Source organism: Nonlabens xylanidelens (assembly GCF_002934445.1).
In the GTDB taxonomy this organism is placed as follows: Bacteria; Bacteroidota; Bacteroidia; order Flavobacteriales; family Flavobacteriaceae; genus Nonlabens; species Nonlabens xylanidelens.
In genome coordinates this window covers 346028-403698 of record NZ_PTJE01000001.1, presented here as the reverse complement: position 1 = coordinate 403698, position 57671 = coordinate 346028, and the positions used below count along the sequence as shown (strand labels likewise).

At 35.7% G+C, this 57671-nt stretch carries 52 protein-coding genes, 3 tRNA genes and 1 pseudogene (2 of these 56 running past the window's edge); 34 read left to right on the top strand and 22 right to left on the bottom strand.

Annotation, left to right across the window (positions count from 1 at the left end; translation table 11 throughout):
* On the top strand, positions 1–660 hold the 3' portion of the coding sequence (gene dinB, locus LY01_RS01815; RefSeq protein ID WP_104514096.1) for a DNA polymerase IV. It extends 444 nt beyond the left edge of the window; 660 of the gene's 1104 nt are visible here — the last part of the coding sequence; the start codon falls outside the window, past its left edge; its stop codon occupies positions 658–660.
* A 56-nt stretch (positions 661–716) separates the two neighbouring features.
* Positions 717–1220, top strand: a complete 504-nt coding sequence (locus LY01_RS01810) for a PAS domain-containing protein (RefSeq protein ID WP_104514095.1) — start codon at positions 717–719, stop codon at positions 1218–1220.
* A gap of 63 nt (positions 1221–1283) precedes the next feature.
* On the opposite strand, the gene pyk is transcribed toward LY01_RS01810, so the two are convergent.
* From pyk to LY01_RS01785, 5 genes are all read right to left on the bottom strand, one after another.
* Positions 1284–2714: a pyruvate kinase gene (pyk, locus tag LY01_RS01805; protein ID WP_104514094.1), complete on the bottom strand. Its 1431-nt coding sequence runs from the start codon at positions 2712–2714 to the stop codon at positions 1284–1286.
* Positions 2714–3202, bottom strand: a complete 489-nt coding sequence (locus LY01_RS01800; protein WP_104514093.1) for an IPExxxVDY family protein — start codon at positions 3200–3202, stop codon at positions 2714–2716. Before LY01_RS01800 ends, pyk begins: the two co-directional genes overlap by 1 nt.
* A 183-nt stretch (positions 3203–3385) precedes the next feature.
* Positions 3386–4120, bottom strand: a complete 735-nt coding sequence (gene rnc, locus LY01_RS01795) for a ribonuclease III (protein ID WP_104514092.1) — start codon at positions 4118–4120, stop codon at positions 3386–3388.
* Positions 4121–4138: 18 nt separating this feature from the next.
* Positions 4139–5386 (bottom strand): beta-ketoacyl-ACP synthase II, encoded by a 1248-nt coding sequence (gene fabF / locus LY01_RS01790; RefSeq protein ID WP_104514091.1) that lies wholly within the window; start codon positions 5384–5386, stop codon positions 4139–4141.
* Positions 5387–5396: 10 nt separating this feature from the next.
* The gene (locus LY01_RS01785; protein ID WP_015361896.1) at positions 5397–5633 is read right to left on the bottom strand and encodes an acyl carrier protein; all 237 of its coding nucleotides are present in this window, start codon (positions 5631–5633) and stop codon (positions 5397–5399) included.
* A gap of 154 nt (positions 5634–5787) precedes the next feature.
* On the opposite strand from LY01_RS01785, the gene purN reads away from it, so the two are divergent.
* On the top strand, positions 5788–6351 hold the full coding sequence (gene purN, locus LY01_RS01780) for a phosphoribosylglycinamide formyltransferase (protein WP_104514090.1): 564 nt from the start codon (positions 5788–5790) through the stop codon (positions 6349–6351).
* Positions 6351–6818 carry a ribonuclease HI gene (gene rnhA / locus LY01_RS01775; RefSeq protein ID WP_104514089.1) on the top strand — a complete coding sequence of 156 codons (468 nt, stop codon included), beginning with the start codon at positions 6351–6353 and terminating at the stop codon, positions 6816–6818. The genes purN and rnhA overlap by 1 nt, the downstream gene beginning before the upstream one ends.
* A gap of 3 nt (positions 6819–6821) precedes the next feature.
* On the opposite strand, the gene LY01_RS01770 is transcribed toward rnhA, so the two are convergent.
* Entirely contained in the window at positions 6822–7448 is a 627-nt protein-coding gene (locus LY01_RS01770) for a hypothetical protein (protein ID WP_104514088.1), read from the bottom strand.
* 135 nt (positions 7449–7583) lie between these two features.
* Positions 7584–7796: pseudogene (locus tag LY01_RS01765) on the bottom strand (IS1595 family transposase); the annotation flags it as partial.
* A gap of 288 nt (positions 7797–8084) precedes the next feature.
* On the opposite strand from LY01_RS01765, the gene LY01_RS01760 reads away from it, so the two are divergent.
* The 5 genes from LY01_RS01760 (at position 8085) to murI (ending at position 12077) form a co-directional block, all read left to right on the top strand.
* Positions 8085–8615 carry a hypothetical protein gene (locus tag LY01_RS01760; protein WP_104514087.1) on the top strand — a complete coding sequence of 177 codons (531 nt, stop codon included), beginning with the start codon at positions 8085–8087 and terminating at the stop codon, positions 8613–8615.
* Between the two features lie 127 nt (positions 8616–8742).
* A complete protein-coding gene (locus tag LY01_RS01755) occupies positions 8743–8973 on the top strand; it encodes a FeoA family protein (protein ID WP_104514086.1) in 231 nt (76 codons plus the stop codon).
* Positions 8966–11086: a ferrous iron transport protein B gene (gene feoB / locus LY01_RS01750; protein WP_104514085.1), complete on the top strand. Its 2121-nt coding sequence runs from the start codon at positions 8966–8968 to the stop codon at positions 11084–11086. The genes LY01_RS01755 and feoB overlap by 8 nt, the downstream gene beginning before the upstream one ends.
* Positions 11086–11217: a FeoB-associated Cys-rich membrane protein gene (locus tag LY01_RS01745; protein WP_104514084.1), complete on the top strand. Its 132-nt coding sequence runs from the start codon at positions 11086–11088 to the stop codon at positions 11215–11217. Before feoB ends, LY01_RS01745 begins: the two co-directional genes overlap by 1 nt.
* Positions 11218–11291: 74 nt before the next feature.
* On the top strand, positions 11292–12077 hold the full coding sequence (gene murI, locus LY01_RS01740) for a glutamate racemase (protein WP_104514083.1): 786 nt from the start codon (positions 11292–11294) through the stop codon (positions 12075–12077).
* On the opposite strand, the gene LY01_RS01735 is transcribed toward murI, so the two are convergent.
* The 3 genes from LY01_RS01735 to LY01_RS01725 are packed head-to-tail and all read right to left on the bottom strand — an operon-like array spanning position 12074 to position 15563.
* Positions 12074–12808 carry a LytR/AlgR family response regulator transcription factor gene (locus LY01_RS01735; protein WP_104514711.1) on the bottom strand — a complete coding sequence of 245 codons (735 nt, stop codon included), beginning with the start codon at positions 12806–12808 and terminating at the stop codon, positions 12074–12076. The two genes, murI and LY01_RS01735, sit on opposite strands and share 4 nt — an antisense overlap.
* 10 nt (positions 12809–12818) lie before the next feature.
* Positions 12819–13250 carry a hypothetical protein gene (locus LY01_RS01730; RefSeq protein ID WP_104514082.1) on the bottom strand — a complete coding sequence of 144 codons (432 nt, stop codon included), beginning with the start codon at positions 13248–13250 and terminating at the stop codon, positions 12819–12821.
* Positions 13251–13271: 21 nt separating this feature from the next.
* Positions 13272–15563, bottom strand: coding sequence for a histidine kinase (locus LY01_RS01725; RefSeq protein WP_170063780.1), 2292 nt, complete (start codon positions 15561–15563; stop codon positions 13272–13274).
* Positions 15564–15814: 251 nt separating this feature from the next.
* Here LY01_RS01725 and LY01_RS01720 point away from each other — a divergent pair, with 251 nt between their 5' ends.
* The 6 genes from LY01_RS01720 to LY01_RS01695 all read left to right on the top strand — a co-directional run bounded on the left by LY01_RS01720 (position 15815) and on the right by LY01_RS01695 (position 21752).
* Complete coding sequence (locus tag LY01_RS01720; protein ID WP_104514080.1) at positions 15815–16846, top strand: hypothetical protein; 1032 nt, start codon at positions 15815–15817, stop codon at positions 16844–16846.
* 119 nt (positions 16847–16965) lie between these two features.
* Entirely contained in the window at positions 16966–19584 is a 2619-nt protein-coding gene (gene mutS / locus LY01_RS01715; protein WP_104514079.1) for a DNA mismatch repair protein MutS, read from the top strand.
* 81 nt (positions 19585–19665) lie between these two features.
* Positions 19666–19737 (top strand) — tRNA-Gly (locus LY01_RS01710).
* Positions 19738–19793: 56 nt separating this feature from the next.
* A tRNA-Leu gene (locus LY01_RS01705) sits at positions 19794–19879 on the top strand.
* 395 nt (positions 19880–20274) lie between these two features.
* Positions 20275–20730 (top strand): hypothetical protein, encoded by a 456-nt coding sequence (locus LY01_RS01700; RefSeq protein ID WP_104514078.1) that lies wholly within the window; start codon positions 20275–20277, stop codon positions 20728–20730.
* A gap of 188 nt (positions 20731–20918) precedes the next feature.
* Entirely contained in the window at positions 20919–21752 is an 834-nt protein-coding gene (locus LY01_RS01695) for a universal stress protein (protein ID WP_104514077.1), read from the top strand.
* A gap of 38 nt (positions 21753–21790) precedes the next feature.
* On the opposite strand, the gene LY01_RS01690 is transcribed toward LY01_RS01695, so the two are convergent.
* On the bottom strand, positions 21791–22492 hold the full coding sequence (locus tag LY01_RS01690; RefSeq protein ID WP_104514076.1) for a Crp/Fnr family transcriptional regulator: 702 nt from the start codon (positions 22490–22492) through the stop codon (positions 21791–21793).
* A 165-nt stretch (positions 22493–22657) separates the two neighbouring features.
* Between LY01_RS01690 and LY01_RS01685 the strand changes: the two genes are divergently transcribed.
* The 12 genes from LY01_RS01685 (at position 22658) to LY01_RS15070 (ending at position 32253) form a co-directional block, all read left to right on the top strand.
* The gene (locus LY01_RS01685) at positions 22658–25060 is read left to right on the top strand and encodes a heavy metal translocating P-type ATPase (RefSeq protein WP_104514075.1); all 2403 of its coding nucleotides are present in this window, start codon (positions 22658–22660) and stop codon (positions 25058–25060) included.
* A gap of 1 nt (position 25061) precedes the next feature.
* Positions 25062–25301, top strand: coding sequence for a hypothetical protein (locus LY01_RS01680; RefSeq protein ID WP_104514074.1), 240 nt, complete (start codon positions 25062–25064; stop codon positions 25299–25301).
* A gap of 89 nt (positions 25302–25390) precedes the next feature.
* Positions 25391–25600 (top strand): cbb3-type cytochrome oxidase assembly protein CcoS, encoded by a 210-nt coding sequence (gene ccoS / locus LY01_RS01675; RefSeq protein WP_104514073.1) that lies wholly within the window; start codon positions 25391–25393, stop codon positions 25598–25600.
* Between the two features lie 2 nt (positions 25601–25602).
* Positions 25603–27804, top strand: coding sequence for a cytochrome-c oxidase, cbb3-type subunit I (gene ccoN, locus LY01_RS01670; protein ID WP_104514072.1), 2202 nt, complete (start codon positions 25603–25605; stop codon positions 27802–27804).
* Positions 27805–27807: 3 nt separating this feature from the next.
* Complete coding sequence (locus LY01_RS01665) at positions 27808–28002, top strand: CcoQ/FixQ family Cbb3-type cytochrome c oxidase assembly chaperone (RefSeq protein WP_104514071.1); 195 nt, start codon at positions 27808–27810, stop codon at positions 28000–28002.
* Positions 28002–28955, top strand: coding sequence for a cbb3-type cytochrome c oxidase N-terminal domain-containing protein (locus LY01_RS01660; protein WP_104514070.1), 954 nt, complete (start codon positions 28002–28004; stop codon positions 28953–28955). The genes LY01_RS01665 and LY01_RS01660 overlap by 1 nt, the downstream gene beginning before the upstream one ends.
* A 10-nt stretch (positions 28956–28965) precedes the next feature.
* The gene (locus LY01_RS01655) at positions 28966–29289 is read left to right on the top strand and encodes a cupin domain-containing protein (RefSeq protein ID WP_104514069.1); all 324 of its coding nucleotides are present in this window, start codon (positions 28966–28968) and stop codon (positions 29287–29289) included.
* Between the two features lie 16 nt (positions 29290–29305).
* On the top strand, positions 29306–30727 hold the full coding sequence (gene ccoG / locus LY01_RS01650; RefSeq protein WP_104514068.1) for a cytochrome c oxidase accessory protein CcoG: 1422 nt from the start codon (positions 29306–29308) through the stop codon (positions 30725–30727).
* Between the two features lie 35 nt (positions 30728–30762).
* Positions 30763–30903 (top strand): hypothetical protein, encoded by a 141-nt coding sequence (locus LY01_RS15075; RefSeq protein WP_170034474.1) that lies wholly within the window; start codon positions 30763–30765, stop codon positions 30901–30903.
* Positions 30904–30935: 32 nt separating this feature from the next.
* On the top strand, positions 30936–31382 hold the full coding sequence (locus LY01_RS01645; RefSeq protein WP_104514067.1) for a FixH family protein: 447 nt from the start codon (positions 30936–30938) through the stop codon (positions 31380–31382).
* Positions 31383–31384: 2 nt separating this feature from the next.
* A complete protein-coding gene (locus LY01_RS01640; protein WP_104514066.1) occupies positions 31385–32092 on the top strand; it encodes a sulfite exporter TauE/SafE family protein in 708 nt (235 codons plus the stop codon).
* A 17-nt stretch (positions 32093–32109) separates the two neighbouring features.
* Positions 32110–32253, top strand: a complete 144-nt coding sequence (locus tag LY01_RS15070) for a hypothetical protein (protein WP_170034472.1) — start codon at positions 32110–32112, stop codon at positions 32251–32253.
* An 82-nt stretch (positions 32254–32335) separates the two neighbouring features.
* On the opposite strand, the gene hemN is transcribed toward LY01_RS15070, so the two are convergent.
* From hemN to LY01_RS01595, 9 genes are all read right to left on the bottom strand, one after another.
* Positions 32336–33697, bottom strand: coding sequence for an oxygen-independent coproporphyrinogen III oxidase (gene hemN / locus LY01_RS01635; protein ID WP_104514065.1), 1362 nt, complete (start codon positions 33695–33697; stop codon positions 32336–32338).
* Between the two features lie 91 nt (positions 33698–33788).
* Positions 33789–35486: an ABC transporter ATP-binding protein gene (locus LY01_RS01630; RefSeq protein WP_104514064.1), complete on the bottom strand. Its 1698-nt coding sequence runs from the start codon at positions 35484–35486 to the stop codon at positions 33789–33791.
* Positions 35464–36174: a 3'-5' exonuclease gene (locus LY01_RS01625; RefSeq protein WP_104514063.1), complete on the bottom strand. Its 711-nt coding sequence runs from the start codon at positions 36172–36174 to the stop codon at positions 35464–35466. The genes LY01_RS01630 and LY01_RS01625 overlap by 23 nt, the downstream gene beginning before the upstream one ends.
* Before the next feature lie 3 nt (positions 36175–36177).
* The gene (locus tag LY01_RS01620) at positions 36178–38523 is read right to left on the bottom strand and encodes a transglycosylase domain-containing protein (protein WP_104514062.1); all 2346 of its coding nucleotides are present in this window, start codon (positions 38521–38523) and stop codon (positions 36178–36180) included.
* Positions 38510–39004, bottom strand: coding sequence for a gliding motility lipoprotein GldH (locus LY01_RS01615; RefSeq protein WP_104514061.1), 495 nt, complete (start codon positions 39002–39004; stop codon positions 38510–38512). Before LY01_RS01615 ends, LY01_RS01620 begins: the two co-directional genes overlap by 14 nt.
* The gene (locus LY01_RS01610) at positions 39004–40443 is read right to left on the bottom strand and encodes a PSP1 domain-containing protein (protein WP_104514060.1); all 1440 of its coding nucleotides are present in this window, start codon (positions 40441–40443) and stop codon (positions 39004–39006) included. The genes LY01_RS01615 and LY01_RS01610 overlap by 1 nt, the downstream gene beginning before the upstream one ends.
* Positions 40444–40636: 193 nt before the next feature.
* Positions 40637–40710, bottom strand: a tRNA-Asn gene (locus LY01_RS01605).
* Between the two features lie 108 nt (positions 40711–40818).
* Positions 40819–42159, bottom strand: coding sequence for an RIP metalloprotease RseP (gene rseP, locus LY01_RS01600; protein WP_104514710.1), 1341 nt, complete (start codon positions 42157–42159; stop codon positions 40819–40821).
* A 102-nt stretch (positions 42160–42261) separates the two neighbouring features.
* A complete protein-coding gene (locus LY01_RS01595; RefSeq protein ID WP_104514059.1) occupies positions 42262–44208 on the bottom strand; it encodes a M1 family aminopeptidase in 1947 nt (648 codons plus the stop codon).
* A gap of 84 nt (positions 44209–44292) precedes the next feature.
* Here LY01_RS01595 and LY01_RS01590 point away from each other — a divergent pair, with 84 nt between their 5' ends.
* Positions 44293–44976, top strand: coding sequence for an SCO family protein (locus LY01_RS01590; protein WP_104514058.1), 684 nt, complete (start codon positions 44293–44295; stop codon positions 44974–44976).
* Between the two features lie 109 nt (positions 44977–45085).
* Positions 45086–46018, top strand: a complete 933-nt coding sequence (locus tag LY01_RS01585; RefSeq protein ID WP_104514057.1) for a DUF3078 domain-containing protein — start codon at positions 45086–45088, stop codon at positions 46016–46018.
* Positions 46019–46096: 78 nt separating this feature from the next.
* Here LY01_RS01585 and LY01_RS01580 read toward each other — a convergent pair whose 3' ends face one another.
* A complete protein-coding gene (locus tag LY01_RS01580; RefSeq protein WP_104514056.1) occupies positions 46097–48508 on the bottom strand; it encodes an outer membrane beta-barrel family protein in 2412 nt (803 codons plus the stop codon).
* A 91-nt stretch (positions 48509–48599) separates the two neighbouring features.
* On the opposite strand from LY01_RS01580, the gene lepA reads away from it, so the two are divergent.
* The gene (gene lepA / locus LY01_RS01575) at positions 48600–50399 is read left to right on the top strand and encodes a translation elongation factor 4 (RefSeq protein ID WP_104514055.1); all 1800 of its coding nucleotides are present in this window, start codon (positions 48600–48602) and stop codon (positions 50397–50399) included.
* A gap of 98 nt (positions 50400–50497) precedes the next feature.
* On the opposite strand, the gene LY01_RS01570 is transcribed toward lepA, so the two are convergent.
* Positions 50498–52354 carry a cation:proton antiporter gene (locus tag LY01_RS01570; RefSeq protein WP_104514054.1) on the bottom strand — a complete coding sequence of 619 codons (1857 nt, stop codon included), beginning with the start codon at positions 52352–52354 and terminating at the stop codon, positions 50498–50500.
* A 122-nt stretch (positions 52355–52476) separates the two neighbouring features.
* Here LY01_RS01570 and LY01_RS01565 point away from each other — a divergent pair, with 122 nt between their 5' ends.
* From LY01_RS01565 to LY01_RS01550, 4 genes are all read left to right on the top strand, one after another.
* Positions 52477–53325: a universal stress protein gene (locus LY01_RS01565; protein WP_104514053.1), complete on the top strand. Its 849-nt coding sequence runs from the start codon at positions 52477–52479 to the stop codon at positions 53323–53325.
* The gene (locus LY01_RS01560; RefSeq protein WP_104514052.1) at positions 53322–55538 is read left to right on the top strand and encodes a SulP family inorganic anion transporter; all 2217 of its coding nucleotides are present in this window, start codon (positions 53322–53324) and stop codon (positions 55536–55538) included. The genes LY01_RS01565 and LY01_RS01560 overlap by 4 nt, the downstream gene beginning before the upstream one ends.
* Positions 55539–55601: 63 nt before the next feature.
* Entirely contained in the window at positions 55602–56456 is an 855-nt protein-coding gene (locus LY01_RS01555; RefSeq protein WP_104514051.1) for an MBL fold metallo-hydrolase, read from the top strand.
* Positions 56457–56482: 26 nt separating this feature from the next.
* Positions 56483–57671, top strand: partial view of a S8 family peptidase gene (locus LY01_RS01550; RefSeq protein ID WP_104514050.1) — the 5' portion only. 437 nt of this gene lie beyond the right edge of the window; 1189 of the gene's 1626 nt are visible here — the first part of the coding sequence; its start codon is at positions 56483–56485; the stop codon falls past the right edge of the window.

The window sequence follows — 57671 nt, the reverse complement described above, 5'->3', positions numbered from 1 at the left end:
AATAAATTTATTGCCAAAATAGCCAGCGATTACAACAAACCTAACGGACAGAAAACCATCGTTCCAGAAGAGATTATTCCTTTTCTAGAGGAGCTAGACATTCGTAAGTTTTACGGAATAGGAAAAGTGACGGCAGAGAAGATGTACCAGCATGGAATTTTTACAGGTAATGATCTTAAAAGAAAGTCTCTAGAGTTTCTTGTAGAACATTTTGGTAAAAGTGGTGGTCACTACTATAAAATAGTACGCGGTATACATAAAAGTCCAGTAAAGGCAAACAGAATAAGAAAGTCTCTAGGTGCCGAGCGTACTTTTTCTGAAAACATATCTAGTGAGGTTTTTATGAAAGAACGCCTCGTTCAAATAGCAGAGGAAATAGAAAAACGTATCGCAAAGTCTGATGTTGCCGGAAAAACGATTACTCTTAAAATTAAATACCGCGATTTTAAAACTCAAACTCGTAGTAAAACGATGCCTTACTATATAAGAGATAAAGAAACGATTTTAAGTACGGCAGTTGATCTATTAGAACAAGAAAGTTTTAGAGAGAGCGTTAGATTATTAGGTATTACACTTAGTAACCTCAATACCTCAAAGATAGAAGAAGAGGATGAAGATGAGAACGATATTGTTGAAGTGCAATTGGGTTTTGGCTTTTAAAAGATAAACACTATATTGGGAGAAATTAAGATCTTAATTTATAGCTTTGTGACTTTATGAAACTTCAAAGTTCTCAATTTACCGTTTTACATAATGAGTTAAAAAGTACTCCATTACTATCGTGGAGTATTATTAAAAGATTATTGTGGGATCTAGATATAGATGTACTCGAGGCTCTAGATAAAATAGGTGTGGAGCACAACTGGCACTTTAAATATTTTATAGATAGATTCAGTCATTTTAAAGATTATACTATTGTTTTAGTAGATACTCAATCTATTATAAAAGTAGCTTCTAAGAATATATTTGAACTAACAGGATATCAGTCTAAAGAATTAATTAATATTTCTTGTAGATCTCTTTATGGTAAAGACACTAGTGAAGATGTGATTTTCTTAATGGGTGTTGCTGTTGCTGAAGGTATTCCTTATCAAATAAGAATGATTAATTATAGAAAGGATAATACTCCTTATATGTCTGATAAATATGCTTTTCCGATTTATAATGGAGAAGATGAAGTTTCACATTATATAGTATTTCAACAAGAGTACGACGTGTAATTTAATATATTAAAAAAGCCTCATCTAACAGATGAGGCTTTTTATGTAACTATATACTTAGTTTTATTCTACTTCTGATACTCTTAAGGTATTCACCATTCCTTTATCTGTGACAGGCATTGCAGCAAGATTAATTAAGAAATCTCCTTTTTCTACATAGCCATTTTCTTTTGCAAATTTATTTACGTCTTCGATAGTCTCGTCTGTGCTAACAAAACGGTCATAGAAAAATGCTTTAACACCCCAAAGTAGACTTAACTGAGTAAGTATGCGATGGTTGCTAGTAAAAGTAAGTATGTGTGCATCTGGTCTCCAGGCGCTTATCTGGAATGCTGTGTAACCAGAGTTAGTCATGGTAGTAATAGCTTTTGCGTCTATTTCATCGGCCATTTTTGCAGCGTGATAACATACCGATTTAGTAATATATCTTTTAGTCTTAATATGTGGTGCGCTATATGGAACAGATATTAATTCACTGTCTTCAACAGCTCTACATATACTCGCCATTTTTTCAATCACTTGAACAGGATACTGACCTACAGATGTCTCTCCAGATAGCATTACAGCATCTGCTCCATCCATTACAGAGTTTGCTACATCATTCACCTCTGCTCTAGTAGGAGTAAGGCTAGTAATCATCGTTTCCATCATTTGTGTTGCGATAATTACAGGAATACGAGCTTTCTTAGCTTTAAGAACTAGTGTTTTTTGTATCAATGGTACTTCGTGTGCAGGAATTTCTACACCTAGATCACCACGAGCCACCATTAAACCGTCACAGTAAGCGACGATTTTATCAATGTTTTCAACTGCTTCTGGCTTTTCTATTTTTGCAATAATAGGAATCTTCTCCTCTGAGTGCTCACTTATTAATTCTTGCAATTCCATTAAATCACGGCTGTGACGTACAAATGAAAGAGCCATCCAGTCTACTTGTAGTTCACAAGCAAAAATAGCATCTACTACATCCTTTTCTGTTAGAGCAGGAAGAGATATGTCAGTTTGAGGTAAATTAACACCTTTCTTAGATCTTAATGGACCACCTTGAATAACCTTAGTAACAACGTCTTTTACACCATCTGTAGAGATTACTTCAAACATGAGTTTACCGTCATCTAGTAATATGCGTTCTCCTGCTTTTACATCTCTAGGAAAGTGCTCGTAGTTCATATAAACACGCTCTGCAGTACCTTTAAAGGGCTCTCCGGTAGAAATAGTTATTTGATCACCTGGATGAACAACTACTTCTTCTTTCATAACACCTACACGCAATTTAGGGCCTTGTAGGTCACCTAAAATACCGGTAGCAAATCCATGCTCTTCATTAATATCTCGTATCATTTGCACGCGTTCTCTTACATCTTCATGGTCTGCATGTGAAAAGTTAATTCTAAACACATTTACACCAGCGATCATCATATCTAGTAATACTTGCTTTGAAGCAGTAGCAGGCCCTAGAGTTGCGACGATTTTAGTTTTTTTGTTTTTTGGCATTATTCAAATATTAAATAATCTTGTTGTTTTATTTTAAAAGTATCTACAGGATAGACACTAATAACTTGAGGTATTTCCCCAAGAGTATTTATTAGTTTTTTAAGCGGGAAAAAGTCTTCTTCTTTCTCAATTTTAAGTAAAAAGTCTACCGTCCCATATTCTTTGATCAGTACAGTTTTAACTTGCGTTGCATCTGTTTGATCAAATAAGCTTAACGATACCGATTCTTCATTTGAAATTCCCCAATATTTATTAGGTATCAAATAGAACGGTGCATTCTGTTCTTTGTCAAAATGTTTATACACCGGATAATTTGCGGTATAAGCTGGTTCTATAATATCTTGATCTACCGCAGTTCTTGCAAAATTAATTTGTAAAAACTTATTAAGTAAATAAGCCATTCTATAAGGCTCTATGGTAGAATGTATAGCAATTAATATGAAAGGCTCTTCTTCTAATTCCCAATCTGTTAATTTGTGAACCGCCATATATTTGATATTATTAACCTTGCTAATTTAAGAAGACCATATGCAATTTTACCGCCTATTCACTTTAATTAAACGTAAATAATTACGAAAACGATAGTAGTTATGGTGTTATTTTAAGTATTTCGTATTATTCCGCTTTCGCGAAAGCGAGAAATGCAATTAAGATATGCTCAGATAGAGTCTCTAGAATTTATCTTGTAACGCAAAGAATGCTCTCTTACTTGCTTTTTCTTCCGCTTTTTTCTTAGATGTAGCTCTTGCCTTTGCAATTACTCGATTATCTATAGAAAGCTTAACTGAAAAATGTCTTACATCACTAGCACCGGTGTCTTCATAGGTGTCGTAGTCAAATTTCTTCTTATGCTTTTGACACCATTCTATAAATAAACTTTTATAAGAAATAACTTTACCGTCTAGCTTCTCAATATCTACGTAAGGTTCTATAACCTTTTTGAAAATAAATTCTTTACAAACTACATAACCGCGATCTAGATAAACCGCACCTACGAGAGCTTCAAATAAATTACCGTGAATATTTGCGCCAAAGTTGCGAGTAGGAACTTGTGTTTGTGCATGATCTATTAGATTAAAATCTCTACCCAATTCATTTAAATGTTCCCTACTTACGATTTTAGAACGCATTTTTGTGAGATAACCTTCGTCACCGCTAGGTACTTCATTGTAAATATATTCTGCTATGACCGCACCTAGAATAGCGTCTCCTAAAAATTCTAGACGTTCATAACTTTGCGCAAAACCTTTGTCTGTCTTTAATCCCATTGATTTATGGGTAAAAGCAGTTTCGTATAAAGAAATGTCATGGGCCTTTAGGCCTGTCATTTTCTTAATCGCACTAAATAATTTCTCGTTAGTATGAGCTTTACTTCGAGATTTAAATATTTTGCGTATTCTATTCATACGGATTAAAAGATCGGTTTAGATCTTTCTAAAGGCAATACAACAGTTATGTCCACCGAAACCGAAAGTGTTACTCAATGCAACGTTTACCTCTCTTTTTTCAGGTTTGTTCAATACCAGTCGTAATGATGGATCTATATTTTCATCTACAGTGGTATGATTTATCGTCGGTGGGATAATTCCCTCGTTGATAGCCATTACACTTGCAATTGATTCTATAGCACCAGCAGCACCTAGAAGGTGGCCTGTCATAGACTTAGTAGAATTGATACTTATGTTAGGAGCGTGATCACCAAATACGGCTTTTATGGCCTTTAACTCTGCAACGTCACCTAGAGGTGTAGATGTTCCATGAGTGTTAATGTGATCTACGTCTTCAGGATTAATACCTGCATTTTGTAGCGTGTTTTTCATTACAGCTATTACGCCGCGTCCTTCTGGATCTGGAGCTGTAATGTGATATGCGTCACTAGAGAAACCACCACCTATAACCTCAGCATAGATTTTTGCTCCACGAGCTTTTGCATATTCATAATCTTCTAGAACTAGAGCACCAGCGCCTTCTCCTAATACAAAACCATCTCTGGTCGCATCAAATGGACGACTTGCAGTCTCAGGGCTTTCATTGCGAGTTGATAATGCATGCATGGCGTTAAAACCACCCATACCTGCTTGTGCAACTGCAGCTTCAGAGCCACCAGTTACTATAACGTCACAATGTCCTAGTCTAATATAATTAACAGCGTCGAGCATAGCATTTGCGCTCGATGCGCATGCAGATACTGTAGTATAGTTAGGTCCCATAAAGCCATATTTTATAGAAATATGAGCGGGAGCTATATCTGCAATCATTTTTGGTATAAAGAAAGGATTAAATCGTGGCGTACCGTTACCGGCAGCAAATGACTTAACTTCTTCCTGAAATGTTTCTAGACCACCTATTCCAGCACCCCAGATAACACCGACTCTATACTTATCTATAGAGTCGATATCTAATCCAGAGTCGGCTATCGCTTCATCGCCTGCTACCAGTGCATACTGTGCAAATCGATCCATACGCCTAGCTTCCTTGCGGTCTATGAAATCAGTCACCGTAAAGTTCTTGATTTCACAAGCGAATTTTGTCTTGAAATGTTCTGTATCAAAGTATGTGATAGGAGCACAACCGCTCTTACCAGCTTTTAACGCCTCCCAATATTCTTCTAGGTTATTCCCTATAGGAGTAAGGGCACCCATTCCTGTAATGACAACTCGCTTTAATTCCATGTAATATAAATTACGCTTTTGCTTCTTCTATGTATGAAACAGCTTGACCTACTGTAGCTATGTTTTCAGCTTGGTCATCTGGGATCTGGATATCAAATTCTTTTTCGAATTCCATGATCAACTCAACTGTATCTAGTGAGTCTGCGCCTAAGTCGTTTGTGAAGCTTGCTTCTGTTACAACTTCGTTTTCGTCAACACCTAATTTGTCTACGATAATCGCTTTTACTCTTGATGCAATGTCTGACATAATAATCTAATTTTAATTTTAAATGAATCGCAAAAATAACAAACTTTGGGTTAATACCATGTTTTAGTCATTTGAGTTAACTTGCAATTTCATTTATTTTAATAATAATAACTAACTCATCACTGGCTTTGCAACAAGCCTGCCAAATAAATTTATGAAAAAAATAATAATCCTTGCTAGTGGTAATGGTACTAATGCTCAGTCTATTATGGATCATTTTAAAGAGGTGGATTCTGTTCAGGTTTCTTTAGTTTTGTCTAATAAACCTCAAGCATTTGTCTTAGAAAGAGCGAGTAAATTTGGTGTTCCTGCGATGAGTTTTAATAGATCTGCTTTCGCGAAAGCGGGAACAGTAGAAACTCTTTTAAAGGCAGAAATGCCTGATTTACTAGTGTTAGCAGGCTTTTTGTGGAAAATCCCAGAAAGTCTCGTAAAATTATTTCCAAATAAAATTATTAACATTCACCCTGCTTTATTACCTAATTACGGCGGTAAGGGCATGTATGGCATGAATGTACACCGTGCAATTATTGAAAATAAAGAGCAAGAAAGTGGGATAACCATCCATTATGTGAATGAAAATTATGACGAAGGCGCCATAATAAAGCAAGCAACTTGTCGTATTTCTCAAAACGATACTGCCGATGATCTTGCAGCAAAAATTCATAAGTTAGAACAAGAACACTTTGCTAAGACTATAGAAGAATTACTTAAATAATGGATCAGGTACATATATATACAGATGGATCTTCTCGTGGTAATCCAGGACCAGGAGGTTATGGAATAGTGATGATAGCCGTAGGAAAGAACTTTAAAAAAGAATTTTCTCAAGGATATCGCAAGACCACTAATAATCGCATGGAATTACTGGCGGTTATAGAAGCACTAGAAAAGATAAAGCCAGATCATAAAGTAACTATCACTGTTTTTACAGACAGTCGTTATGTAAGTGATGCTATTAATAAAAACTGGATGGCAGGCTGGATAAAACGCAAATGGAAAAATGTGAAGAATCCAGACCTATGGAAACGTTTCTTAAAAGTTTACAACCGTACACAACCTAAAATGCAATGGGTAAAAGGTCATAACGATCACCCTATTAATGAACGTTGTGATGCGCTGGCGGTTAATGCGGCTCTTAATAAAAGTAATCACCTTATTGATGAAGAATTTGAGAAATTATAATTATTAGTTTGCTCGCCATTTTATCCATACGGTTACAACTGGATTGTTTATAGAGTCTGTTCCTGTATTAGTTGTTCTTGCAGTAATATGATTACCAATAACGAAGTCTAAATTAATAGTTGTATCTATATGCTTTCCAGCGAGGAGATTAAAGTTTATTTCACCACCTGCAACTGTATTGTCTTCTTCTCTAATTCTTATATTAAAAGGAGTTGAAAGATTGTTAGTTGTAGTGTTACTACTAACATTAGAATTAGTAGTTATGGCTACGACAGTACCATTATAAGGCATTAATAAACCTGAGTTTACAGAAGTAGCATTACCTGCTAGTCTTAAGTTTTGGGTACCTGTAACATCTCCAGATCTTGAAAAAATTAACGGTATAGCATCTGTAGATAACCATTTGGCTCGAGTAGCATCATACATGTATAATTGATCTCCTATGACTGCTATCTGGCCTGTTGCTGTACCTGTAGGAGTTGACTGTGGTTCAATATGTAGAGCAGGTAAATTTAGTGGCGATGTGTTAATGTCTAATTCAGCAGTTGGTGTAGTAGTATTTATACCTACCTGACTGTAAATAAATTGATTTGAAAATATCAAGATTAGGAATAGAATTAATTTTTTCATAATAACACTGTTTTCTTCTTACAGATTCAATTTACTAATTTTTTTATAAGTGATATGATAAAAAATGAAATAAGTTAATATTACAGTAGAAGTCGGTAGCTAATCACGTATTAATTTAGTTTGCTAAATTATATCTTAATTAACCATTTTACTAGCAAGGTTATTAAATACAGTTGACTTAGTTTGTGGTCTGTTGATTTTTTTTTTAAAATTCATTAAAATATCTATTTAGATTATGTTCACTCACCCATGAATATATAATTCTTATCCATGATTTAATCTGATTAATCTTGTATGTAACGCTTTGAAATTTAATCCTCTATTACTCTTTATTTGAGTGATGTCGTAAACCTATTGAATATGGGATAGGTATAGAATCTATTAAAGAAGAGAAGTTTAAAGAAGAAATTGAATCTTACTATGAACGTTCTAAGGCGCTTTTATTAAATCGTTGTTGATTCTTCCATGCTTTTCAAAAAATCTAAGTTCTTTTACTGTTCTTACGCTATCAACTTTTAAAGGTTGTCAACAGTTTAACGATTGATTCGACACTGATGGTTAGGGGGTTAATTAGGTTTTCTACTAATAAATTTGGTGATTTACTTTATGGTGTAACTAACTTAAAACTATAAGATTATGAAAAAAATGAAAACTGTTCTCTTTTATCTCTTCCTTTTAATTTCAGCATTATCGATAGCTCAAAGCGATACGAGATTTCATGGAGGAATAGGTCTAAGTAGTGACGTATCTTCTTATTATGCGGCAGATTATAGTAATTATTTATTGAAAAAAGAATCTAAATTCAATGTAGGTGCGCAATTAGGTGGTTATTATTATAATTTTAATAACGATAATCTTAGCAAGGATAGTAAGCTTTACGGTTCTTTGGCATTTAGCCTTATATATCAAATCACAGAAAAATTTACTTTACAAATAGACTCTGGTACAAAAATCCCATTAGGAAAACCAGATGTGGCATTTTTAAACAGCATGAATAATGAAATTCCTGATTCTGAGATTGGAGTCCATACATTTTCCATGCCCTTGCTTACTTATAATTTGAATGACGACTTTGGAGTGTTTTTAGGATATCACTTTGTTTTCGAAGATCGGTTAGATATGGATACTCTAACATTGGGATTGCGATTTTCTCTATCCGGTAATTAGATTTTTGAAAATTCCGCTTTCGCGAAAGCGAGATGAAAGCAACCTTCCCACATCTTTAACAACATAAATTTTAACAAACCACTGCGTTAGCTTATTTTTGCTTATTCAAATTTATTCTAAATAAGAGTTGGGTATTACTATCGCACATTTAAAAAGAGGAGAAACGGCTATAATCAAACAGTTTGATGAAATAGACGTGCCGTTAAAATTATTAGAAATGGGATGCCTGCCAGGTAATCGTGTTACTATGATGCAGTCTGCACCTTTTAAAGACCCTATATATCTAGATATTAATGGTACTCATCTTGCGATAAGAAGAGAAACAGCGCTTAAAATTAGTGTAGAAATTCATGGGTAAGTCAATTAATGTATCGTTAATAGGTAATCCCAATACTGGGAAAACTTCGCTTTTTAATAGACTTACTGGTCTTAATCAACAGGTAGGAAACTATCCTGGTATAACGGTAGAAAAGAAAGAAGGTATATGTAAACTAGATCGTGGTCTTAAAGCACATATTCTAGATCTTCCAGGGACGTATAGCCTTAATACCACATCTTTAGACGAGAGTATAGTTATAGAAACTTTACTTAATAAAAATTCTAAAGATTTTCCAGATGTCGCCGTAGTGGTGTCTGATATTGAAAACCTAAAACGTAATTTACTAGTCTTTACACAAATTAAAGATTTAGAAATCCCTACCATACTAGTCATTAACATGGCAGACCGTATGAAGCGTAAGGCGATTTCTCTAGATATCGAGCTCATGGAAGAAGAGCTTAATACTAAAGTGGTTCTAGTTAGTGCTCGTAAAAACGAAGGGATAAAAGATCTTAAAGATGCGATAGCAAATTATAAACAACTCACCTCTCAACCTTGTGTAAATGCATCTGTAATTGATGTACCTTATTTTGATACACTAAAAAAAACATACCCTAACCAGCAGGTTTATAAACTGTGGTTAGTAATTACACAAGATGTCAACTTTGGTAAACTAGACCGTAATAGAGAATTAGACGACCTGAAACAGCATAAATTTGATATTAAGTCCGAGGCAGATCTCAAAAAGATGCAACACAAAGAAACCGTGGTGCGTTATCAATTTATTAATGGTTTACTCAAAAAGGTACTTTCCGTAGACGCGGCAAATGCTAAGGATATAAGAACAAGATTAGATCGCATTCTATTACATAAAGTGTGGGGTTACTTGATCTTTTTTGTGATTCTATTTGTCATCTTTCAGGCCATATATGACTGGAGTACTTATCCTATGGACTGGATAGATGCAGCATTTGCTAGTATGAGCACTTGGGTTAATAACTTGCTTCCAGCAGGACCACTCACAGATTTACTGTCAGAAGGTATCATACCAGGTCTAGGTGGGATAGTCATATTTATACCGCAAATAGCCTTTTTATTTCTCTTTATAGCCATTCTAGAAGAAAGCGGTTATATGAGTCGTGTGGTCTTTCTTATGGATCATATCATGAAACGATTTGGCCTTAGTGGTAAAAGTGTGGTGCCGTTAGTCTCTGGAGTAGCTTGTGCGATACCAGCAGTAATGGCAACTAGAAACATAGAAGACTGGAAAGAGCGTTTAATAACTATACTAGTAGTGCCGTTTACAACCTGCTCTGCTAGATTACCAGTTTATTTAATTATTATATCTCTAGTAATTCCAGATCAACGTATACTGGGTGGCGCTTTTAATATGCAGGGACTCACACTTATGTTGCTGTATTTATTAGGTTTTGCTGCTTCTATATTTTCTGCATGGGTATTAAATAAAATACTGCCTATTAAGCGCAAAACATTTTTTGTTATGGAAATGCCTGCTTATAAGCTGCCTATGTTTAAAAACGTAGCTATAACGGTAATTGAGAAGACCAAAAGCTTTGTAGTAGGAGCAGGTAAGATAATCATGGCTATATCTGTTGTGCTATGGATTCTTGCTAGTTATGGTTTAGGAGAACAATTTAATAATGCAGAGGCTATTGTAAAAGAGCAATATGCAGGACAGGACTTAAGTGATCAAGAAATGGATCAAAAGATCGCCTCTCATGAATTAGAGTACAGTTTTATAGGTTACATAGGTAAAGGAATAGAGCCAGCCGTAAGACCTCTAGGGTACGACTGGAAGATAGGAATAGCCATAGTAAGCTCGTTTGCAGCACGTGAAGTTTTTGTAGGTACACTAGCTACTATTTATAGTGTAGAAAGCGATGGAGAAGAAGAGCAAACGATTAAAAACCGCATGGCTGCAGAGACTAATCCTATTCTAGGTGGGCCTTTATTTAACTTTGCCAGTGGTATTTCTTTATTGCTATTTTATGCGTTTGCCATGCAATGTATGAGCACGCTTGCTATAGTAAAACGAGAAACCAATAGCTGGAAATGGCCAGCAATTCAATTTTTCTTCATGACCGCTGCGGCTTATTTTGCAGCTTTAGGAGCTTATCAATTTCTCAAGTAATGGAAATATTTCAAACTATATCTGTATTTGTAATAGCTGTTGTTGCTATTCTCTGGCTATTTAGAAAATCTATTTTCCCTAAAAGATTCAACTCATCTAGTTGTGGTGATGGTGATTGTGGCTGCCATTAGATTTTGACGGTTCCGCTTTCGCGAAAGCGAGACTAAAATCAATTATCTAGACTAGAATTTTCTATTTTTACCATATGAATGATCGCCCGATAGGTTTTTTTGACTCTGGAGTAGGTGGCACGAGTGTGTGGAAAGAGGTGATAGAGTTATTACCACATGAGAATACCATATATCTTGCCGACTCTAAATATGCACCCTATGGACGCAAGTCAAAGCAACAAATCATTGAGCTTTGTATTAAAAACACAGAATATCTATTAAGTCAAAATTGCAAACTGATAGCTATACCATGCAATACAGCTACTACTAATGCTATATCTTATTTAAGAGCAAATTACGACGTGCCTTTTATAGGTATAGAGCCGGCTATAAAGCCTGCAGCGCTTAAAAGTGATACTAAAAAAATAGGGATTCTAGCGACTAGAGGAACACTTTCCAGTGAGTTGTTTAATAAAACTCAAAAAGAATTTACCCAAGATGTAAATACTATAGAGATAGTAGGGACTGGTATTGTAGAACTCATAGAAGCTGGTAAGACAGATAGTGAAGAGATGCAGGATCTTCTTATAAGTATTACAGAGCCTTTTATGATCTCTGGTATCGATTATCTAGTCCTAGGCTGTAGTCATTATCCATATATAAAAGAAATGCTGCAAGAGCTGCTTCCTGCTCGTGTGCGTATTATAGACTCTGGTGCAGCAGTAGCCAGACAAACTTTAAATATATTAAAGTCTCAAAACTTAATTAATCTGAATACAGCGCCTGGTAAACACTTACTTTATTCTAATTTAAAGACAGATGTGCTAGATGCATTAACTCAAGAAATTGCAAATCGCGAGGTTCAATTACTAGACTTTTAAGAGAAATACTCAAATAAAGCCAGTTTTTTACTCGGGCTTACGGGCAGCTCTTTATCGCCTAACATCACACTGCCACCTTTACCTTTTTTATAAGCTGTTACATGAGATACGTTAATCAAATGCGATTTATGAATGCGTGCAAAACCTTTATCAGATAACATATCATCAAAATGTTTTAAGGTCTTAGAGACTAGCTTCTTGTCGTTTTCTAAGAAAATATGAGTGTAATTATCGTCTGCAGTGCAATAGATAATATCCTTTATAGGCAATACCTCAAAACCTTCTTGGGTAGGGATAGTAATTTTATCAGTAAGCTGTGAGCTGTTTTCTTCTTTAATGCTCAAATCTACATTGACTTCATTTTCACGTTCTTTAATAGCCCTTACTATTTCGGTGGCTTTTATCAATTCATCTATGTCAATAGGTTTAGTCAGGTAATAAGCCGCCTGTTGATTAAGCGCATCTTTTGCATACTGATCATAAGCGGTCACAAAAACGGTTTCAAACGTACGGTTAGGTAATTTATCAAGAAGATCAAACGCAGTTCCATAAGGCATTTCTACATCTAGAAAAACCAAGTCTACCTCTGTTTTTTCAAGTAAAGTAAACGCCTCTTCTACATTAGTGGCCTCATTAAGAACCTCTACTTGCGGACAATATTTTGAAATGTAATTTTTTAAAATGTCTCTAGAGATTTTCTCGTCTTCTACTATTATGGCGGTTAGTTTCATAGGTTTTAGTTTACTTAGATGATTCAATTCTAGTTCTTAAAAAATCAAGATATTTTGGGTCGTCTTCAGAAAAAAGTTCTTCTCCTTCTAGAGCATAAGCACGTATTAATTCGTCGGCCGCCTGGTCTAAGAATTCCATTTCAAATAAGCATTGTCCTAATCTCAAGTGTAAAAAGGGATTTCCTATAGCATCGGGACAGTACATAGCATTGCTCAAATTATCTATTCCTGCCTCGTAATCTTTTCCGAGAAAGTTAGCGTCTCCTATGGCTGCCAAAACCCAGGTAGTAGCTTTCCATTCATTTTTAGGTTCAGGAATTAAATTAAAAGCATTCCAGTATTCTGTAAGTGCTTCATCATATTTCCCTTCCTCGGCTAGCGTATCTCCAGATTGGGATAAGCTTTTGATCTCTTCATGTATTTTGTCTTCCATCTCTTTCATGATCTTTTTTTGAACTGGTGCTTAATTTTTAAAATTCACAACAACGGTAGTCCCAACATCTGGACTCAATCCAGCATCGCTTACTTTTATATCAATCTCACAATCATGTAATTCATTCAATAAAGCGACACGGTTTTTGATATTACCCAATCCTTTAGAATCGCGCTTCTTTTGATGTTCGGTTTTAATAGCCTTAGATTGTTCTCTACCTATTCCATTATCGGTTATGGTAACTTGGATTCCGTTTTCCACTCTAGCGAAAGCAACATTTAAATAGCCTTTTTCGTTTTTATAACGCAATCCATGCCACACGGCATTTTCAATTATAGGTTGCAACAACATAGGAGGCACTTGCAAATGAGCTTCTTTTATAGCGGGATCTATGTCTAGCTTAAAATCAAACTTATCTTTAAATCGCTCGTGCTCCAGTTTCAAGTACAACCCTAAAAGATCTATTTCTTTTTCTAGAGGTATAAAATCTAACTCGCTATTTTCTAAAACACTGCGCATGAGTTTAGAGAAATCTGCTAGGTATTTGTTTGCAGCACGCTCGTCATTTTGAGCAATGTAGTTGTTCACAGAGTTCAATGCATTAAATATAAAATGCGGATTCATCTGACTGCGCAACGACTTTAAGGCTAGCAAGTGGTTGTTAATTTTTTGCTGCTTGTTATTGCGGTACATAAAATAAGCCAGTGTAAGTAATAAAAGGCTTAGAGCAACTAGAGAATAAATAATCCAGCGCTGTCGCTGGTTCATCTCTTGAGTCAGTTCTCGCTCTGTGTTGATTAATGCTATTTTATTCTCAGTAAGCTCGCGATCTTTTTCTAGGGTTAGGATTCTGGTCTGTTTTGAAACGAGCTCTTTTGCTTTTCTAGCCGTTTCTTCTAGTTCATTTTCCTTTTCTAAATAAAGCGCATCTACGGTATTGATGTATAGTTCATTATAAGAGAGAGCTTTTTTAGTATTCCCAGCTTTTTTATTCAATTCATAAAGACTTTTTGCCGCGTCTTTCTTGATAGCAAGGTCATTATTAACAGTTGCTTCTTCTAGACTAGCTTCAAAAAAGGAAATTGCTTCACTAATTTTATTTTGAGATTTTAAAGCCTCAGCTATTTTAAGTTGTTCTTTTTGCTTGGTCAGTCCTAGATTAGTGTTTTCTGTCACAGGAGCAATTGAGGTAGTTTCTACTGGACTATCCATGACTATTTCTTCCATGTCATATTCGCTAGAAACACTTTCTGATTCGGCCATTAATTTAGGGCTGTTTAAAAAACCTTCTTTATGGTCTGTTGCAACACTTTCTGGTTTTCCTTTTATCCTTTTTTTGTCAGCAGCTATTTCGTCTAGCAGTTGTATGTTGTTTTTACGCAGTGCTATTTCTTTGTCAAATTGTGCATTGCTATTGTAGAAATCTGCAGTTTGAGATTGTGTGACCACATTTGCCTTGGGGCTCTCTTTTTTAGATTCTTTAATAGCTGTGTTGTAATAGGACTCTGCGTCGTCCAGTTCACCTAGAGAATTATAAATACTAGCAATATTTGTGTTGATGCTAGTCATTTCGCTCTTTCTATTAGCCAGTGCAGCTATCGATAGCGCTTCCTTGTAGGTTTCTAGTGCCTTAGTCTCATTGTTTGTTTTTGAATAAGCATCTGCCAGACCATTAAGTCTTGCGAGTTGATCTGTAGTAGTAAGAGCACCAGCTTTTTTATTAGGATTAATTTTATAAGCAGTAATGGCTTCTTGATAATTACCATTTAATCGCAGGGCGTCTGCTTTTTTAATTGTGATTTTAAACGATTTCTCTAGTGCTTCAGCTTGCGTATAATTATCTATCGCAAGATCATACTGCTTATTAAACGTATAAAGATCACCTAGCTTTTCATAGGCAGCACTTTCTTGAGCTGTAGATAATGATTTAGGGTTGTTAGACAGTGCTGCGATAAGAAAATCGGCAGTTTTTTGAGCGTCTTTCTTTAAATAAAATTGTGCGCTGTCCATAGCGATTTTATAAGACAGAGTACTTAGTTTTTGAGTGTCTTGTTCAGGATTTTGAACGCGTATTTCTATATCTTCATTAGATCTAATGCGGTAATAAACAGTTTCAAAATCAAGACCTCTTATCACTATTTCTTCTCCCATATTTGCAGGTAGTTTAAAATAGCCCATTCCATTTGTAGTGGCATAGCGGCCCATTTTACCTTCTACATTTGCTCCAGAAATAGGCGTTCCGTCTTCATTAAGAACACGTCCTTCTAGAGTCATCGTGGTTTCTAGAGTCCTCGATGTTTTAAATCCAGTGTTTTGTGCCATCAGTGTTTGAAGGCTCAATAACACAATTAGTAAAGTAAATAGCTGTCTCATTATGGTGTAAACTTAGTCATTAAAAAATATATGCACCTCGTTAAAATGTTCGTTTTGGGCAGTATAGATGGTGTTTTTACCGCTTTCGCGAAAGCTGACTCACCAACTATCTATTTTCCCTCATTCAAACTGCGGTTTCCCTCATTCTAACTATATAAAGGTTTTTTATACTGATAGATTTGATTCAAAATCAAGTCAAAATGAAAAAGATCTTCACTACAGTTTTAATGCTTACTGCGTTAATAATCAGTGCTCAGCATATGGGTAATTTTCAAAATCAGGCAGAAGACCTGTCCATATCAAGAGCAAACATTGCGACCAGTATGGGAAATGGTGCTGTTTATAGAAAAGCCTATGCAGAAGCACACACACCATTGCGACCTACTAACGTGTTAAGTATTAATCTAAGATCGCTATATAATGTTGATGCAACAGATTATACGGCTGTGTTTAACATAATCCAAGTAGGTAAAACTGCCGAGGAGACGACGCAACTTATGAATGATAAAATTGAGTTGATTAAGAAAGAACTGACGCAAAAAGGTTTTCAAGGACAGTTTGCACTTGATATGATTTCCTTTGTACCGCAGTATGAAATAGAAGTGACTAAAAAACTATTTTCTAAAACCTACACAGAAGTTCCTGTAGGTTTTGAACTCCAGCAAAATTTATTAATCAGTTATAGAAAAGACACTGATTTTCAAAAAATTCTCACTGCTTGTGGAAAAGCTGAAGTTTATAACCTGGTTAAGGTGGATTATTACGTAAAGAATCTAGAGGCAGTTTATGAAGATTTACAAAATAAACTACTTGTTGAGGTGGCTAAGAAGAAAGCGTATTATGAGAAATTAGGTTTTGAAATGAAGAATTACAACGTCATGATGGCCGATAAAAAATACTACCATACACCTAAGGATTTTTATAAAAGCTACCTCGCTGCCGAAAATGTAAGTATGGAGTCCTTAAAGAATCAAAAGAGCGTGACTAAGGTGAGAAAACCTACTTCTTATTACTATGATCCTATACCGTATAATGGGTATGATATTGTTGTAAATGCTGCAATTACAAAACCAGTAATACAATTAGGTATGGATTTAAGTCTACAATACACTCTCAAACCTGTTGAAAAGAAACCAGATCCGAAACCTGCTCCTGTTAAAACACCGCATCCTAAGGTATATGTGGTAAGTCCTAATGGACCTATAGATATCAAACAATTACCTAATAATTAAATTATTTCTACTAAAGAACTTTTGTAAGAGTATAATGTACTGTTGAAAAAAGTTCTTTGGTTTGGGATTGATGACAGTGGCTAAATCGTACTTTTGACATTCATAAAAAAGTATCAAATTTGGCCACTAAATCAAAGAAGGTAACGCCTTTAATGCAGCAGTATAATAAGATCAAGACTAAATATCCTGATGCCTTATTGTTATTTAGAGTTGGAGATTTTTATGAAACCTTCGGTGAAGATGCTATCAAAACAGCACGCATTGTTAACATCGTACTCACTAGCCGTAATAATGGTGGCGACCAGATAGAGTTAGCTGGTTTTCCACATCACTCGTTAAATACTTATTTGCCTAAACTGGTAAAAGCAGGTGAACGTGTTGCTATTTGTGATCAACTAGAAGACCCTAAACAGACTAAAAGTATTGTAAAACGTGGGGTTACAGAGTTAATTACTCCTGGAGTATCACTTAATGATGAGGTTCTTAGTTCTAAAACAAATAACTTTCTTGCAGCTCTTTCTGTAAATAAGAACTTATACGGTGTAGCTTTTCTAGACATTTCTACAGGAGAGTTTCTCGTGTCTCAAGGCTCTAAAGAAGAAGTGGATAAGTTATTGCAAAATTTTAACCCTAGCGAGCTTTTAGTCACTCGTAATGATAAAAAAGAACTAGCAATAGAGTTTCCATATGATTTACCATTCTTCCACTTAGACGATTGGGTTTTTCAAATAGATTTTGCAAAAGAATCTTTGCTTAAACATTTTAAGGTAAATTCTTTGAAAGGTTTTGGAGTAGAGAAATTAGATCAAGCATTAATATCTGCTGGGTCTATCCTACATTATCTAGAAGAGACACAACATGATAAACTAGACCATGTATCAAATATCTCTCGTATAGAAGACGATAATTTTGTGTGGATGGATCGCTTTACAGTACGTAATCTAGAACTTTATACACCGCTTAGTCAGGGTGCAGTTACTTTAATAGATATCATAGACCAGACTACAACTGCAATGGGTGGTCGCATGCTCAAAAGATGGATGGCTTTTCCATTAAAAGATGCTTCTCAAATTAAGAAACGTCATGAGGTCGTAGAGTTTTTTACTAAATCACAAGAGCAACAAGAAGAGATTAAATCATATCTAAAACGCATGAGCGATTTAGAACGATTGATTTCTAAAGTTGCTGTTGGTAAGATTTGTCCAAGAGAAGTAGTGCAACTCAAAAACAGTTTAGAAGCTATAATACCAGTAAAAGAAAAGGCGATTAGCTCAAATAATAAAGCTCTTAATATCATAGGAGAGAGTTTAAACCCTTGTGTACATTTAATAGATTTATTTAAGCAAGCTATTGATGAGCAGGCTCCTGTAAATATTTTAAAAGGTAATGCGATTGCTCAAGGTTATCATGCAGAGTTAGATGAGTTGCGTGGTCTTGCAACTTCAGGAAAGGATTACCTTGATAATATGCTAGCCAGACATGCTGAAGAAACTGGAATTACTAGCCTTAAAATTTCCAGCAATAATGTTTTTGGTTATTATATAGAAGTAAGAAATACACATAAAGATAAAGTACCAGAAGAATGGACTAGAAAACAGACACTGGTAAATGCAGAGCGCTACATTACTGAAGAACTTAAAGAATATGAGGGTAAAATATTAGGTGCCGAAGAACGCATCAATGCATTACAGCAAGAGCTTTTTGATAAAGTAGTAAGAGAGATACTTCCTTCTATAAAAACTATTCAAACTAACTCTCAATTAATTGGACAACTAGATTGTCTTATTTCTTTTGCATCTCATGCAGTTAAATCAAATTATGTGCGTCCAGAATTACTGGATAACGATGACTTGATTATAAAAAATGGTCGTCATCCTGTAATAGAAAAAATGCTCCCTGCAGACCAGCCATACATCCCTAACGATGTACAACTAGATAGGGATAGCCAACAAATAATCATGATTACTGGGCCTAACATGAGTGGTAAAAGTGCCATTTTAAGACAGACGGCATTAATTGTACTGCTTGCTCAAATAGGTAGCTTTGTTCCTGCCCAAGAGGTGAAAATGGGAATCGTTGACAAGATTTTTACAAGAGTAGGTGCAAGTGATAATATATCTCAAGGAGAATCTACTTTCATGACAGAGATGAATGAGAGTGCAAGTATCTTGAATAACATAAGTGAGAAGAGTCTTGTGTTGCTCGATGAGATAGGTCGTGGTACAAGTACGTATGACGGTATATCTATAGCATGGGCTATTACAGAATATTTACATGAGCATCCTTCTAGTCCTAAAACACTTTTTGCAACACATTATCACGAGCTTAACGAGATGACCTCGCAATTTGAACGTATAAAAAACTTTAATGTAGAAGTAAAAGAGCTTAAAGATAAGGTGCTATTCATGCGCAAGCTAGTCGCTGGAGGTAGTCATCATAGTTTTGGTATCCATGTTGCAAAAATGGCAGGAATGCCACAACAAGTGATTTCTAAGGCTAACAAGATCCTCAAAAGACTAGAAAAAACGCACAAACAAGAAGACTCTAAAGAGGCGATGAAGGATTTACAAGAAGAAGAAATGCAATTAAGCTTCTTTAATCTAGACGATCCTCTGCTAGAAAATATCAAACAAGAAATCCTTCAAGTGGACATAAACACCTTAACACCAGTAGAAGCACTCATGAAATTGAATGAGATAAAACGCATGCTTGTAAAAAAAGAGAAAGTAAATCAATAATTTTTCGTTTTTTTCTTTGTAGAATAAAGAAAGTTGTTAAATTTGCAACCGCTTTGAAAAGCAACTGAGTTTTTCAATTTTGCGAAAGTAGCTCAGGGGTAGAGCATCACCTTGCCAAGGTGGAGGTCGCGAGTTCAAATCTCGTCTTTCGCTCTAAAATTTGTTCTTAAATAGATTTTAAATACCAATGATGTGTCGCTGACACAATCGCTCGAGTGGTGGAATTGGTAGACACGTTGGACTTAAAATCCAATGGGTAGTAATGCCCGTACGGGTTCAAGTCCCGTCTCGAGTACTTGTAAGCCTCGTAATCTTTTGATTACGAGGCTTTTTTTTGTCTTTTAATGACATATTTCTTATCTTTTCGATTTACTTTAATACTTCTTTTATCTGTTTATAGTAAGCCTCACTTTTATGTTGATTTAGTAAGGCGAGTATTTTTGAAATATTCATTTCACTGATTGATACCGGTGGGTAGTTATCGCATTTTAATACTATATTTAAATTTATTAGTTGCTTTAGCTGGTAGCAAGCATCTATTAGTAGTTAAAAGATAAAATCATTAATAGGTTTATCACTTTGTTGCTACTCGTTAGAGATGAGTACTAGAGCTAGTTGAGAATATTTCCTATTGTTGGGTTAATTTTGCAAATGCGATGTCAGTACAGATGTATTAAATGTCAAACATAGATGAAAATTAAAATTTTAATAGTTCTGTTTTTTCTGAATCTTTGTTTTTCGGCTTGTAATGAAATTGAAGAGTCTAATTTAAATTACAAAATCAATACTTTTTTATCAAATACCGATGATGAAACACTAACTAATGGATATAAATTTAAAATCTATAATGAAGGGGTAGGTAAAGACATTTCTAAGCCTATTCCTAATGATACGATCCTTATATTGAAAAACGAATTTTCCAAGAAAATAATATCCTCTAAAATAAACAGAGGGAAGGTTCTTCTATTGGATAGTACTAAGATTTGTGAGTTGTCCTATAAGCATGATCAAAAAGGGGAGGTGATGAGGTCTTTTCTTTTCATTTCACAATGCGATAGAAACAAAGGTTTATTATTAGAAATAAAAAATTGGGTACCACAATATTATGAACAGTGCTTTAAATGTATTGAAGTGTCTATTAATTAATAATTAAAGTTATTCCCCTGCCAGCAAAAGTGTCCTCGCTCGTGATCTACTCAATAAGGGTTAAGGATATTAATAGAGAAAATTAAATTAAAAAATCTGCTCCTTTTTTTAAACACTGATAAAAGTCACCGTTTGTAAATGGTGTACTGGATTACTTTTGACATATTAAATTTTTAAAAAGTATTCTTATGAAAACCATCCTTATTCCTGTAGATTTCTCTAGTACATCAAATAAAGCTCTTGAAGTAGGAGTAACTATTGCAAAACGTATCAAAGCAAAAATTGTTCTTACCCACATGGCAGGCGTAGAAAATGGTTTAAATAAAGAGCCTAACACTGCAGAGGAGGTTGTTTTCTATAGCAGACTGATAGGTAAAAAGTTTGAAGAATTTCTAGACCGTCCATTTTTAGAAAATGTAGAATATGATACGGTTTTAAAACAGCATCTTGATTTCGGTAGTATGAATGACTTTGCCAAAGAGATAGACGCATCCCTTATCGTTATGGGAAGTAACGGTGCAAAGGGCATGACAGAGATTTTAAAAGGTAGTAATGCAGAGAAGGTAGTACGATCTTCAGAAGTGCCGGTTCTAGTGGTTAAGGATAATGATATCAATTTTGCTCCAGAGCGTATTTTGTACGCTAGCGATTTTCATCTAGAAACCGTAGGTGCATACCATAGAATTATAGAAGCAGCTACTATGCTTAATGCTCGTATTGACTTCTTATATATCAATTTACCAGGTAAAAACTTTAAGAGCACATCTCAAATGGACGAGACTTTACTTAATTTCTTTAGTGAGGTAAAACACCCTGATCCTGTTGCGGCTATTAAAACAGTAAACCGATATGCAGACCACACGGTAGAAAAAGGTGTTATGAATTATGCATCATTATCTGCTGCAGACGTGATTGCTATTCCTACTCATGGTAGGACTGGACTTTCTCATTTCTTTCAAGGAAGTATAAGTGAAGATATTGCAAATCACTCTGTGGTGCCTGTTCTTACGGTAAAGATGTAAGTAGATTACGCTTTCGCGAAAGCGAAACACACAAAAAACTATAAGCCTTCTACTAACCTGTAGAGGGCTTTTTTATCTTCTAATTTTATACGTTTACCGTCGGTGCTTATCCAACCTTCTTTCTTAAATATGGTGAGAGTTCTTATACAAGCCTCCTTTGCAGTACCTACTACATTTGCGATATCTTCTCTAGTAAGAGTCATGATTATGTAACCGTCAGCATCTGCGCCAAAGTTTTTATCTAGATACATCAGGGTCTCTGCAACACGTTGTTTTACTGTCTTTTGTGCCATGTTTACAATCACATTATCTGCAAATTTGAGATCATTTGCCATGTGGATTAATATAGCCTTAGTAAAATTAGGATTAGAATCTAGACTGTCTGTAAGGTGTTTTTTAGGAATGTAACACACTTCCATATCGTTTAAAGCCACAGCGCTTAGGTTGGTCTTTTCTTCAGTTATGACAGAGCGTTGACCTAGTACCTCACCTTTGGCAGCTATTTTTACTATAGTGTCTTTTCCATTATCACTTAACTTAGATAATTTAGAAACACCGTTGCGCACACAATAAACACCATCTAGACGTTCACCTTCTTCAAAAATGGTTTCCCCTTTTTTAATAGATTTTGAGGTTTTACTATCAGAAATACGTTTAAGCTCTTCTTTATTAAGAGCTTTTAATGAGTTTAACTGTCTTACTATACAGTTTTCACAACGACCTTCTACGTGGCTATTCATATTATGGATAAAGTCTTAAAGGTACAGAGGTTATTTATCATCGCAAAGTAATTGTGATTATAATCTTATAATTAAGTTAAAAAAGGCAGGTGACAAAAGTCATCGTTTTAAAGCGAGAAGTATGAGCAAATTTGCATTAGGTATAATGAGCAAATTTAATAAACTATGGAATCATGTTTCCATTGCGGTGATGACTGTACAACTACAGTTATTGAGCACCAGGATAAGCATTTTTGCTGTCATGGGTGTAAAACCGTTTTTGATATTCTTAATGATAATGATCTCTCGTATTATTACGAGTTAGAGCAATCTCCTGGGACAACACCATCTAGATTTGAAGGTAAGTTTGATTTCTTAGAGAACGATGTAATTGCAAAAAAGCTACTAGAATTTGACGAGCAAGATGTACAGGTAGTCACTTTTGTTGTTCCTTCTATACACTGTAGTTCTTGTATATGGGTTTTAGAAAACCTAAATAAATTGCATCCAGATGTTACTACCTCTCAGGTTAATTTCCCTAAGAAAAGTGTGCGTATTACTTATAATTCTGCTCAATTAAATTTACATCAACTGGTTTTACTGTTGTGTAAAATAGGGTATGAGCCTTATATATCTCTAGATGACGCAACAAAGAAAACCTCTACTATAGATCGCAGTCTTATTTATAAGTTAGGTATTGCAGGTTTTGCTTTTGGTAATATTATGTTTTTATCTTTTCCAGAGTACTTTGAGGTATCAGAGTTTTGGTTAGAGCGTTATAAATATATTTTTAGATGGTTAATGTTTGTGTTTGCGTTACCGGTGGTATTCTATTCTGGTAGTGATTACCTAGTGTCTGCTTATAAAAGTGTGCGTTCTAGAATGCTTAATATAGATGTACCTATTGCGATAGGTATTCTTGTGTTGTTTCTACGTTCTACGGTAGAGATAGTAATGGATTGGGGTACTGGCTTTTTAGACAGTATGGCTGGTCTGGTTTTTTTCTTATTATTAGGTAAGTTTTTTCAGCAAAAAACCTATTCATTTTTATCTTTTGAAAGAGATTATAAATCATATTTCCCGATAGCGGTAACACGATTAAACAAAGCAGATTCTAGCAAGGAAGAACAAGCACAGGTTTATGATCTAGTAGCTGGCGACAGGATCGTGATAAGAAACGGAGAACTCATACCAGTAGATGGTATTCTTATTAAAGGTAACGCACTTATAGATTATAGCTTTGTAACTGGCGAGGCAGAGCCTGTTAGTAAAAACTCTGGAGATAAACTATATGCAGGTGGTAGACAACAGGCTGGCGTTATAGAACTGGATGTTTTAAAATCTGTAGAGCAAAGTTATTTAACGCAATTATGGTCTAACGAGATTTTTAATAAAAGCGCCGAGAGTCTTTTTCAAAGTATTACAGACCAGATAAGTAAGCGTTTTACCATCAGTATTTTGAGTATAGCGGTACTGGCAACTATGTTCTGGTTGTGGTACCAGCCTTCTCTTGCGCTTAATGTATTTACCGCGGTTCTTATAGTAGCCTGTCCATGTGCCATAGCTCTTGCAGCACCTTTTACTCTAGGTAATTTACTTAGAATATTTGGTAAGCATAAATTCTACTTAAAAAACAGCAGCATTATAGAACAGCTGGCTTCTATAGATACCGTGGTTTTTGATAAAACAGGTACGCTTACTACCAGTCATAAAAGTGTTATTACTTATGAGGGTATCGCATTAACGGTAGATGAGCAGTCTTTACTTACCTCTACATTGCGAGCGTCTAACCATCCATTGAGCCGTTCACTTTATGGTATGTTACAAGAAAACAACATCAGCTCACTAGACGATTTTAGTGAAGAGATAGGTAAAGGAATTACTGGTGTGCTCAATAACAATCGTGTAAAAGTGGGTTCTTATGCATTTGTGTCTGATGGTAGTTCCGCTTTCGCGAAAGCGGATTTAAATCAAACCACGGTGCACATAAGTGCAAATGAAGTGTATAAAGGTTGTTATGTGTTCTATAATGAATACCGCGATGGCATGAAGCATGTGTTTGACACACTTTCTGTGGATTGTGATCTAGCAGTTTTATCTGGAGATAATGAAGGAGAGAAAGAGCATTTAGAAAATATACTGCCTAAGAATACCGCATTAGTGTTTAATCAGAAACCAGGCGATAAACTTAATTACATCAAAGAATTACAGAGTCATGGTAAGAAAGTCCTTATGATAGGCGATGGGCTAAATGATGCTGGTGCACTTGCTCAAAGTAATGTAGGACTGGTCATTTCAGAAAATGTAAATGTTTTCTCACCTGCTTGTGACGGTATTATAGATGCCACACGTTTTAAGAATATCACCACATTTATAGATCTATCTCGTAAAGGGAAAAAGGTCATACAGTATGCCTTTATATTCTCGCTTATTTACAATCTAGTAGGCCTAGGGTTTGCCATTTCTGGACATCTAGCTCCTGTAGTTGCTGCTATTTTAATGCCGCTTAGTTCTATAAGTATAGTTGTATTTACTACTATTTACACCTATTTCTTAGGGAGAAAACTTAACCACAAAACAACAATTTAAGATGAAAAAGGAAGCTCTTCAACTCGATTTAGAATTAAACACTCTCAAGAATTTATACATGCAGAGTAATTGTACTGCGTGTGCAGTGATGCAACAGTATTTTAAAAGAGAATACCATAATGCACAAGCACAATTAAAGTCACTAGAGCAACAGTCTTTTACAAAGGAAGATGTGAAAGGTATCTCTATCAATACATTACAGCAGTCTACAGCCCTGTTAGGATTATACATAATGGTGTGATTTTTTACACACAATTAAATTCAAAAGCTGACATATGTCATCGTTTGTAAAAGGTTACCACGGTAATTTTACCACTTTATTAAACAACTATGAATATCATTTATATGCTTCTCGCAATAAGCGTTTGTGTCGCAGTTATCTTCTTTGTAGCCTTTATTCTATCGGTTAAAAAGGGGCAGTATGACGACACATACACACCGTCTGTGCGCATGCTTTTTGACGATGAGCTTATTAAGGAAAAGGGCACGGACAGCGCAAAATCAAATCAACCTATTTTATTGAAAGATCAACTCAAGTAACTATGGAATTACAAAAGTTTTATTACGATAACAAAATCGTACGCAATTTTATCATTGCTACAATGTTCTGGGGCGTTGTAGGAATGAGTGTAGGGCTGCTACTAGCCTTTATGTTTTTATTTCCTAACCTGACAGATGGTATCTCGTGGTTAAGTTTTGGTCGTTTACGTCCTTTACACACTAATGCGGTCATATTTGCATTTGTAGGAAATGCCATTTTTGCTGGAGTTTATTATTCCAGTCAGCGTCTTCTTAAGGCAAGAATGTGGAAAGACTGGTTGAGTAAGTTAAACTTTTGGGGTTGGCAGGCTATCATAGTAGGTGCTGCGATAACACTACCTCTAGGTTATACAACTTCAAAAGAATATGCAGAGTTAGAATGGCCATTTGATATAGCTATCGCTATTATTTGGGTTGCTTTTGGTGCTAACCTTATAGGTACTATTCTCAAAAGAAGACAGCGACATTTATATGTTGCGATATGGTTCTATCTAGGGACATTTGTTACCGTAGCAGTTTTACATATAGTTAATAGTATGGAAGTACCTGTAGGAGCTCTTAAGAGTTATTCTATGTATGCTGGTGTGCAAGATGCGCTGGTGCAATGGTGGTACGGACATAATGCGGTTGCCTTTTTTCTAACCACACCTTTCTTAGGTTTGATGTATTACTTTGTACCTAAAGCAGCAAATAGACCGGTGTATTCTTATAGATTATCTATAGTTCACTTCTGGTCATTGATCTTTATCTATATATGGGCAGGACCGCACCATTTACTATACTCTGCATTACCAGACTGGGCACAAAACCTAGGTGTTGCTTTTTCAATTATGTTGCTTGCTCCATCTTGGGGTGGTATGATTAACGGATTGTTAACCCTACGTGGTGCATGGGATAAAGTACGTACAGATCCTGTTTTAAAATTTATGGTAGTAGCCATTACAGGATATGGTATGGCCACCTTTGAGGGACCTATGTTATCTCTTAAAAATGTAAATGCTATTGCTCACTTTAGTGACTGGGTTATCGCTCACGTGCATGTAGGAGCACTAGCGTGGAATGGTTTCTTAACCTTTGGTATGGTTTACTGGATGGTACCTAGATTATTTAAGACAAAGTTATGGTCTACAAAACTAGCCAATGCGCATTTCTGGATAGGAACATTAGGAATCATATTATACGCACTGCCTATGTATGTGGCTGGTTTTCAACAAGCGTTAATGTGGAAAGAATTTAATCCAGATGGTAGATTAACCTATTCTTTCTTAGAAACACTTATAGAAATTATCCCTATGTACTGGATGCGTGCTATAGGAGGAACTATGTTTATTATAGGTGCTTTAACAGGTGTTTGCAACCTTATTATGACAGCTAGAGCTGGTTCTCAAGTAACTGATGAGCTTGCCGAAGCAGCAGCTCTTGAAAAAGTAACTAAGAACCGTACTAATAAAGAAGGATACCATACCTGGTTAGAAAGAAGACCGGTTAAATTAACCTTGTTTGCTACAGTAGCTATTCTTATAGGTGGTATGGTGCAAATTATTCCATCCTTAATGGTAGACGATTATATACCAGTAATCTCAAGTGTAAAACCATATACACCTCTAGAACTAGAAGGTCGTGATATATACATAAGAGAAGGTTGTGTAGGGTGTCACTCTCAAATGGTGCGTCCATTTAGAAGTGAAGTAGAGCGATATGGAGAATATGCTAAGGCAGGAGAATTTGTTTACGACCATCCATTTTTATGGGGTAGTAAACGTACCGGTCCAGATTTATTACGTGTAGGTGGTAAGTACAGTGATAACTGGCACTTAAATCACTTTTACGATCCGCAGAGTACGTCAGAGGGCTCTATAATGCCATCTTATAAATGGCTTATTCAAAATGAGCTGGATAAAAGTTCTACAGAAACTAAGATGGAAGCTATGGTGTCCTTAGGTGTGCCATATACTCAAGAAGAAATAGACCGCGCACAAGAATGGATGCTAGAACAAGGTATCGAGATAGAAAAAAATCTTTATAGCGATCCTGATTTTGCAAAAACCTATGAGGCAGATAAGAAGTATGCTCTAGATAATGGAGAAGAGTTTATAGAAATGCGCAACCGTGAATTGATCGCAATTATCGCATACCTACAACGCTTAGGAACAGATATCAAAGTTACAACTGCAGATGGTACTGCACTAAACATAAATCAATAAGTTATGTTGAAATTTATAAAAGGAAACCTAGAAAACATTGATGGAGTAGAGATCTATCCATTGATATCATTACTTATATTTTTCTTCTTTTTCATGGGATTATTCTGGTGGGTATTTACCGCAAAGAAATCACATATTGTAGAGGTAAGTAATATCCCGCTTAATGATGATACTATTAACCCTAATCAATTAAAATAATGAGAAATACAGCATCATATTTACGTGTATTAGGAGTAGCTATTTTGGGGTACTTATTCCTTGATTGGATAGGGACCACAGGAGAAGAATCTATATTTATAGAGCAACCATTATTATGGGCTATTCTAGGTGTTATTATACTGTTTTATATAGCAGGAGAAGCTTGTGTGACGACTTTACAAAGTATTTTATATCAAAGTCTTAAACCAGAAGCTCAAGAAAAGTACGATGAGAATGCCGCTGTCGCAAAGGCAAATCAATTTAAATGGATTAAGGATAAATACAAAGCATCATTAGGAAGTAGAGATATAGAAGATGAGCACGAGATTATTCTAGACCATAATTATGATGGTATTCAAGAATTAGATAACAATTTACCGCCATGGTGGGTTTATGGATTCTATGCATCTATCATATTTGCAGTTATTTATCTGGTAAGATTTGAAGTCTTTAATGACTATAATCAAGAAGAAGAATATGAAACAGCTGTCGCTGCTGCAAAAATAGAAATAGAAGAATGGAAAAAAACCGCAAAAGATCTAGTAGATGTAAATACGGTTGTGTTGCTTACCGATGCTGCAGACCTTAAAGCAGGTGAAGCCATTTTTGGAGAGAACTGTATCGCCTGTCACAAGATAGATGGTGGTGGTGGTATCGGTCCTAATCTTACCGATAAACACTGGATTCTAGGTGGCGGTATTAAAAATGTATTTAATACCATATCTGAAGGTGGTAGATCTGGAAAAGGAATGGTTTCTTGGAAAAAAGATTTAAAACCAGCACAAATGGCTCAAGTAGCTAGTTATGTCATCAATTTTCAAGGTACAACTCCTGCAGACCCTAAAGAGCCAGAAGGTGATTTATGGATAGACCCTAATGCGCCAGTAGAAACACAACCAGAGGTAGAAGAGATCGTTCAGGACTCTATTATAGTAGTAGATATTAATAATTAAAAACAGTAAGATGCTTATTCTTAATGAAATGTCTGAAGCGCTAGCATCGAGTAAAGAACCTCTCATAAAACAGATTTATGAGAAAGCAGGAAAGAAACTGCTAGCGATAGGATTGCGTCGTGGAGTAGAATTACCAGAACATATTGCACAAGAAAAGGCAAAATTAATGGTAGTACAAGGAGAGATAGATTTTAATACGGCAACACACAGTTATCGTTTAGAACGTTTTGACTCTTTTGATATCCCTAAGGATATAAAACATTCTGTAGTAGGCGTTTTTGACGCTGTTTTTTTACTGCTACTAGGCGACTCAAAAGAGTTGACTGTTTTTTAAAAATAAATAAATCATCATGGCAGATCAAGGTCAAGAAAATTTTAGAGATACCATAGGCACGCTTAATGAAGAAGGTAAGCGTGCATGGGTATTCCCTAAAAAGCCCTCAGGTAAATGGTATGAGTATCGCAAGTATGTGAGTTATGCTTTATTACTTATTTTGTTCTCTGCGCCATTCATAAAAATCAATGGCAACCAGTTCATGATGTTCAATATTTTAGAACGTCGTTTTAATATATTCGGTTTTCCGTTTTGGCCTCAGGACTTTTACTTATTTGTAATCATGATGATTATAGGGGTAGTCTTTGTTATCTTTTTTACAGTAGCCTTTGGGCGTTTATTTTGTGGCTGGATATGTCCACAAACCATTTTTATGGAAATGGTTTTCAGACGTATCGAGTACTGGATAGATGGAGATAGAGGTAAGCAAATACGTCTTGCAAAAATGCCATGGAATGCTGAAAAAATCAGAAAAAGAGTTCTCAAATGGAGCATCTTTTTTATTATCTCGTTCTTAATTGCAAACATATTCTTAGCTTACTTAATCGGTAGTGATGAGTTGATAAGATACATTACAGACGGGCCGTCGCAACATGGAAGTACGCTCATTTCTTTAATGATTTTTACAGGAGTATTCTACTTCATTTTTGCCTGGTTTAGAGAGCAAGTATGTATTATAGTATGTCCTTATGGACGTTTACAGGGTGCTCTTCTTGATAATAAATCTATAATAGTTGCCTATGATCATAAACGTGGTGAGAAAGAAGAAGGTAGAGCAAAGTTTAAAAAGAAAGAAGATCGTCCGGCATCAGGAAAAGGTGACTGTATAGACTGTTCTGCATGTGTACATGTCTGTCCTACAGGAATAGATATACGTAATGGTACACAACTAGAATGTGTAAATTGTACAGCCTGTATAGATGCGTGTGACCACATGATGGAAGCTGTAGATCTACCTAAGGGTCTTATACGTTACACTAGTGAAGACAACATTGAAAAGGGTGAGAAATTTAAACTGACTCCTAGGCTTAAAGGGTATATAGTTGTTTTAGGAATTCTTACTGCCGTTTTAATAGGAATGCTATTTCTGCGCAATGATGTAGAGGCAAGTATTTTAAGATTACCAGGTCAGTTATATGAACATAAGGCAGATAATATTATTAGTAATGTCTACACCTATAAACTGGTAAATAAAACGGTAGAACCTATTGATAGTATCACCTTCCGTTTAAAATCTCATAAAGGAACAATTAAGCTGGTTTCTAACACGAGTGTAACTGTGCCAGAGGCAGGACTAACGCAAGGAACTCTTTTTATAGAAATTAATGCTAGTGCTATAAAGACTGATAAGGAGCGACTAGAAATAGAAATTATGAGTGGTGATCAAGTAATAGAAACTACTACTACAGCCTTTTTAGGACCACGTAGTTATAATTAATACCGCTTTCGCGAAAGCGTAACAAACATCTAACTATGAGTGCAGAAAAAAAGAATTGCTGTCAGGGTTGTAAAAAAGGGCAACCAGGTTTAAATCAAAGTTGCCAGGCAAAATTAATGATGGAAAAACTGGCCAATAAATCTATTGCTACAGAAAAGAAAGCAGTAGTTAAATAATTAATAGCCGCCGACTAAATCGGATTAAGGAGATGAAATGGAATTGGGGAACAGGAATAGTAGTAGGTATGTCTTGCTTTATAGGCTTTATACTATACTTTGTAATCACCATGATTACAGACCAGCGATATAGTCATGACCTAGTAACAGAAGAATACTATGAGAAAGAAATGTACTATCAAAATGAGATAGATGCAGAGACAAATGCAAATAACCTCTCTGAGAAAATAGTAAGTAAAAGAACTGAAAACGGATGGATGATTACTTTTCCATCGCAGTTAAACGTAGAGAGAATTAAAGGTAAAATGTTCCTTTATAGACCGTCTAATCAAGTATTGGATTTTGAGACTGAACTTTCACTATCTGATCATAATTTGCTCATACCTGACAATAAAATGATAGGCGGTCGCTGGAATATTACTATAGACTGGACGTATGATGGGCAGTCTTACATGTATAAAGAAGAAATACTTTATTAAGAATGTTGTGGTCTGCACTCATATTTGGTTTACTGGGTAGTTTTCACTGTGTGGGAATGTGCGGTCCTATTGCATTTTTATTGCCATTAGATCGCAAGAGTAAGAGTAAACGCTTTTTCCAGTTATTGGGTTATCATGGAGGTAGGTTGTTTACCTATGGCTTTTTAGGTTTTGTATTTGGTTTTTTAGGTAAAAGCATGCACCTTTTTGGTATACAACAGCAGCTATCTATCATTATAGGTGTCGCGATGATTATAGTGGTTTTGATACCTACTAAGATATTTAATAAATACAACTTTTCTAGACCTATATATGCTCTAGTAGGAAGGGTGAAAAGTGCGATGGGAAAAGAACTTAAAAAGAAAGATCCAGGTACTTTTTTCACTATGGGTTTTCTTAATGGTTTATTGCCTTGTGGTTTAGTCTATATGGCAGTTTTCGGTTCTTTAGCTTCTGGTAGTGCTGGATATGGCGCTTTATACATGGTTCTCTTTGGGCTAGGGACAGTGCCTTTAATGACTACCGCGATATACCTAGGTAATTTTTTAAAGGGACAGGCAAAACAAAAGGTATTAAAACTGATACCTGTTTTTGTAATAATAATAGGATTACTATTTATAGTAAGAGGTCTGGGATTAGGTATTAAATACATATCACCATCAGAATCTGTTGCTATGGAAACGATATCGGCAAACCAGAGTTGTCATTAACTAATAAAATTAAAGATATGAATACAATTTTTTTACCTCTTGTAAATTGGGGAATGGGTACTGTTATAATAGGTGTGTTTGCCGTGGTTTGTATAGCGCTAGTGTTAGTAGTTTATAGCCTCGCAAACGGTGATAAAAAAAGTACTGATACAGAGAAGTAGACCTCTAATGTTTGTTCTTTCTAGATAACAAAAAAGGAAAGCCGCAGGCTTTCCTTTTTTTAGTTAAAACTTAAATGTCAATCTATACCGTCATAGAAAATAATTGAGTATCTGGTTTTTTACGTTGCAATCTCATGTCAAAGGGTAGACAAACATTACGCACATAGGCTCTTCCTTTTTCGGTAATTTGAATCTTATGAGCATGAGTAATTACTAGACCATCTTTCTCTAGTTCTAATAGTTTTACAAGTACGTCAGGTAGTTCTTTAAAGAACATAGTATCATCTTGCCATGAGGTCTCAAATTTGCACATAAGATTAAGAATATGCTTTCTTATGATAAGATCTTCTTGATTTAAAATATGACCTCTAAAGACAGGTAGGATTCCTTCTTCTACAAGCGTCTGGTATTCTTCTATGTTTTTTACATTTTGAGCAAAACTGTACCAGCTATCACTAATAGAAGACACGCCTAGACCTATCATTAATTGTGTTTTACTATCACTGTATCCCATAAAGTTTCTATGTATAGTGCCAGTTTCTTGTGCAGTATATAAGCTATCTGTAGGTAATGCAAAATGATCCATTCCTATCTCTATATAGCCAGCGCTAGTAAGCATTTTTTTACCTAACTCGTACTGTTTACGTTTTTGTACGGCTGTAGGCAAGTCAGAGTCTTTAAAACCTCTCTGCCCGTTTCCTTTTATCCAGGGCACGTGTGCATAACTATAATAAGCAATACGGTCAGGACGCAATTCTATAGTCTTGTTAATGGTATGAATAACATGATCTATAGTTTGGAATGGTAAACCATAAATAATATCTTGTCCTACAGATTTAAAACCTGCATCTCTAGCCATTACCGTAGCTTTCTCCACATTTTCAAAAGGCTGTATGCGATTAATTGCTTTTTGTACAGTAGGGTTGTAATCTTGCACGCCGTAGCAAACCCTGGTAAAGTCATTTTGAGCTAGTTTTTCCAGATGTTTCTTAGTCGTGTTGTTAGGATGTCCTTCAAAACTGAATTCGCATTCTTGAGCTTTTACAGCTACTGAAAATATTCCTTTTATCAATTGATCTAAATGCTCTGGTGAGAAGAATGTAGGTGTACCACCACCTAAATGTATTTGTTTTATAACCGGTTGTTCTTCCAAGAGATTTATATAAAGATCAAGTTCTTTTAAAACAGATTTTATATAAGGTATCTCAACGCTATGGTTTTTTGTAATGCGTTTATTGCATCCACAAAATGTACACATGTTCTCGCAAAAAGGTAAATGAATATAAAGACTTATACCTTCTGTGCTATTACTTTCTTTAAAACTCTTTACTAGAGTTTGTTTCCATAAATCTGTAGAGAAGTTGCTAGCATCCCAATATGGAACTGTAGGATAGCTGGTATATCTAGGTCCTGCAACATTGTATTTTGAAGTTAAACTACACATAATCTCAATTTTGAGTCAAAAGTATAATTACTCCTCTTGCACAACGATGACTTTTGTCAGCTTATAAGGCATGATTTCTCAAAAAGGGTATTTATTGTGGTATTGCCGCAATCAATTTTTTAGTATAATCGCTTTGCGGATTTTCATAAAGAGCATCTGCCTCGTTTCTTTCTTCTATTTTACCTTTGTTCATTACAATAACCTGATCGCAAAAGTATTTAACTACCGCAAGGTCATGGGAAATGAATAAATAAGAGAATCCAAAATCTGCTTTAAACTCATTTAAAAGATTTAAAACCTGTGCTTGTACAGAAATGTCGAGAGCACTTACACTTTCATCACATACGATTAACTTAGGTTCTAAGGCTACTGTTCTTGCTATACCTATGCGCTGTCTCTGGCCACCACTAAATTCATGTGGATACCTGTTGTAATGCTCTTCAGTTAATCCTACTCGTTTTAATAAAGCAAGTACCTTTTCTTTTCTATGAGCGTGATTATCTCCTATACCATGCCATTTCATAGGCTCAATAATAGCTTGCCCTACAGTAAGTCGTGGGTTTAATGAAGCAAAAGGATCTTGAAAGATTATTTGAATCTCTTTTCTCAACTCGCGCATTGCTTTGCCTGTAAGATGTGTAATGTCTCTATTGCGATAGATAATTTTACCGCTGGTCACATCTTTCAAACGTAAAATCAGGTTGCCTAGAGTGCTTTTTCCACAACCACTTTCTCCTACTAGTCCTAGACTCTCACCAGGATATAGATTAAGACTGACACCATCTACTGCTCTAAAATAGGTTTGCTTTTTAAAAAGCTTTACCTTGAGTGGGTAATCTTTTACTATGTCAACTAGATGTAATAAAGGGTCTTGGTTATAAATATTTTTATGTGTAGCCGCTCGTTGCGATGGAGTGATCAAATCTCCGTCTACCGTATGTTGCATAAAATCACTTATGGTCGGTAGTTTTTTAACACGCTCTGTAGTACTAGGTCTGGATGCGATAAGTGCCTTGGTATATGTTTCTTTAGGAGTTTCAAAAATAGTTTTACTTGTTCCTTGCTCTACTATTTTACCTTGATACATAACCAGTATCCTATCTGCAATAGCACGTACTAATGATAGATCGTGTGATATAAAGAGAATACTCATCCCGTATTCTTGTTGCAATTCTTTGAGTAATAAAATAATCTCTTTTTGCACGGTTACATCTAGTGCAGTAGTAGGCTCGTCTGCAATTAACAATGCAGGCTTGCACGCAATTGCCATAGCAATCATAACGCGTTGCATCTGTCCACCACTTATTTCATGTGGGTATTTTGAAAACGTTATTTCTGGAGTAGGTAGTTTTACCTTTTTAAAAAGCTCAAAAACTTCTTTTCTAGCACTCGATGTATCAATTTTTTGATGTTGTTGTAGTATCTCTATGACTTGCTGTCCACAGGTTATAGTAGGGTTAAGAGAACTCATAGGTTCTTGAAAGATCATGCTTATCTCGCTTCCGCGAAAGCGAGACCATTCTCCATCATTTAATAGTAATAAATCCTTGCCCAACAAAGAAAGTTCTTGAGCAGTTATTTGTGCTGTGGCATTAGGTAGTAAACCCATAAGCGCCTTGCTAGTGACAGATTTACCACTGCCAGATTCTCCAACTACGGCAAGTATCTCGTTTTTAAATATGTCAAAATTGATATCATGTAACACCTTAACGTTCTCTTTTCCATTTGAAAAGCTAACGTTAAGATCCTTTATGGATGCTACGGTATTATTTTGAGATGATTTGCTCATCTGTAAGTATAGATTCTTTACGCAATTTGAGAACTATTTGCGCTACTGCAACTACATCCTTCTCACAATAGTTTGCTATGCGTTGCACGTCATTTTCTAGATAGAATACATCCCGTACTTGTGATCCATCTATGTCATCCTTAGGCGATGGAATACCTAGAATACGCGTTAATAATTTTAAACTAGTGTAGTGTTTATAATCGCCAAATTTCCATAACTCCATGGTGTCTATGTGTGGCACTTCCCAGGGCTTTTTACCGAATAGGTTCAGCTTTTCTGGAATCTCAACACCTGTAATAATCATTCTTCTTGCAATGTAAGGGAAATCAAATTCCTTACCATTGTGCGCACACAGCAGATTGTTTCTACTAGAAAAATGTTCTTTTAAAAGACTGGAGAATTCTTCTAACAGTTCTTTTTCTTCACCGACAAAACTGCGAGTCCTAAATTGTTTTTTATCTCGGTTAACAAAATAACCTACAGATATGCATACTATTTTACCAAATTCTGCCCAAATACCAGCGCGATCATAAAACTCTGCCGGAGAGAATTCTTCTTTGCGCTGGTATTTAGTTTTATCAGCATATAGATGTTGGTCTATAGGATCTAATAAATCAAAACTCTCCTGTTGAGGTACGGTCTCAATATCTAGAAATAAAATATTTTCTAATGAAAGTTTTGCTATCATAATTTACATGTCAAATTCTCTAGAGTCGTCATCTTCACTACCACCTAAAGGAGAGCTGTTCTGAGTCTTTTCATACTCATCACAATCGGTCTCAATAGATAGGTCTTCTGGTTTTTTGAAAGGCGCTTTTGAAACATCAATGGTCTCGTCTGCATAAAGGCGTTTCATATAACTACCCCATATAGGTAATGCCATGGTAGCACCCTGACCGTATTTAGTAGATTTAAAGTGAATAGATTTACCATCTCCACCTACCCAAACACCAGTTACTAGGTTAGGAACCATTCCCATAAACCATCCATCAGAATTGTTTTGAGTCGTTCCTGTTTTACCAGCAATGTCGTTTTTAAAATCATATGGATAATCTGTGATTACCTCTTTATAGAAACTGTTTTTAGTTGCCCAGCTACCTCTTAATTTAGCTCCACTACCTATTCTAGTTACACCTTCCATAAGATTTACCGTAACATAGGCGGTCTCCGGATTCATTACATCTTTACTCTCTGGCATGTATTGATAAAGAATTGTACCGTTCTTATCTTCTATGCTCGTTACTAGAACTGGTTTATTATAAATTCCACCATTTGCATAAACACCATAAGCACCTACCATTTCATACAGGTTTACATCTGCAGTACCTAATGCTAGAGAAGGGACAACGTCCATACCGTCTGTATTTATACCTAGTTGTGCTGCGCGATCTAGTACAGCCTGTGGGCCTACTTCATCCATAAGTCTAGCAGAGATTGTATTCTTTGATTTTGCTAGTGCTTCTTTTAACGTCATCATGTTACCATAATCACCGTTAGAATCCTTAGGTGTCCAGTCTTTTGTATTACCATGTTTACCTGCAGGTATGGTGTACTCTCCATCAGATAATGTTTTACATGGACTATAATGTAAAAGATCAATTGCCGTAGAATATAAGAATGGTTTAAAAGTAGAACCAGCCTGGTGTGTACCTTGCTCTACGTTATCATATTTAAAATGTTTGTGATTAATACCACCTACCCACGCTTTTACATGACCTGTTTGTGGTTCTAATGACATAAGACCTGTATGTAAAAACTTCTTGTAGTAACGTATGGAATCCATAGGAGTCATTACAGTATCACGCTCGCGGCCTTTTGCTTTCCAGTCAAAGATGGTCATGTCTGTCTTTTCATTGAAGCTTTTGATAATGTCTTTTTCGGCAATACCTTTTTTCTTCATTTCTCTCCATCTTTCCGACCTTTTCATAGCAGACTGTAATCTGATTTCTATTTGGTTATCTGTAAGATCTGTAAAAGGTGCTGTCTTGTTACGTGTCTGTTGATGGTCAAACTCTGTCTGTAAACGTTCCATGTGTGCATAAACAGCTTCTTCGGCCATTTTTTGCATGCGGTGATCTATGGTCACGTTAATCTTTAATCCGTCGTTGTAGAGGTTAAAAGGTTTGTCAGTTTCTGGATTAATGTTATCCTTTGCCCAGGTTTTTAACCAGTCACGTAAATGTTCACGGAAATAAGTTCCCATACCATCATTATGTCCTTCTGGATTGTAGTCTAAAACGATAGGTAAGGCTGTAAGACTATCTTTTACCTCTTCTGTCATTTTACCATTACGTACCATCTGGAAAAACACCTGATTACGACGGTTAAAAGATTTTTCTTTTGAGATTTCTCTATGCGGATTAAACTGTCTAGGATTTTTAAGCATAGCTACTAAAACCGCACTTTCTGAAACAGTAAGTGAATCAGGTTCCTTACCAAAGTAGATATTAGACGCACTACGTATACCTATAGCTTGCTTTAAGAAATCAAACTCATTAAGGTATTGAGTAATAATTTCTTCTTTAGTATATTGTTTCTCAAGTCTAGAGGTGATTATCCACTCGCGTAATTTTTGGATTAATCGTTCTAGCTTGTTGCTACTAGCTTGTTCTGTAAAATAGAGTTTTGCCAGTTGTTGTGTTATGGTACTTGCACCACCTTTACTCCCTAAAAAGGCCGCGGCTCTAGCAGTCCCATAACCGTCTATACCACTGTGATCCCAGAAACGCTCGTCTTCTGTTGAGACTAGTGCGTCTATAAGGTTTTGAGGTAAATCGTCAAATTTTACAGGTTTACGGTTATCGTTATAAAAACTACCTAATGTTTTACCATCTACAGTTACTATCTCGGTAGCTAGTTCTGTTTGTGGGTTTTCTAGGGCTGTGTGATCTGGTAAATCACCGAATACTTCCCATGCTGCTAGTAAGAACATAAGGACTACAAGCCCTATTCCTACTGCATAAATTTTCCAGAAAAGAGAAATGTTCTTTTTCTTGTCTGCTTTTTCTTGGGCTATTTGTGCTTTAGTTGCTGCCATCTTGCACTTGTTTTTCTATACTATATCCTACTTCAAGAATCCCTTTTAATTGGGTGTCTCCTTTTACTTCTCCTGTTTTTCTCATTGCGTGTTTAAGTGCTAGTTGGTATGTTCCGCTTTCGCGAAAGCGTACCCCTTCACGTAACCATAATTTATTTTCATAGATGTCATTTGATCCTGTGCCTAAAAAACTACCATCTGGTGCCGCCATTTCATACTGTAATGTATCTGTAACGATTTTTCCATGAGGAAATTTTATCTGTGAGATCAACCAGAGGTTATTATACTCATATTCATGCGTGTTGCGCAGGTTCAAATATAGATTATAGACCGTAGTTGTGTCTTGCGGTGTAATGTTAAAAGTTGCTGTGTCATTAATGTCCCATCCAGAAGGTGGTAGACTTTCATAATTTGCATCTACTAACAAGTCGTCACAAGAGACTATCGTTAATGTTATTAAAAGGCATATTAATACTCTCACTAATCTTCTTTTTTAGGCGGTTTACTATCGTTGTTTTTGTTACGATTACGGCTTTTATTACGGTTATTTCTAGGCTTATTAGGCTTTGTTTCACCTGTGGCATTGTCACTTGCCGGTTTTGGTTTATTAGTGTTTCTATTTGCGCTAGCAGGTTTTTTAGTATTAGGCTTGTTGTTGTTGTTGTTGTTGTTGTTAGTTTTAGCCTTAGGTGTTCGGTTGTTTTGTTTAGGTCTAGGTTTACGAGCAGGCTGTCCTTCTTTAGGTGAAGCAGCAGTTGCTGTTGTTGTTTTATTTTGAGGTTTTGCAGGTCTACGTTTCTTGTTGCGTTTGTTGCGAGATTTTGATTTTGACTTAGGTTGATCAAAACGTGTTAAACTATCCTGACCTACTACGTTTTCAAAACTAACTTCTTCCTCTACTATTAATTCGCTCGCATATTCTTCAATGCTAGCAACTGTTTCTTTAGCCTTGTTTTTTGATACTATTTCATGAACTTGCTCTGTAGTAAGAGTATGCCAGCTCATCCAGTCACCTTCATAACAATACCACATTAGGCCTTTAAATATGTCTACTTTTTGACATACGGCGGTTCCTTTTTCGGTATAAAGTTTTTGATTTTGTTTAGGAAACGTACTTAGTGCGTCCATGTAAGAATCCAGCTCGTAATTAAGACAGCATTTTAATTTTCCACACTGTCCCGCTAGTTTCTGTGGGTTTAATGATAAGTTTTGATAACGAGCAGCACCTGTAGTTACAGATCTAAAATCTGTTAACCATGTACTACAACACAATTCACGACCACACGATCCTATACCGCCTAAACGAGCAGCTTCCTGACGCAGCCCTATCTGACGCATTTCTATTCTAGTCTTGAATTCTGAAGCGTATTCTCTAATTAATTCTCTGAAATCTACGCGATCATCGGCAGTGTAGTAGAAGGTTGCTTTAGAACCATCACCTTGAAATTCTATGTCAGAGATCTTCATTTTAAGTTGAAGACGTATCGCTATCTGTCTAGCGCGTACTTTCATAGGTTCTTCTTTCTCGCGAGCAGTCACCCATTTTTCAACATCTTTTTCATTTGCGATGCGGTAAACTTTTGGAATTTCTCCATTTATTTTAATGCGTTTGCGTTTCATTTGTACACGCACTAACTCACCAGTTATGGTTACTATTCCTATATCGTGACCACTTTGAGTCTCGGTAGCAACTATGTCGCCTATTTTAAGCTGAAGACCTTCTGAATTATGAAAGAATTCTTTTCTGCTATTTTTAAAACGTACTTCCACATATGGGAAAGCTTTTTGACCATCGGGCAGCTCCATGTTTGCTAGCCAGTCAAAAACCGTTAATTTATTACATCCACTTGTACCACAGGTTCCATGATTTTTACATCCACCAGGCGTACCACCACCAGTTCCACAACTATTACAGCTCATTCTTGTATTCTCTATATATTGAAATTGAAACGATTAACTCGCACAATTGATTTCTTTACTCGAATCGTAAATATAACAATTAAAAGTGTGGGATATTGTTAGTAGTCGGGCGTAAAATCTAGAAGAAGAAGGAGAGAAGATTACTACAGGTGTTAAAATGAAAAATCCCAACCATTGCTGATTGGGATTTTTGCTCCTCCTCTTGGGCTCGAACCAAGGACCCTCTGATTAACAGTCAGATGCTCTAACCAACTGAGCTAAGGAGGACTGTGATATACACAAACTCAAGCTATTTGCTTAAGCGATGGCAAATTTAGTATGTTTTTTATATTTGACAAACTTTTAAACTAAAAAATTTGATATTTTTTAAAACTTTTATCCAAACAGTGCCTTAAAGAGGTCATTTCCATTTGCATAGAGCATTAAAGAAAGTAAAATAACGATACCTATAATTTGCGCTTTTTCTAAAAACTTGTCTCCAGGCTTGCGTCCAGTGATAATTTCATACAGTAAAAACATCACGTGACCACCGTCTAAAGCTGGAATAGGTAGTATGTTCATGATAGCGAGAATAAAAGATATAAACGCTGTCGTGCCCCAAAAAGCCGACCAATCAAATGTGTCCGGATATAATTTTGCAATAGTTCCAAAACCACCTAGCTGGCTCGCTCCTTTTTTAGTGAAAACATATTTAAACTGCACAACGTAATCGTGCATGGTCATGTAACCTTTTGAAATACCAGCAGAAATACTTTCACTGAATGAATACTTCTTTCTTGTTACAGATGCATAGTCCTTGTCTGTAGAAGGTTTAGTGAATCCTAGAATTTTAGGTTCTTCAACAGTTTTGGTAAAAAAGATAAAGCTCTTAACTTCTTTAGTTGTGAAGATTACTTCTTTGTCATAAGTTTTACCTTCATATTCCCATACTACATGAAAAGGTTCATGATTCTTTACTTTGTGGTTTATTGCATAGGTGTAATCTGTGTTATAATTGATAGGGAATCCAGCAACAGATTTAATAGTTGCTCCAGTTTTTATACCTATACTATCTGCTTTTGTGCCTGCAGCAACTTCACCTACTTTAAATGGGTATCTCGCTTCTAGAGAACTAGGGACTCCTGCTTGGAACATCCTGCTACCTATATCTTCAGGAATAGTAACATCTACTTTTTTACCATCTCTTATTACAGTAACGGTAGAGATGTCTCTAAAAATAAGCATATGGTTAAATGATGGAGCATATTCTATAGTGTCATTGTCTGCAAGAAGTACTTTATCACCTTGTTTAAAACCTATATCTTCTAGTGTTTCTGGAAAACCAAAACCGTATTTATAATCTTCACCTTGTGCTTCATTTGTACCGTTAAAAGCTATTAAACAGATGTAGATCACAAAACCTACCACCACATTTACAAATACACCACCTAACATGATTATTAATCGTTGCCATGCTGGCTTAGATCTAAATTCCCACTCTTTAGGCTCCTGAGCCATTTGCTCCTTGTCCATGCTCTCATCTATCATTCCTGATATTTTTACATAACCACCTAGAGGTAACCAGCCTATCCCATAAACAGTTTCTCCTATTTTCTTTTTAAATAGTGAGTACTTGATGTCAAAGAATAAGTAAAATTTTTCTACTCGTGTTTTAAATAGTCTAGCAGGTATAAAGTGTCCCAACTCGTGTAAAACGATGAGAAGGGAAAGACTCATTAAAAAGTTTATAATAAGAACAACCGTAGGGTGCATATAATTTTAATTTTAGACCAGCAAAAATAGGTCATTCATAACAGTCCACATAATGCAGTTATAGATTTAGCGTACAAGTAGTTTCTCTATGGTTGTACCTCTTTCTGTAGTTAGATTTAGAAAATATATCCCACTGTTTTGTGGCGCTTTAAAAGTGAGAGAAGGATTATTAAGCAGCTGTTTTTTATAATCGATAATCATTCTTCCATGTAGATCATAGATTTTAAGGGCTGTAAAATCTTCTTGAATGCCTATAATTTGAAAGGTGGAAGAAGTTGGGTTGGGGTAGAGTTGGTATTCCGCTTTCGCGAAAGCGGTATCTAAACCTAGTGTAGCAGTATTGTTCTTACTTATGGTATCAACATCTGGATCTATTTCTATAGAACTAACCACAAATGGTACGCGTATTCTCTTATTTTGAGTCAGACTATTGACCAGAATGGTGTCCCATTGTACTTCTCCGGCGGCACCTATTATTTTAATAGGCAACTGCATTTCAAATAGACTTACGGAAGGATGAGTAGGTGTTTGAATGTAATTTATAGAGATACCATTCGGTATATCTATCCAGTTTATGTTGTGCTGTGGGTAGCCCTCGCCATAAATCCAATCGTTGAAAAATTCGTCTAGATTTTGTCCACTAGTTGTTTCTGCTATTGATTTAAATTGTGGGGTTTTGGCATAGTTGTAAGCGAGTTGCGAGTCGTTAAGATAATTTTGGAGTGTTTGTTCAAAATCAGCATCACCTAATTTTTTGCGTAGCATGTGTAAAACCATACCGCCTTTATTATAAGATAAGTTACCATTAAAAACACGGCCTACACTTAAGGTATCTGTCGCTGGCACATAAACACTGCCGTCCAAGTCTGTAGTTGCTCTGTTGTTTGCATTAACGCGCCATGATTTAAACGCGTCGTTACCATCTAGATGCTCTACTGTCATTCCTGTAGAGTAAGTGGCAAAACTTTCATTGAGCCATATGTCTTGCCAGCTGCCACAGGTTACTTTATTACCAAACCACTGGTGGGCTAGTTCGTGAGCGATTAAACCACGACTAAAGTTACCCATAAAACTAATAGTCGTATGCTCCATACCACCACCCCAACCGAATTGTGCATGCCCGTATTTTTCATCTCTAAAAGGATAAGGGCCAAAGGTGTTTTCAAAAAAGTTCATAATAGGAACCGTCACTGCGGTGCTCGATTGTGCGCTGACTAGATTTTCTGGATACACATAGTTATCTATAGGAAAAGCCGTTGCACCGCTGCCTACCATCTCGGTATATTTAGAATAATTTGTTACTGCGATAGCTATTAAATAGGCAGGTATAGGGTGATTGTGTTGCCATTTAAAAGTTTTACCTGTAGGCGTTATACTTTCTGAAGTCATTAGACCATTAGAAATACCAGTGTTGCCGGTCGGTACATTTAAAATTACATCTGTCTGGTCTATTTTATCATTAAGATCTTGTTTACATGGCCACCATGCTTTTGCTCCATAAGGCTCAGAAAGTGTCCATATAATACCGGCGTTATTATGCGTAGTCTGTGCAAAACTACCGAAACCGCTTGCTATAGGATTGCCGCTGTAAGTAACACTCAGACTATCTAAAACACTGTTGTTTTGAATCGCAGGAAGATCAATTACTAGTTCATCATTGCCATTATTTATAAAATTAAGCGCAGTACCTCGTTGAGTTACATGACTTACAATCATATTAGACGCTAGATCAAAAACGACCTGATCCATATCACCTACCGCAGTAAAATGTGACGTTACTGTACCAGAAATTACAGCAACATCTGGGTCTACATCTAGTTCTAATCGTACATATTTGAGGTCGTAATTTGAGGTTCGTCCATTTATTACCCTATTTCCTGAGTTGAATAATGTAGATTTTAAGAGGCAGGCTTCAACACCTTCTTGAGATGTCGTGATTTGTGCTTGTGACTGTTCCGCTTTCGCGAAAGCGAGAACTAAAACTATCAAATACATTATTTTAAAATTCTTCATCAAGTTGGAATTTCTAGTAAGGAAAGTTGTTAAACAGTCACCAATAGGATTATTAGGTTGTAATTTTGTAAAAAAGTATCACAAATGCTTCAATTTCTTAGTAAAAATAAATGGCGCATCTTATTTATGGCTATTTTATGTGGTGGAATAATGGCCTCTTTTCAATACGCCTTAACACCAGATAAGACCTTACCTATATTACAGCCAGATAAATTTGATCCTACTCTGGTAGATGATTCTATGCTTTTTGTAAAGAAGTATCACAAGATAGCTCCTTTTCAATTAGTGAATCAGAATGGTGATACCATTACAGATAAGGATTATGATAATAAAATTTATGTATCAGATTTTTTCTTTACTACCTGTCCTACTATTTGTCCTGTGATGACTAAGAACATGACGCTAGTACAAGAAGAATTTAAGAACGATCCTGATGTGATGATTCTTTCTCACAGTGTAACTCCAGAAATAGATAGTGTAGAGGTTCTTAAAAAGTATGCTGTTAAAAAAGGAGTGATGGATTCTAAATGGAATCTCGTTACTGGTGATCGCAAGCAAATTTATGATCTAGCTCGTAAATCTTACCTCGCTGCAAAGGAGAATAAATACGGTGGTGACTATGCGCTTATCCATACAGAAAACTTTCTTCTAGTAGATAAAGAAGGTAGATTAAGAGGTCGTTCTTATGACGGTACGAGTGAAGAAGATGTATTAAAACTTATTGAAGACATCTATATTTTAAAAAGTACGTATGTTAAAGATCGTTAATTATCCTTAAAAAGTGCGTTTAATCGTATTTTTAGTTTTCCTGCAAAGATGTTTTAAGTGATTAGGTTAGGGTATTGCTATTTTTGCAGTAATTATAACAATAGTTACTATGAAAAAAATATTATTATCTCTAGTGCTTTTATTTACAGTGAGCACTGCAATTGCCCAAACTGAGGCCGAATTAAAGGCATTGAAAAAGGTAAAACAAGATTCAATTGCTCAAATTCAATCTAGAGTAAATGCTATTCAAGGAAAAATAGATGCTCTTCCAGGATGGAAAAAAGGTGCTTTTGGTACTTTGGGTGTTAACCTATCTAGTTTTGATAACTGGTACTCTCAAGGTAGTGCAAACGTATCTGCTGGAAATATAGGTCTTACTGCAAACGCATTTGCAAACTTAAAGCAACCTAAATACTTCTGGAGAAATTCATTAAACATCAACCTAGGTTGGGTAAAATTTGACGATAAAGATGATCCTACTGATGATGATAGTTTCCAAGAGGCAACAGATGTTTTTAATATCTCTTCTCTTTATGGTTATAAATTAACTGAGAAAATTGCTGTATCAACACTAGCTGAATACCGTACTACTATCTTAAGTAACTTTAATGACCCAGGTTACCTAGACGTAGGTGTAGGCGCGACATGGACTCCTACAGATAATCTTGTAGTAGTAGTGCACCCATTAAACTACAACTTCGTATTTGCTAAGAATGACGCAGTTTTTGAATCTTCTCTAGGTGCAAAAGTAGTTGCAGATTATACTCGTAGTATTGGTAAAGTAAGTTTTAAATCTAATTTATCTGCTTTCTATAGCTATGAAGACAGCGACCTTTCTAATTATACTTGGATCAACTCATTCGGTTACACATTATGGAAAAACATAGGTGTAGGTTTTGAATTTGGTTTAAGAGGTAATAAGCAAGAAGCTTTAAACTTTGCTAACGATAACCTAGCGGTAGGTGCTACTCCATTAGATTTTGATACAGTAGATAACAAGTTACAGTCTTACTACTTAGTAGGTCTTAACTACAAGTTCTAAAACAATATATTTCTTTTACTTAAAAAGGCTTTCCAGAAATGGAAAGCCTTTTTTATTTTGAACAAGATTTATAGTTATTTATAAACCTACTTCTTTTTTAGTTGTACGATTCTGTTCTTCTGGAGTGGTTACTTCATTGTTTTCTAGTCTAAAGTTACCAAAGTTATAAGTGAAGCCCACGCTTATGGTTCTAGTTTCTGGTAGTGCTAGGTAATAATTGTCTTGGTTTAAATAACGTGTAGTAAGTCTTTGATTTTGGGTTTTAAAGATGTCGTTAACTGCAAGAGTTAATTGCGCTCTTCTATTCCATAAGCTTTTATTAAAACTGATGCTAGTCGGGAATGAGCCACCCCATTCATAAGTACCGAATAGAAGACTGGAGATATAAGACGCTTCTATGTCCATGGATAAAGTTCTATTATCTGCTAGATTGATTCTATTAAAAGAACTTAAATATAAACCTGTGGTAGATGTTTTCACATCCACATTACCAGATTGTACTGCTCTAGTTTCATTTTCCATATAGAACAAGCTACTGCTTAGTCCTGTATACCAGCTGTCATTTATGTATCTATAGGTTGCTGCATCTATACTATACTGCAATTCATAATTTAGATTTATGCTTTGCGAGTTTAACTGGTTATTACTGTTATTTTGAAAAGGCACCTCACTTAGCACATCTTTTGTGTATAGAAAATAAGCATCTACAAACCACGTGTTTTTATGATTCCAGCTTAAAGTATATTTATTATTAAAAGCAGGCTGTAGATTTGGGTTTCCTGTGCTGAAGTTAAAGTCATTTATAAAAGAGCTAAAAGGATTTAAGTCAGCATATCTAGGTCTGTCTATGGTTCTTTTATAACTTAGGGTATAGGAGTTATTCTCATTTGCCTGATTAGTTATAGCTAGATTAGGGAAAAACTCTAGGTATTCCTGTGTGTTAACCTGTCCTAGAGATTGAGAATCGCCTTCTACGTCTGTCTGTTCTGCACGCAATCCAGCTGCAATAGACCATTTCTCCCAATTACGCTCTATTTGTGCATATGCAGCATAAATGCTCTCGTCATATAAAAACAAATCAGAGAAGGCTGGGTTAAGTGTACTGCCACTATCAGTGTCAAAAAAGTTCTGTGAACTTGTAGATGTTACATTAGAAAATTTAAGTCCTGAACTTAACTGGTAGTTGCCTATACTCGTGTTGTAATCTAATTTTGCGGTGTAGATATCTATTTCTTGAAAAGCATCTGTTAAAAAACTATTAGTACCTGTAGTAGTTTGGCTAGTATCAAAGAAAGTCGAAGTAAGGTTTTGTACCTGATCACTATCGGTAAAGATGTAATTACCTTCTAGGTTTAATGTTGCACCTTTATCATTAAGAACATGTTGCCATTGTGCATTTACAAAACCGTTAGTTCTGTTTTTCTCAAAATCAGAATCGGTATTAAAGCCAGAAAAAGTAGTGGCGCCTTCTTGTAGGATAAAAGTTTCATTTTGATAACTGGCATCATTATTTTCATTACTGCTGTAATTACCAGAAAAGCTCAATGAATTTTTTTCATTTACTGTTATGTCTACGATCGTATTAAAATTATGAGAGGCACTGCGTTCTATTTTTTCTAACTCAGTAAAACGTCTTTCAGACCTACTTCCATCAGGATTAAAGAAACCTATTTGTGAGTCGTCAAATTTAAAATCCTTCCTAGGGTTGTAGTTGTAGTTAGCATAAACATTTAACCAGTTATTCTTATAGAAGTGAGAGGTTCCTATCTGGTATTTAGTAAAAGTACCTTGAGTCCATTTTCCACTTACGTTTCCTTTATAGCCTAGAGAGATACCTTTTGAGGTGTTGATATTAATGACGGCAGCACCTTCTGCATCATAACTAGCAGGTGGATTTGTGATAACCTCTACACTCTTTATGTTATCAGCACTATAACCACGTAATAATGCATCTAGCTCTTCATTAGTTAAATACACACGCTTGTTGTTAATATAAATTACAGCAGGAGAGTTTTGAACCATGTAAGTTCCTTCCATCTCAAATATACCAGGTGTCTTTTTTAAAAGGTTTTGAGTATTACCAACGCTTAAAATGGTGTTCTCAACATTAAAAACCAGTCGGTCTGCTTTTTTATCGATAGTAGGTTTTGCAGCTGTTAATACTACTGCGTCTAGCTGTGCTGTGTCTTCTTCTAAGATAAATTCTCCTAACGATTCATTAGTTGTTATGTTTAGCTTTCGCGAAAGCGGTACATATCCAACTGAAGAAAACTGAAATGTATAAGTGCCTTGTTCAAAATTATTAAATTTAAAAACTCCTTTTTCATTTGCCGAGGTGGCTTTATGAAAAACACTGTCAGGCATTTTAAATGTAACTACAGTTGCATAAGGTATTCCTACTTTATTTTTACTGTTTACAGTACCTGTAAGATTAGTTTGTGCAGTCGTACTATATACTATAAGAAAGGTGAGAAAAGGTAGGTGTTTCATTTTGAGCGGTTAATGGTTAGCTAAAATACCAAAGATCAAGAAAACTTAAGGACATCTTTTAGATTATATTTGCACCCTATTGTAAAGGACTATGAAGAATATACGTAATTTTTGTATCATCGCACATATTGATCACGGTAAAAGTACACTGGCAGACAGGCTTTTAGATGCTACACAAACAGTTACTAAGAGAGAATCTCAGGCGCAACTGTTAGATAATATGGATCTAGAGCGTGAGCGTGGGATAACTATTAAATCACATGCTATACAAATGGATTATACGGCGCCAGACGGTGAGCAGTACATCCTTAACCTAATAGACACGCCTGGTCACGTAGACTTTTCTTATGAAGTGTCTCGTTCTATCGCTGCCTGTGAAGGAGCGTTGTTAATAGTAGATGCAGCACAAAGTATACAAGCACAAACTATTTCTAATCTTTATCTAGCACTAGAAAATGATTTAGAAATTATACCTGTTTTAAATAAAGTAGATCTTCCTAGTGCAAATCCAGAAGAGGTTACAGATGATATCGTAGATCTTTTAGGTTGTGATCCTAGTGAGGTGATACCGGCTAGTGCAAAAACAGGATTAGGTATTCAAGATATTTTAGATGCTATTATAGAAAGAGTCCCTGCACCTGTTGGAGATCCTGATGAGCCATTACAGGCACTTGTTTTTGACTCACAGTACAATCAGTTCCGTGGAGTTGAGACTATTTTTAGAGTTATAAACGGTTCTATTAAAAAAGGGCAGCATATTAAATTTGTAGCCACTGGCGAGAGTTATTATGCAGATGAAATAGGAACCTTGAAACTAAATCAAGTTCCTAAAAAAGAAATAAAAGCTGGTGATGTTGGGTATCTAATTACAGGTATTAAAGAAGCCAAAGAAGTAAAAGTAGGTGACACGATCACAGATCATGCTAAGCCTACTACAAACCCTATAGGCGGTTTTGAAGATGTGAAACCTATGGTTTTTGCAGGTATTTACCCTGTTGATACTGAAGATTATGAAGACTTGCGTTCTAGTATGGAAAAACTACAACTGAATGATGCTTCATTGGTATTTCAGGCAGAGAGTAGTGCGGCATTAGGTTTTGGTTTCCGTTGTGGGTTCTTAGGAATGTTACACTTAGAGATTATTCAAGAACGTCTAGAACGCGAGTTCGACATGACGGTAATTACTACAGTGCCTAACGTTTCTTACCACGCATATACTCATAAGAATCCAGACGAGATTCTTATTGTAAACAACCCTTCTGACTTACCAGAGCCTTCTAGTCTTAATAGAGTAGAAGAGCCTTATATAAAAGCAACTATTATTACAAAATCTGATTTTGTAGGTAATGTAATGTCACTTTGTATAGAAAAACGTGGTGTGGTAACTAATCAAACTTACCTTACTACAGAGCGTGTAGAAATGACTTTTGACATGCCACTAGCAGAGATTGTTTTTGATTTCTATGACAGACTTAAGACTGTTTCTAAAGGTTATGCATCATTTGATTATGCTCCTTTAGGAATGCGTGAATCTAAATTAGTACGTGTAGATATTTTATTAAATGCACAGACAGTAGATGCCTTAAGTGCCTTAATTCACTTTGATAATGCATATACCATAGGTAAGAAAATGGTAGAAAAATTACGTGAGTTAATACCACGTCAACAATTTGATATTCCTGTACAAGCAGCTATCGGTGCAAAAATCATTGCTCGTGAAACGATTAAAGCATTGCGTAAAGATGTAACTGCAAAATGTTATGGTGGTGATATCTCTCGTAAACGTAAGCTTCTTGAAAAGCAAAAGAAAGGTAAGAAACGTATGCGTCAGGTAGGAAATGTAGAGATACCACAGCAAGCGTTTATGGCTGTTCTTAAATTAAATGATTAACTAGTAAGATTTTAGTCCTGCTTTATAAAAGTGTGCACAAATAAAAAACCCTCATCAGTTATGATGAGGGTTTTTGCTTTATGTAAGAAGAAGAGAAATTAATCTTGCTCTTCTTCCATAGTTACTTCTCCAGAGGCTTGTTCTACTATTTCTTTACCTATATAAGCAAGAATACTGCCTTCTTCTATTTCCATTTTACCTGACATCGATGGTACGATGTCTATGGCGTTATCGTGACGTATAAATAGAGGTACGATGTCTTCGTCAGTTTTTGTAATCTCTATAAGACCTTCAAAATGTTCCTGAGACTTAATTGTAATCTCATGAATTTTACCGTGGTGACGTGTAACTTCCATCATGTTTACATAGTCATCTGTAGCAGAAAATAAACCAGTGACTGGGTTCTTATTAGGATTGTTAATCTCGTTAGAATGTACCAGTCTATACGCTCCATTTTCTCCAAAACGTTTTTCAAATCGCTCGATAGCATAATCGTTAATTTGAGAGTTGCCAGTCAGTGCTAGTAAAAAGCCTATATTGTTAAATTCAATATCGTCTGATATGGAATCAGAGTAAATGTCTGCTGTAACAGCATCCAGTCCGCTTTCTTTGGCGATGCGTATATTGTTTGCATTGGTGTCTACTAATACGACACTGCGGCCGTGTTCCTTAAGGTATTTTGCAATGACTCTAGAGAATTTAGAGGCACCTACTATCATGATACCATTAGATTGTTTAAGGAAAACGCCTACTATTTTTGCAAACATTCTAGCCGTAGTAGCATTAAGTAATACGGTTCCTAACACGATCATGAATACTAGAGGAGTAATGTATTCTGCACCAGGTATTCCTTGAGAGACTAGCTTAGAACCAAAAAGTGATGCGATACCTGCGGCAACGATACCACGAGGTCCTACCCAAGAAATGAATAATTTTTCATTTAATTTAAGTCCACTATTTATCGAGCTAGCAAAAACCCCTAGTGGTCGTATGATAAATGCCATGATTGCAAATAATACGAGAGTTTCCCATCTGTAGATAAGATAAAGATCTTCCATATTTATGTTTGCAGCCAGTAATATAAATAGGATAGAGATTAAAAGAACACTTAGAGACTCTTTAAAATAAAGAAGTTCTTTAATGTTAGGTAAATTGATGTTTCCTAAAACCATTCCCATTACCACTACAGATAATAATCCAGATTCATGAGCAAAACTGTCGCTCAATACAAAGACTCCTAAAACGGCTGCCAGTGTAAAAACATTCAATAAATAATGTGGTATAAGTTTTTTCTTAATAGAAAAAGCAAGAGCATGGGCAAAAGAAAAACCAAAAGAAAAACCGAACAATACGATTTTACCAAATTCTTCTAAAGCCACTAGTGTAAACTCTCCGCCTGCACCAGCACTTATGAATTCAAATACCAATACGGCAAATAATGCACCTATAGGGTCAATAAGAATACCTTCCCATTTAAGGATGGAACTCACATCTTTTTTTAAAGGTATGTTACGTAATATAGGTGTGATAACCGTAGGCCCTGTAACGATTATCAATGCAGAGAATAGCAAAGAAATCTTCCATGTAAGACCAAATATATAATGTGCAGCAACTCCACCACCTACAAATGTGATGATAACAGCAACTGATATTAATTTACCGATAACTGGTCCGGTGTTAAGAATTTCATCTCTCTTTAAAGTTAATCCGCCCTCAAAAAGAATGATACTTATAGCCAGTGACACAAAGTAAAATAAACTGTCACCAGGGAATAGGCCATTTTCCCCATTCCACATAGGTTCGATAATTTTTGAAGCGTCTGCAGTGTAAAGCGACGCTATAGGCCCTACGAGTAGACCTATGATGATTAACGGTAATATAGCAGGGATTTTTAATCTCCATGCCATCCACTGTGCAAGTATTCCAAGTATAATAATTCCTGCTAGTTCTAGCATATTTTTAAATTTTCAGGAAAATTACAACCTTTTTTATCAGTTTTATAGCGGTTACGCTTTCGCGAAAGCGAAATAAGTAATAATTAAGCCTATATTTATGTTTTTTTAACAAATAATAGGCATTGAGTTACACCTCATTTAAAAATATAGCGATAGGAATCGCTTTTTCCCCTACACTAGAAGCAAACGTAAGCGAGGCTGCAAGATTAAGTTGCATGTTCGGTGCAAAGCTGTCTTTAATTCATGTGGGGCAGAGAAGTGATGAAAAAATAAGAACTATAGATCAATACATAGGTAATTGTGGACAGTCACAATTATCTTATGAAATTATCTTTAACGAGGGCGACCCTGTAGAGGTTATTTTAGAAACCGTTAAGGAGCATAAAATAGATTTGTTACTTCTGGGAGCATTAAAGCAAGAAAAATTTGTCAAGTTTTATTTAGGCTCTATAGCACGTAAACTTACTAGAAAAGCGACATGTTCTGTTTTAATGATGACTAATCCTAGTGTGATAAGAAAACCATGCAAACACATGGTGGTAAATGGTCTCAAGGATGCGCACACAGAGCATACCATAGAAACTGCTTTTTATGTTGCACATAGTTTAGGAAGCAATCAACTGACCATTGTGGAAGAGATAGAACAAGAAAAGGTTTCTATAAAAATTGACGACGATCAAAGTTTACGTAAAGCAAACTTGCTGAAAGAGAAACTTAAACGACAAGAAGAATTACGTGTTCAAGGTATATTGAACCATATACCTAGCGAAGAAAAGAAAGATATTCAGGTAAGTACGCAACCTATCTTTGGACAGCGTGGTTATTCTATAGGTCATTATGCTCAAATAGTAAGAGCAGATTTACTGGTCATGAACGCGCCTAAAAAGTCTAGTTTTTTAGATCGGTTTTTCCCACATGATCTAGAGCATATTTTAAATGAACTGCCTACTGATGTACTTATAGTAAGATGACGAAGAAGAAAACAGACATCAAAGGGTTTTTTAAAGCATTACCCAAAAATATTTTTAGTGGTTTTGTGGTTAGTCTTATCGCGCTACCATTAGGACTAGGTCTGGCTATGGCTAGTGAGGCACCACCTATTGCTGGTGTTATTGCTGCTGTGGTAGGTGGAGTTTTAGTCTCTATTCTAGGTGGTAGTAATGTCACTATCTCTGGTCCTGGTAATGGGCTAGTGGGTGTCATATTAGTCGCGGTTGCGACATTAGGTTTAAATGGTACCTATGCTGCTATTATATGTTCTGGCGTGTTGTTAACCATACTGGGCTTTTTAAGAATGGGAAAACTAGCAGACTTTTTTCCATCTAGTGCTATTCAGGGAATGCTGGCTGCCATAGGCCTTATTATTTTAGGGAAGCAATTTCATATCATGATGGGTAATGAGATGAAGTTACCAGGTAGTATAGATTACCTACTTGCTATACCGTCTACTATAATAGGAGTCTTTTCTTATAACCATTCGGGCTTTACTTATGCCGCGATATCTGGGGTTATAGCACTAGCTATTATGGTGTTTTATCCTAAAATTAGAAATAAATACTTTCACTTAGTCCCAGCGCCTATGTGGATAGTTTTGATATCTATAGGAGTTAGTTACTTCTATGAATTAGTATTACAACAGCCGCATCCAGTAGATCCTAGATACATGATCTCAAATATTCCTACAGGCAGCCAGATTGTGTCTGACATACCTACTCCTAATTTTAATCTTGTTAACTCCATAGGTTTCTGGGGTAGTGTTCTTGCGATTACATTAATAGCTAGTATTGAGTCTTTGTTAAGTATTAAGGCAGTAGACCAGTTAGATCCAGAAAAAAGAAGGTCTAACGTAAATAGAGATCTTAAAGCACTAGGTCTTGCAACTATAGGTAGTGGTTTTTTAGGAGGTCTCAATGTCGTTACTGTAATAGCAAGAAGTTCTGTAAATGTGAATAATGGTGGTAGCAATCGATCTTCTAACTTTGCTCACGCTACTTTTCTAGTTGTTTTTATTCTTTTATTCAGTACGCAATTAACACGCATACCGTTGCCAGCTTTAATGGCCATTCTTGTGTATACAGGTTATAAACTGGCGTCTCCTAGTAACGTAGCAAAGATTTTTAAGATAGGAAAAGAGCAGCTTATAATCTTTTTCACCACATTATTAGTAACACTTTTCATTGGGTTAATTTCAGGAATTCTGGCAGGTGTTTTAATGACCTTTGTTATCCATGTAATATTAAATAAGGATCTGGAGCTTTTCATAAAAAACTGGCGCAAACCTAATGTGTTGATGTTTAAAGAGAAAAAAGGAGATCAGCATTATTATATTAATGTCAAGCATTTCTGTACTTTTTTAAACTTTTACAGACTTAAAGAAAAATTAAATGCCATTCCAGAGACAGAAGACGTTGTGGTAGATTTATCGTTATGTGAATTTGTCGATCACACAGTAATGGAAAATCTAAGTGCTTATCAAGATGTGTTTCATAAACGAGGTGGGCATCTAGAAATTATAGGGCTAGATCTACATGGCACAGATTCACAACATCCATTTGCATTGCGCAGGCTTATACCAGGTATACCTTTTATTACAGGTAACCTTACTAAAAGACAGACTACTTTAAAAGAAATTGCCCAAGACTATTCATTAGAGTATGAGGTGGATGTAAAGGGAAATACAGAGGTTTTAGATAATTTTAGATACTTCAAGACTAAAAAGATTGAAAAAATATACAATAGACTGTTCAATGAAGACAGTTCATTCTCCTTATTTGATATTCATTTTTCTGAAGGTGAATTTATAGCCAAAGAAGATGTGCGTACTACGATGTTACACATTAAACTAGAGCATGCTATTCCAGAATTTACCCTGGATAGAGAAGGTTTTATGGAGCGTCTATATGCTATTGCAGGATATGAAGATATACCTATTGATAACCATTCTGATTTTACAAAACGCTTTTACCTTATAGGGAAAAATCCTTATCAAGTTCAGGAATATTTTAATGACGATTTAGTGAAGTTCTTTGAATGTAATTCATATTATCATGTAGAATCTGACGGTGTTTCCTTATTAATTTTCAGGACACAACGTACTTCTGGGGTTAAAGAAATAAAGAAATTGATCGACTTTGGGAACCGACTTAGAAAAATCGTGGTTAAAGAAGCGCTAGTCGCTTATTAAAATGCTTATTTATTCTTAAAGACATTGTAAGCATGGTGCTACATTTTGTATTTTGCATGCACTATGAAAATACACTCAATAGAATCTGGTAATTTTAAGTTAGATGGTGGTGCTATGTTCGGTGTGGTGCCTAAAAGTCTATGGACACGCACTAACCCTGCAGACTCTAATAACATGATTGATATGGCGGCACGATGCCTGCTTATTGAGAATGGAGATAGACTTACTTTGGTAGATACTGGAATGGGTAATAAGCAGTCAGAGAAGTTTTTTGGCTATTATTATATGGATCATAAATTTGATCTAGATAGTTCGCTAAAAGAAAAAGGATTCTCTCGCGACGACATTACAGACGTTTTTCTGACGCACTTGCACTTTGACCATTGTGGTGGTGTAATTAAGAAGAGTAGTAAAGGAGATTTTTTTGAGCCCGCTTTCGCGAAGGCGGTATGTCACACTAACTCTAGTCACTGGAATTGGGCAATAGAACCTAACGATCGTGAGAAAGCTAGTTTTCTAACAGAAAACATCAAACCCATAGAAGAAAACGGACAGCTTAATTTTATTTCTCAAAACAGCAATTATGAGAAACAAAATGAAATGGATTTTGATATTCTTTTTGTAGATGGACATACAGAAAAGATGATGATTCCGCACATACACTTAGATGGTAAAACATTCGTTTACATGGCAGATTTACTTCCTACAGTGGGACATATTCCTTTGCCTTATGTAATGGGGTATGATACCAGACCATTAATCACGCTAGGTGAAAAAGAAAAATTTCTAAATGAAGCTGCAACTAAGGGATATTACCTCATTTTAGAACACGATCCTTTTAATGAAATTATTACCGTAAAACATACGGATAAAGGAGTGAGACTAGATCAAACATTTACTTTCAAAGACTTATTTTAAAACTAACAAACAATAATTAATAGAAAATGAAATACTCAATTTTAAAATCTACATTTTTAACTGTTGCAGCAGCTGGTTTACTAGCTAGTTGTGGTAGCGGTGGTGCAATAGTATCTCCAGCTATAGGTAATATAGACAGTACGCCGTTAAAAACACAAGCTCTAACAGATGAGCAAGCAAAGAACTGGAAAGACATGGATCTTGTGTCTGACACTATTCCAGGTATGAGTGTGAATAAAGCTTATACAGAAATACTAAAGGGTGAAAAAGGTAAAACAGTAATTGTTGCCGTTATAGACTCTGGTGTAGATGTTGAGCATGAAGACCTAGATGGAGTTATTTGGACTAATAAAGGCGAGATCGCTGGTAATGGTAAGGATGACGATAACAACGGTTATATAGATGATGTTCATGGATGGAATTTCTTAGGAGATATCGTTGATGAAAATCTAGAATATGAGAGAATAGTAAGAGATAAAGCTATGCTTCCTGCAGATGTTGTTGCAAAAGCACAGAAAGAATATGATGGTAAAGTAAATGTAGCTACACTGCAAAAGAACCGTTACGAAGAATTATTACAAAGTCTGAATGAAGCAGATAAAGTTTTAACTGCTCATTTAGGGAAATCTGATTATACTAAAGAAGAAGTTTTAGGTATAAAAACAGAAGATGAGTCTATAATCAATGCACAAGGAGCTTTAAATTTCTTTTATGTTAGAGGCTTGAGTAGTGCGCAGGAAGGAAGAGAAACCTTAACAGGTCTCATAGATGGTGTAATAGGTTTGTTAAACGGAGATAATTTAAAAACTAACTACCGTAAAGACATCCTTAATGATGATCAGTACGTGTGGGATACACCAGTTTATGGTAATAATGAATACTCTGGTCCAGATCCAGAAAAAGCAGATGCTTTTCACGGTACGCATGTCGCAGGTATTATCGCTGCAGAGCGTGATAATGGTCTAGGTGTTAACGGTGTTGCAAATAATGTTGAGATCATGGTACTTAGAGCTGTAAGTACTGGAGATGAATATGACAAGGATATAGCAAAAGCAATACGTTATGCTGCAGATAATGGGGCAAAAGTAATTAACGGTAGTTTTGGTAAATATCATTCTCCTAATGCACAATGGGTTTGGGATGCTATTAAGTATGCAGAGACTAAAGATGTTCTTTTTGTAAATGCAGCTGGTAACGAAGGTATTGATACAGATT

Coding starts and splice junctions, on each gene's coding strand:
- LY01_RS01810 (WP_104514095.1), top strand. CDS start 717: ATGAAACTTCAAAGTTCTCAATTTACCGTTTTACATAATGAGTTAAAA.
- pyk (WP_104514094.1), bottom strand. CDS start 2,714: ATGCCAAAAAACAAAAAAACTAAAATCGTCGCAACTCTAGGGCCTGCT.
- LY01_RS01800 (WP_104514093.1), bottom strand. CDS start 3,202: ATGGCGGTTCACAAATTAACAGATTGGGAATTAGAAGAAGAGCCTTTC.
- rnc (WP_104514092.1), bottom strand. CDS start 4,120: ATGAATAGAATACGCAAAATATTTAAATCTCGAAGTAAAGCTCATACT.
- fabF (WP_104514091.1), bottom strand. CDS start 5,386: ATGGAATTAAAGCGAGTTGTCATTACAGGAATGGGTGCCCTTACTCCT.
- LY01_RS01785 (WP_015361896.1), bottom strand. CDS start 5,633: ATGTCAGACATTGCATCAAGAGTAAAAGCGATTATCGTAGACAAATTA.
- purN (WP_104514090.1), top strand. CDS start 5,788: ATGAAAAAAATAATAATCCTTGCTAGTGGTAATGGTACTAATGCTCAG.
- rnhA (WP_104514089.1), top strand. CDS start 6,351: ATGGATCAGGTACATATATATACAGATGGATCTTCTCGTGGTAATCCA.
- LY01_RS01770 (WP_104514088.1), bottom strand. CDS start 7,448: ATGAAAAAATTAATTCTATTCCTAATCTTGATATTTTCAAATCAATTT.
- LY01_RS01760 (WP_104514087.1), top strand. CDS start 8,085: ATGAAAAAAATGAAAACTGTTCTCTTTTATCTCTTCCTTTTAATTTCA.
- feoB (WP_104514085.1), top strand. CDS start 8,966: ATGGGTAAGTCAATTAATGTATCGTTAATAGGTAATCCCAATACTGGG.
- LY01_RS01745 (WP_104514084.1), top strand. CDS start 11,086: ATGGAAATATTTCAAACTATATCTGTATTTGTAATAGCTGTTGTTGCT.
- murI (WP_104514083.1), top strand. CDS start 11,292: ATGAATGATCGCCCGATAGGTTTTTTTGACTCTGGAGTAGGTGGCACG.
- LY01_RS01735 (WP_104514711.1), bottom strand. CDS start 12,808: ATGAAACTAACCGCCATAATAGTAGAAGACGAGAAAATCTCTAGAGAC.
- LY01_RS01730 (WP_104514082.1), bottom strand. CDS start 13,250: ATGAAAGAGATGGAAGACAAAATACATGAAGAGATCAAAAGCTTATCC.
- LY01_RS01725 (WP_170063780.1), bottom strand. CDS start 15,563: ATGGCACAAAACACTGGATTTAAAACATCGAGGACTCTAGAAACCACG.
- LY01_RS01720 (WP_104514080.1), top strand. CDS start 15,815: ATGAAAAAGATCTTCACTACAGTTTTAATGCTTACTGCGTTAATAATC.
- LY01_RS01700 (WP_104514078.1), top strand. CDS start 20,275: ATGAAAATTAAAATTTTAATAGTTCTGTTTTTTCTGAATCTTTGTTTT.
- LY01_RS01695 (WP_104514077.1), top strand. CDS start 20,919: ATGAAAACCATCCTTATTCCTGTAGATTTCTCTAGTACATCAAATAAA.
- LY01_RS01690 (WP_104514076.1), bottom strand. CDS start 22,492: ATGAATAGCCACGTAGAAGGTCGTTGTGAAAACTGTATAGTAAGACAG.
- LY01_RS01685 (WP_104514075.1), top strand. CDS start 22,658: ATGGAATCATGTTTCCATTGCGGTGATGACTGTACAACTACAGTTATT.
- LY01_RS01680 (WP_104514074.1), top strand. CDS start 25,062: ATGAAAAAGGAAGCTCTTCAACTCGATTTAGAATTAAACACTCTCAAG.
- ccoS (WP_104514073.1), top strand. CDS start 25,391: ATGAATATCATTTATATGCTTCTCGCAATAAGCGTTTGTGTCGCAGTT.
- ccoN (WP_104514072.1), top strand. CDS start 25,603: ATGGAATTACAAAAGTTTTATTACGATAACAAAATCGTACGCAATTTT.
- LY01_RS01665 (WP_104514071.1), top strand. CDS start 27,808: ATGTTGAAATTTATAAAAGGAAACCTAGAAAACATTGATGGAGTAGAG.
- LY01_RS01660 (WP_104514070.1), top strand. CDS start 28,002: ATGAGAAATACAGCATCATATTTACGTGTATTAGGAGTAGCTATTTTG.
- LY01_RS01655 (WP_104514069.1), top strand. CDS start 28,966: ATGCTTATTCTTAATGAAATGTCTGAAGCGCTAGCATCGAGTAAAGAA.
- ccoG (WP_104514068.1), top strand. CDS start 29,306: ATGGCAGATCAAGGTCAAGAAAATTTTAGAGATACCATAGGCACGCTT.
- LY01_RS15075 (WP_170034474.1), top strand. CDS start 30,763: ATGAGTGCAGAAAAAAAGAATTGCTGTCAGGGTTGTAAAAAAGGGCAA.
- LY01_RS01645 (WP_104514067.1), top strand. CDS start 30,936: ATGAAATGGAATTGGGGAACAGGAATAGTAGTAGGTATGTCTTGCTTT.
- LY01_RS01640 (WP_104514066.1), top strand. CDS start 31,385: ATGTTGTGGTCTGCACTCATATTTGGTTTACTGGGTAGTTTTCACTGT.
- LY01_RS15070 (WP_170034472.1), top strand. CDS start 32,110: ATGAATACAATTTTTTTACCTCTTGTAAATTGGGGAATGGGTACTGTT.
- hemN (WP_104514065.1), bottom strand. CDS start 33,697: ATGTGTAGTTTAACTTCAAAATACAATGTTGCAGGACCTAGATATACC.
- LY01_RS01630 (WP_104514064.1), bottom strand. CDS start 35,486: ATGAGCAAATCATCTCAAAATAATACCGTAGCATCCATAAAGGATCTT.
- LY01_RS01625 (WP_104514063.1), bottom strand. CDS start 36,174: ATGATAGCAAAACTTTCATTAGAAAATATTTTATTTCTAGATATTGAG.
- LY01_RS01620 (WP_104514062.1), bottom strand. CDS start 38,523: ATGGCAGCAACTAAAGCACAAATAGCCCAAGAAAAAGCAGACAAGAAA.
- LY01_RS01610 (WP_104514060.1), bottom strand. CDS start 40,443: ATGAGCTGTAATAGTTGTGGAACTGGTGGTGGTACGCCTGGTGGATGT.
- rseP (WP_104514710.1), bottom strand. CDS start 42,159: ATGAGTCTTTCCCTTCTCATCGTTTTACACGAGTTGGGACACTTTATA.
- LY01_RS01595 (WP_104514059.1), bottom strand. CDS start 44,208: ATGAAGAATTTTAAAATAATGTATTTGATAGTTTTAGTTCTCGCTTTC.
- LY01_RS01590 (WP_104514058.1), top strand. CDS start 44,293: ATGCTTCAATTTCTTAGTAAAAATAAATGGCGCATCTTATTTATGGCT.
- LY01_RS01585 (WP_104514057.1), top strand. CDS start 45,086: ATGAAAAAAATATTATTATCTCTAGTGCTTTTATTTACAGTGAGCACT.
- LY01_RS01580 (WP_104514056.1), bottom strand. CDS start 48,508: ATGAAACACCTACCTTTTCTCACCTTTCTTATAGTATATAGTACGACT.
- lepA (WP_104514055.1), top strand. CDS start 48,600: ATGAAGAATATACGTAATTTTTGTATCATCGCACATATTGATCACGGT.
- LY01_RS01570 (WP_104514054.1), bottom strand. CDS start 52,354: ATGCTAGAACTAGCAGGAATTATTATACTTGGAATACTTGCACAGTGG.
- LY01_RS01560 (WP_104514052.1), top strand. CDS start 53,322: ATGACGAAGAAGAAAACAGACATCAAAGGGTTTTTTAAAGCATTACCC.
- LY01_RS01555 (WP_104514051.1), top strand. CDS start 55,602: ATGAAAATACACTCAATAGAATCTGGTAATTTTAAGTTAGATGGTGGT.